The organism is Archangium primigenium, assembly GCF_016904885.1.
GTDB classification, from domain to species: Bacteria; Myxococcota; Myxococcia; order Myxococcales; family Myxococcaceae; genus Cystobacter; species Cystobacter primigenius.
This window is the reverse complement of sequence record NZ_JADWYI010000001.1, coordinates 3,880,487-3,936,928: the sequence shown is the minus strand read 5'-3', so window position 1 is coordinate 3,936,928 and position 56,442 is coordinate 3,880,487. Positions and strand designations below refer to the sequence as shown.

At 71.3% G+C, this 56,442-nt stretch carries 50 protein-coding genes (2 of these 50 only partly in view); 24 read left to right on the top strand and 26 right to left on the bottom strand.

What is annotated here, in order from left to right; genetic code table 11:
• The 4 genes in view from I3V78_RS16320 to I3V78_RS16305 are tightly spaced (at most 60 nt apart) and all read right to left on the bottom strand, a layout consistent with a single transcriptional unit that may run on beyond the window.
• Positions 1-991, bottom strand: partial view of a bifunctional folylpolyglutamate synthase/dihydrofolate synthase gene (locus I3V78_RS16320; RefSeq protein ID WP_204489000.1) — the 5' portion only. It extends 311 nt beyond the left edge of the window; the window shows 991 of its 1,302 coding nt (coding positions 1-991); its start codon is at positions 989-991; its stop codon lies off the left edge, out of view.
• A gap of 24 nt (positions 992-1,015) precedes the next feature.
• Positions 1,016-1,861, bottom strand: a complete 846-nt coding sequence (gene accD, locus I3V78_RS16315; RefSeq protein WP_204488998.1) for an acetyl-CoA carboxylase, carboxyltransferase subunit beta — start codon at positions 1,859-1,861, stop codon at positions 1,016-1,018.
• A gap of 60 nt (positions 1,862-1,921) precedes the next feature.
• On the bottom strand, positions 1,922-2,680 hold the full coding sequence (locus tag I3V78_RS16310; protein ID WP_204488996.1) for an MBL fold metallo-hydrolase: 759 nt from the start codon (positions 2,678-2,680) through the stop codon (positions 1,922-1,924).
• Position 2,681: 1 nt separating this feature from the next.
• Positions 2,682-3,332: a Crp/Fnr family transcriptional regulator gene (locus I3V78_RS16305; protein ID WP_204488994.1), complete on the bottom strand. Its 651-nt coding sequence runs from the start codon at positions 3,330-3,332 to the stop codon at positions 2,682-2,684.
• Between the two features lie 164 nt (positions 3,333-3,496).
• Between I3V78_RS16305 and purM the strand changes: the two genes are divergently transcribed.
• The 3 genes from purM to I3V78_RS16290 are packed head-to-tail and all read left to right on the top strand — an operon-like array spanning position 3,497 to position 5,970.
• Positions 3,497-4,534: a phosphoribosylformylglycinamidine cyclo-ligase gene (purM, locus tag I3V78_RS16300; RefSeq protein WP_204488992.1), complete on the top strand. Its 1,038-nt coding sequence runs from the start codon at positions 3,497-3,499 to the stop codon at positions 4,532-4,534.
• Complete coding sequence (gene purN, locus I3V78_RS16295; protein WP_204488990.1) at positions 4,531-5,193, top strand: phosphoribosylglycinamide formyltransferase; 663 nt, start codon at positions 4,531-4,533, stop codon at positions 5,191-5,193. Before purM ends, purN begins: the two co-directional genes overlap by 4 nt.
• A 15-nt stretch (positions 5,194-5,208) precedes the next feature.
• A complete protein-coding gene (locus I3V78_RS16290) occupies positions 5,209-5,970 on the top strand; it encodes an arginyltransferase (RefSeq protein WP_204488988.1) in 762 nt (253 codons plus the stop codon).
• Positions 5,971-5,977: 7 nt separating this feature from the next.
• Here the strand turns inward: I3V78_RS16290 and I3V78_RS16285 are convergent, their stop codons facing one another.
• A complete protein-coding gene (locus I3V78_RS16285) occupies positions 5,978-7,144 on the bottom strand; it encodes an FAD-dependent monooxygenase (RefSeq protein WP_204488986.1) in 1,167 nt (388 codons plus the stop codon).
• A 101-nt stretch (positions 7,145-7,245) separates the two neighbouring features.
• On the opposite strand from I3V78_RS16285, the gene I3V78_RS16280 reads away from it, so the two are divergent.
• The 3 genes from I3V78_RS16280 (at position 7,246) to murQ (ending at position 10,024) form a co-directional block, all read left to right on the top strand.
• Positions 7,246-8,760: a phytoene desaturase family protein gene (locus I3V78_RS16280; RefSeq protein ID WP_420840451.1), complete on the top strand. Its 1,515-nt coding sequence runs from the start codon at positions 7,246-7,248 to the stop codon at positions 8,758-8,760.
• A gap of 101 nt (positions 8,761-8,861) precedes the next feature.
• A complete protein-coding gene (gene rpmB, locus I3V78_RS16275; RefSeq protein WP_095975869.1) occupies positions 8,862-9,053 on the top strand; it encodes a 50S ribosomal protein L28 in 192 nt (63 codons plus the stop codon).
• Positions 9,054-9,061: 8 nt separating this feature from the next.
• Entirely contained in the window at positions 9,062-10,024 is a 963-nt protein-coding gene (gene murQ / locus I3V78_RS16270) for an N-acetylmuramic acid 6-phosphate etherase (RefSeq protein ID WP_204488981.1), read from the top strand.
• Between the two features lie 24 nt (positions 10,025-10,048).
• Here the strand turns inward: murQ and I3V78_RS16265 are convergent, their stop codons facing one another.
• From I3V78_RS16265 to I3V78_RS16245, 5 genes are all read right to left on the bottom strand, one after another.
• Positions 10,049-11,950, bottom strand: coding sequence for a hypothetical protein (locus tag I3V78_RS16265; RefSeq protein WP_204496968.1), 1,902 nt, complete (start codon positions 11,948-11,950; stop codon positions 10,049-10,051).
• Positions 11,947-12,750, bottom strand: coding sequence for a hypothetical protein (locus I3V78_RS16260; RefSeq protein WP_204488978.1), 804 nt, complete (start codon positions 12,748-12,750; stop codon positions 11,947-11,949). Before I3V78_RS16260 ends, I3V78_RS16265 begins: the two co-directional genes overlap by 4 nt.
• A gap of 29 nt (positions 12,751-12,779) precedes the next feature.
• Positions 12,780-13,307, bottom strand: a complete 528-nt coding sequence (locus I3V78_RS16255) for a GNAT family N-acetyltransferase (RefSeq protein WP_204488976.1) — start codon at positions 13,305-13,307, stop codon at positions 12,780-12,782.
• 65 nt (positions 13,308-13,372) lie between these two features.
• Positions 13,373-14,197 carry a LysM peptidoglycan-binding domain-containing protein gene (locus tag I3V78_RS16250; RefSeq protein WP_204488974.1) on the bottom strand — a complete coding sequence of 275 codons (825 nt, stop codon included), beginning with the start codon at positions 14,195-14,197 and terminating at the stop codon, positions 13,373-13,375.
• 123 nt (positions 14,198-14,320) lie between these two features.
• Positions 14,321-16,108, bottom strand: a complete 1,788-nt coding sequence (locus tag I3V78_RS16245) for a CotH kinase family protein (RefSeq protein ID WP_204488972.1) — start codon at positions 16,106-16,108, stop codon at positions 14,321-14,323.
• 242 nt (positions 16,109-16,350) lie between these two features.
• Here I3V78_RS16245 and I3V78_RS16240 point away from each other — a divergent pair, with 242 nt between their 5' ends.
• Positions 16,351-17,550, top strand: a complete 1,200-nt coding sequence (locus I3V78_RS16240) for a hypothetical protein (RefSeq protein ID WP_204488964.1) — start codon at positions 16,351-16,353, stop codon at positions 17,548-17,550.
• Between the two features lie 25 nt (positions 17,551-17,575).
• Here the strand turns inward: I3V78_RS16240 and I3V78_RS16235 are convergent, their stop codons facing one another.
• Together I3V78_RS16235 and I3V78_RS16230 are read right to left on the bottom strand one after the other, a co-directional pair.
• Positions 17,576-18,007 carry a hypothetical protein gene (locus I3V78_RS16235; RefSeq protein WP_204488962.1) on the bottom strand — a complete coding sequence of 144 codons (432 nt, stop codon included), beginning with the start codon at positions 18,005-18,007 and terminating at the stop codon, positions 17,576-17,578.
• A gap of 75 nt (positions 18,008-18,082) precedes the next feature.
• A complete protein-coding gene (locus I3V78_RS16230; protein WP_204488960.1) occupies positions 18,083-19,792 on the bottom strand; it encodes an acyclic terpene utilization AtuA family protein in 1,710 nt (569 codons plus the stop codon).
• Between the two features lie 147 nt (positions 19,793-19,939).
• Here I3V78_RS16230 and ycaC point away from each other — a divergent pair, with 147 nt between their 5' ends.
• Entirely contained in the window at positions 19,940-20,587 is a 648-nt protein-coding gene (gene ycaC, locus I3V78_RS16225) for an isochorismate family cysteine hydrolase YcaC (protein WP_204488958.1), read from the top strand.
• 22 nt (positions 20,588-20,609) lie between these two features.
• Here ycaC and I3V78_RS16220 read toward each other — a convergent pair whose 3' ends face one another.
• Genes I3V78_RS16220 through I3V78_RS16205 form a run of 4 tightly spaced genes read right to left on the bottom strand, consistent with a single transcriptional unit; the run spans position 20,610 to position 24,645 of the window.
• Positions 20,610-20,984: a response regulator gene (locus I3V78_RS16220; protein WP_204488955.1), complete on the bottom strand. Its 375-nt coding sequence runs from the start codon at positions 20,982-20,984 to the stop codon at positions 20,610-20,612.
• A complete protein-coding gene (locus I3V78_RS16215; protein WP_204488953.1) occupies positions 20,981-22,459 on the bottom strand; it encodes a sensor histidine kinase in 1,479 nt (492 codons plus the stop codon). Before I3V78_RS16215 ends, I3V78_RS16220 begins: the two co-directional genes overlap by 4 nt.
• Positions 22,460-22,519: 60 nt before the next feature.
• Positions 22,520-23,797: a chemotaxis protein CheB gene (locus I3V78_RS16210; RefSeq protein ID WP_275583490.1), complete on the bottom strand. Its 1,278-nt coding sequence runs from the start codon at positions 23,795-23,797 to the stop codon at positions 22,520-22,522.
• A 26-nt stretch (positions 23,798-23,823) separates the two neighbouring features.
• A complete protein-coding gene (locus I3V78_RS16205) occupies positions 23,824-24,645 on the bottom strand; it encodes an AraC family transcriptional regulator (RefSeq protein WP_204488949.1) in 822 nt (273 codons plus the stop codon).
• 107 nt (positions 24,646-24,752) lie between these two features.
• Between I3V78_RS16205 and I3V78_RS16200 the strand changes: the two genes are divergently transcribed.
• From I3V78_RS16200 to I3V78_RS16180, 5 genes are all read left to right on the top strand, one after another.
• A complete protein-coding gene (locus tag I3V78_RS16200; protein WP_204488947.1) occupies positions 24,753-25,766 on the top strand; it encodes a pyridoxamine 5'-phosphate oxidase family protein in 1,014 nt (337 codons plus the stop codon).
• 51 nt (positions 25,767-25,817) lie between these two features.
• On the top strand, positions 25,818-27,614 hold the full coding sequence (locus tag I3V78_RS16195; RefSeq protein ID WP_239577834.1) for a serine/threonine-protein kinase: 1,797 nt from the start codon (positions 25,818-25,820) through the stop codon (positions 27,612-27,614).
• A gap of 96 nt (positions 27,615-27,710) precedes the next feature.
• Positions 27,711-28,883 (top strand): cytochrome P450, encoded by a 1,173-nt coding sequence (locus I3V78_RS16190; RefSeq protein WP_239577832.1) that lies wholly within the window; start codon positions 27,711-27,713, stop codon positions 28,881-28,883.
• Between the two features lie 172 nt (positions 28,884-29,055).
• Positions 29,056-30,921: a glycoside hydrolase family 5 protein gene (locus I3V78_RS16185; protein WP_204488940.1), complete on the top strand. Its 1,866-nt coding sequence runs from the start codon at positions 29,056-29,058 to the stop codon at positions 30,919-30,921.
• A gap of 167 nt (positions 30,922-31,088) precedes the next feature.
• Positions 31,089-31,307, top strand: a complete 219-nt coding sequence (locus I3V78_RS16180; protein ID WP_204488938.1) for a hypothetical protein — start codon at positions 31,089-31,091, stop codon at positions 31,305-31,307.
• Positions 31,308-31,638: 331 nt separating this feature from the next.
• On the opposite strand, the gene I3V78_RS16175 is transcribed toward I3V78_RS16180, so the two are convergent.
• From I3V78_RS16175 to I3V78_RS16165, 3 genes are all read right to left on the bottom strand, one after another.
• Positions 31,639-32,253: a class I SAM-dependent methyltransferase gene (locus I3V78_RS16175; RefSeq protein WP_204488936.1), complete on the bottom strand. Its 615-nt coding sequence runs from the start codon at positions 32,251-32,253 to the stop codon at positions 31,639-31,641.
• Positions 32,254-32,342: 89 nt separating this feature from the next.
• Entirely contained in the window at positions 32,343-34,742 is a 2,400-nt protein-coding gene (locus tag I3V78_RS16170; protein ID WP_204488935.1) for a PQQ-dependent sugar dehydrogenase, read from the bottom strand.
• A gap of 26 nt (positions 34,743-34,768) precedes the next feature.
• Positions 34,769-35,332, bottom strand: a complete 564-nt coding sequence (locus tag I3V78_RS16165) for a glutathione S-transferase family protein (protein WP_204488933.1) — start codon at positions 35,330-35,332, stop codon at positions 34,769-34,771.
• Between the two features lie 174 nt (positions 35,333-35,506).
• On the opposite strand from I3V78_RS16165, the gene I3V78_RS16160 reads away from it, so the two are divergent.
• Both I3V78_RS16160 and I3V78_RS16155 read left to right on the top strand, forming a co-directional pair.
• Entirely contained in the window at positions 35,507-37,567 is a 2,061-nt protein-coding gene (locus I3V78_RS16160) for a secreted glycosyl hydrolase (protein WP_204488931.1), read from the top strand.
• Between the two features lie 143 nt (positions 37,568-37,710).
• The gene (locus I3V78_RS16155; RefSeq protein ID WP_204488929.1) at positions 37,711-38,142 is read left to right on the top strand and encodes a DoxX family protein; all 432 of its coding nucleotides are present in this window, start codon (positions 37,711-37,713) and stop codon (positions 38,140-38,142) included.
• 60 nt (positions 38,143-38,202) lie between these two features.
• On the opposite strand, the gene I3V78_RS16150 is transcribed toward I3V78_RS16155, so the two are convergent.
• Positions 38,203-42,261 carry a GH92 family glycosyl hydrolase gene (locus I3V78_RS16150; protein WP_204488927.1) on the bottom strand — a complete coding sequence of 1,353 codons (4,059 nt, stop codon included), beginning with the start codon at positions 42,259-42,261 and terminating at the stop codon, positions 38,203-38,205.
• 163 nt (positions 42,262-42,424) lie between these two features.
• Entirely contained in the window at positions 42,425-42,790 is a 366-nt protein-coding gene (locus tag I3V78_RS16145) for a DUF1801 domain-containing protein (RefSeq protein ID WP_204488925.1), read from the bottom strand.
• A gap of 291 nt (positions 42,791-43,081) precedes the next feature.
• Between I3V78_RS16145 and gstA the strand changes: the two genes are divergently transcribed.
• From gstA to I3V78_RS16125, 4 genes are all read left to right on the top strand, one after another.
• On the top strand, positions 43,082-43,690 hold the full coding sequence (gene gstA, locus I3V78_RS16140; RefSeq protein ID WP_204488923.1) for a glutathione transferase GstA: 609 nt from the start codon (positions 43,082-43,084) through the stop codon (positions 43,688-43,690).
• A gap of 153 nt (positions 43,691-43,843) precedes the next feature.
• Positions 43,844-44,893, top strand: a complete 1,050-nt coding sequence (locus I3V78_RS16135) for a hypothetical protein (protein WP_204488920.1) — start codon at positions 43,844-43,846, stop codon at positions 44,891-44,893.
• 74 nt (positions 44,894-44,967) lie between these two features.
• Positions 44,968-46,113, top strand: a complete 1,146-nt coding sequence (locus tag I3V78_RS16130) for an anhydro-N-acetylmuramic acid kinase (RefSeq protein WP_204488918.1) — start codon at positions 44,968-44,970, stop codon at positions 46,111-46,113.
• Entirely contained in the window at positions 46,110-47,255 is a 1,146-nt protein-coding gene (locus tag I3V78_RS16125) for an ADP-ribosylation factor-like protein (protein WP_204488915.1), read from the top strand. The genes I3V78_RS16130 and I3V78_RS16125 overlap by 4 nt, the downstream gene beginning before the upstream one ends.
• A gap of 30 nt (positions 47,256-47,285) precedes the next feature.
• Here I3V78_RS16125 and I3V78_RS16120 read toward each other — a convergent pair whose 3' ends face one another.
• The 4 genes from I3V78_RS16120 to I3V78_RS16105 form a co-directional block, all read right to left on the bottom strand.
• On the bottom strand, positions 47,286-47,777 hold the full coding sequence (locus I3V78_RS16120; RefSeq protein WP_204488912.1) for a thrombospondin type 3 repeat-containing protein: 492 nt from the start codon (positions 47,775-47,777) through the stop codon (positions 47,286-47,288).
• Positions 47,774-48,946, bottom strand: coding sequence for a hypothetical protein (locus tag I3V78_RS16115; protein ID WP_204488910.1), 1,173 nt, complete (start codon positions 48,944-48,946; stop codon positions 47,774-47,776). Before I3V78_RS16115 ends, I3V78_RS16120 begins: the two co-directional genes overlap by 4 nt.
• A gap of 12 nt (positions 48,947-48,958) precedes the next feature.
• Positions 48,959-49,495: a YceI family protein gene (locus I3V78_RS16110; protein WP_204488908.1), complete on the bottom strand. Its 537-nt coding sequence runs from the start codon at positions 49,493-49,495 to the stop codon at positions 48,959-48,961.
• 226 nt (positions 49,496-49,721) lie between these two features.
• On the bottom strand, positions 49,722-50,834 hold the full coding sequence (locus tag I3V78_RS16105) for a DUF4388 domain-containing protein (protein ID WP_204488906.1): 1,113 nt from the start codon (positions 50,832-50,834) through the stop codon (positions 49,722-49,724).
• Positions 50,835-50,857: 23 nt separating this feature from the next.
• Here I3V78_RS16105 and I3V78_RS16100 point away from each other — a divergent pair, with 23 nt between their 5' ends.
• From I3V78_RS16100 to I3V78_RS16090, 3 genes are all read left to right on the top strand, one after another.
• The gene (locus I3V78_RS16100) at positions 50,858-51,793 is read left to right on the top strand and encodes an alkaline phosphatase family protein (protein ID WP_204488903.1); all 936 of its coding nucleotides are present in this window, start codon (positions 50,858-50,860) and stop codon (positions 51,791-51,793) included.
• A 35-nt stretch (positions 51,794-51,828) separates the two neighbouring features.
• On the top strand, positions 51,829-52,710 hold the full coding sequence (locus tag I3V78_RS16095; RefSeq protein WP_338023611.1) for a peptidase MA family metallohydrolase: 882 nt from the start codon (positions 51,829-51,831) through the stop codon (positions 52,708-52,710).
• Between the two features lie 98 nt (positions 52,711-52,808).
• Complete coding sequence (locus I3V78_RS16090) at positions 52,809-53,621, top strand: carboxypeptidase regulatory-like domain-containing protein (protein WP_204488898.1); 813 nt, start codon at positions 52,809-52,811, stop codon at positions 53,619-53,621.
• A 10-nt stretch (positions 53,622-53,631) separates the two neighbouring features.
• Here the strand turns inward: I3V78_RS16090 and I3V78_RS39915 are convergent, their stop codons facing one another.
• Positions 53,632-54,459: an Ig-like domain-containing protein gene (locus I3V78_RS39915; RefSeq protein ID WP_204488896.1), complete on the bottom strand. Its 828-nt coding sequence runs from the start codon at positions 54,457-54,459 to the stop codon at positions 53,632-53,634.
• Positions 54,460-54,696: 237 nt separating this feature from the next.
• On the opposite strand from I3V78_RS39915, the gene I3V78_RS16080 reads away from it, so the two are divergent.
• Entirely contained in the window at positions 54,697-56,274 is a 1,578-nt protein-coding gene (locus I3V78_RS16080) for a serine hydrolase (protein WP_204488893.1), read from the top strand.
• A gap of 113 nt (positions 56,275-56,387) precedes the next feature.
• Positions 56,388-56,442, top strand: the beginning of a protein-coding gene (locus tag I3V78_RS16075; protein WP_204488890.1) for a hypothetical protein. The gene runs 539 nt beyond the window's last position; 55 of the gene's 594 nt are visible here — the first part of the coding sequence; it begins with the start codon at positions 56,388-56,390; its stop codon lies beyond the right edge, outside the window.

Sequence of the window (56,442 nt, the reverse complement as noted above, 5' to 3'; positions counted from 1 at the left end):
GCACCCGGCGGCCCGGGTAGAGCGAGCGCAGGCCCGCGAGCAGCACCTGGATCCCGGCGGGGTTGTGCGCCCCATCCAGCACCAGCGGCGGCGGGCCGCCCAGCTCCTCCAGCCGACCCGGCCACCGGGCCCGGGCCAGGCCCGTGCGGATGGCCTCGGGCGAGACCGGGAGCCCCTGGGCCCTCCCCTGCTCCACCAGGGCCACGGCCACCGCGGCGTTGCCCCGCTGGTGCGCGCCCCGGAGCCCCAGGGTGAGGCCCTCCACCGCCAGGTGCGGGCCCCAGTAGGCCAGGGTGCCGTCCGGGCGGGCATCCAAGCCGAAGTCGCGGCCCTCGAGCACCAGGGGAGCCCCCAGCGCCTCGGCCCGGGCGGTGATGGCCGCGAGCGCCTCGGGGGCCTGCTGGCTGATCACCCCGGGAACGCCGGGCTTGAGGATGCCGGCCTTCTCCCCGGCGATGGCCTCCAGGGTGTGGCCGAGGTACTCGGTGTGATCGAAGGACACGGGGGTGATGGCGGTCACGCGCGCCTCACACGCGCGGGTGGCGTCCAGCCGGCCGCCCAGCCCCACCTCCACCACGGCCACGTCCACCGCCTCGCGGGCGAAGTGCCAGAAGGCCACCACGGTGCCGAACTCGAAGTACGTGAGTTCCCCGGCGTCCGGGTGGCGCTCCAGCACCTCCAAAATCCGCTGGCCGAACACCTCGTCGGTAATCTCCACCCCGTCCACGCGGATGCGCTCGTTGACGCGCACCAGGTGCGGCGAGGTGTACAGCCCCACCCGGTGGCCCTCGGCGTGGAGCATGGCCGAGGCGAAGGCGCACGTGCTGCCCTTGCCGTTGGTGCCCGCCACGTGCAGCGCGGGAAAGCGCCGCTCGGGATGGCCGAGCGCCTCCAGGGCGGCGTCCACCCGCTCCAGGCCGAGCTTGATGCTGGAGGGACTGAGGCGGGAGAAGAACTCCAGCGCCTCCACGGGGGTGCGGGGCGTCGTCATCCGTCGAGGGCGCGAGGGGACGGCCTAGCCGAGCAGGGAGATGACCTGGTGGAGCTTGGCGCGCAGATCCTTGCGCTGGACGATGGCGTCGAGCATGCCGTGCTCCACGAGGAACTCCGAGCGCTGGAAGCCCTCGGGCAGCTTCTGGCGGATGGTCTGCTCGATGACGCGCGGACCGGCGAAGCCGATGAGCGCCTTGGGCTCGGCGAGCATCACGTCGCCCAGCCACGAGAACGAGGCCGCCACGCCGCCCGTGGTGGGGTGCAGGAGCACGGAGATGTAGGGCTTGCCCACGTTGCGGAAGCGGGCGATGGCCGCGCTCGTCTTGGCCATCTGCATGAGGGAGAAGATGCCCTCCTGCATGCGCGCGCCGCCCGAGGCGGAGAAGACGATGGCCGGGCACTTGAGCTCGTGCGCGCGCTCGAACACCCGCGTGCACTTCTCGCCCACCACCGAGCCCATGGAGCCGCCCATGAACTCGAACACGAAGCAGCCCACCGACACCTGCTGGCCCTCGATGCGGCCCACGCCGGAGATGAAGGCGTCGTTCTCGCCCAGCGCCTTGCGCGTGGAGCGCAGCCGGTCCTTGTACTTCTTCGAGTCGGAGAACCCGAGCGGATCCTGCGGCTCGAGCTCCTTGTCGAACTCCTCGAAGCTGTCCGGGTCGAGCAGCGACGCCAGGCGGGCGCGCGCCGGCCACGGCAGGTGGTGCTCACAGTGGGGGCAGACGTTGAGGTTCTTCTCCAGCTCCTGCCGGTAGAGGATCTCGTCGCAACTCTCGCACTTGGCCCAGAGCCCCTGCATGCGGCTGGGGGCGTCGACGGGCTCGGGAGTGGTGGCGATACGGGGCTTCTTGGAGAACCAGGCCATGGGGGCCCCGGTTAATCCCACTGCCCGGGAGCCGTCAACTCCCAACCGGGAGCCCGCCCCCTAGAACTCGAACGTGTCCCCGAGCTCCAGCACTTCCACGGGCATGTCCGCCACCTCGCGCTTGACCGCCTGCACGAAGGCGGGCTTGAGGTGGTAGAGCAGCACGCTCGTGCCGTCGTCCCGCTCGAACTTGGCCAGTTCGCTCTTGAGCGTGGCGGGCGTGAGGTGCCCGGACACGTCGGCCAGTTGCTGCAGCGCGTTGGGGAAGCTCGTCTCGATGAGCAGCGCCTTGAGCGTGGGCGTCTGGTTGAGCACCTTCCACAGCTTGTCCGTGGGGCCGGTGTCCCCGCTCATGGCCATGGACACGCGGCCCCGGGTGATGACGAAGCCGCACGACTCCACCGGGTGGTGCACGGGCACGGACTGCACCGTGTAGGGGCCCACCTGGAAGGTGCTCCCCGCGCGGAAGGCCTTGATGCGCAGCACGGGCTCCTTGCGCGTGGGGATGCGCGTGAAGTCCGGCCAGAGCGCGTTGTTGAACATGTTCTCGCGCAGGGCCCGGGCACACTCGCGCGAGGCGTGGATGGTGACCGGCTTGTCCCGCCGCCCGATGATGAGGTCCGCCATGAGCGGCAGATCCTTCACGTGATCGAAGTGGCTGTGGCCGACGATGATGTCGTCGATGCGGCACAGCTGCTCGAGCGACAACGTGCTCGTGAGCGCGCCCGCGTCCAGCGCGAGCACGTCGTCCACGAGGAAGCACGTGGTGCGGCAGGCGGGAAGCTCTCCTCCGTGGCACCCTAGGACCTGGAGCTTCACGCTAGAGATCTCCGAACTTCCACTTCATCTCCAGGTATTGGAGGAAGTCGTGCAGCCGCGCCGTATCCTGCACGGTGAGGCTGTCATCGCCCAGGCTGAGCATCCCCGCGCGGTGGAGCCGGTCCAACACGAGCCGGATGGCCGGCTCTCCCACGCCCAGCTGCCGAGGAAGCTCGCGCAGGTTGAGATCGATCTCCATGCCCTCGTCGGTGGGCCGGCCCCGCAGGCGGCACGCCTGCAGCACGTGGTGCACCACGCGGCTGGACGGGTCGCCGTGCAGGAGGTTCTCGATCTGCGCGTCCGCCTCGGACAGGCGCTCGGCGAGCTTCTTGATCATCCGCACGGCGATCTCCGCGTTGCCGCGGATCATGCCCTCGAAGGTCTTCGGGTCGATGACGAGCAGCTTGGCGTCCTCGCTCACCGTGGCCGTGGCATTGCGCGGCCGGTTGGAGATGATGGCCATCTCGCCGAAGAACTCCCCCGGACCGAGCACCGCCAACACCTTTTCCTCGTCGCGCACGCGCTTGGAGATGGCGATTCGTCCCGACTGCAGGACGAACATCTCCTTGCCCGTCTCTCCCTCGCGGAAGAGGGTCGTGCCCTTCGGGAACTCCTTGCCGAAACGTTGAAAGAGGGTTTCCTCGGCGCCCATCGCGATCCGGGAGTTAAGCCGTCCCGATTCATAGGGTCAAATTCCGTCTGGCGCTTCCGTCCTTCTCCCCTCAGGTGTCGTCCAGGCACCCACCTCGGTCCGGGGCCCCGGGGGCATGGCGTGAGGCGAGACAGGAGGTGGGCAAAGCCGGTACAAGGCCCGGCGTGGGAACGACCTACAAGCAGGCGGGAGTGGATATCGAGGCGGGGGATGCCTTCGTCGAGCGCATCAAGCCCCATGCGGCGCGCACGATGCGGCCAGAGGTCCTGGCCGGGGTGGGTGGGTTCGGCGGGCTGTTCGCCCTGCCCCCGGGCAAGTACCGCGAGCCGGTGCTGGTGTCGGGCACGGATGGTGTGGGCACCAAGCTCAAGGTGGCCTTCCAGGCGGGCCGGCACGGCACGGTGGGGATCGACCTGGTGGCCATGTCGGTGAACGACATCCTCACCTCCGGGGCCGAGCCGCTCTTCTTCCTGGACTACTTCGCCACGGGCCGGCTGGAGGTGGACGCGGCGGCCGAGGTGGTCAAGGGCATCGCCCAGGGGTGTGAGCAAGCCGGGTGCGCGCTGCTCGGCGGCGAGACGGCGGAGATGCCGGGCTTCTACGCGCGGGGCGAGTACGACCTGGCCGGCTTCTGCGTGGGCGTGGTGGAGCGCTCGGAGATCATCGACGGGCGGGACATCCGGCCGGGCGACGCGCTCATCGGGCTCACCTCCTCGGGGCTGCACTCCAACGGCTACTCGCTGGCGCGCAAGGTGCTCCTGGAGGACGCGAAGCTGCCCCTGGACGCGGTGCCCGAGGGCCTGGACCGGCCGCTCGTCGACGCGCTGCTCGAGCCCACGCGCATCTACGTGAAGGACGTGCTCGCGCTGATGAAGACGGTGAAGCTCAAGGGCCTGTCGCACATCACCGGCAGCGGCATCCCGGGCAACCTGCCGCGCTGCCTGCCCGAGGGCACGCGCGCGGTGCTCGACAGCACGGCCTGGACGCGCCCCCCCCTCTTCGAGCTCATCGAGCGGCTGGGCGGAGTGGCGCGCGCGGAGATGTACGACACCTTCAACATGGGCCTGGGCCTCATCGCGGTGGTGGCGCGCGAGGACGTGGCCGTGGCGCTCGCGCTCTTGGAGGCGCGGGGCGTGGAGGCCAGCGAGGTGGGCCGCATCGAGGCCGGCACGGGCGAGGCCACGGCGGTCATCGCGCCATGAGCGGCCGGGTGAAGCTGGGCGTGCTGGTGTCGGGCGGGGGCAGCAACCTGCAGGCCCTGCTCGATGCGTGTGCCCGGCCGGACTTCCCCGCCGAGGTGGCGCTCGTGGTGTGCAACGTGCCCACCGCCTTCGCGCTGCAGCGGGCGCGCGAGGCGGGCGTGGAGACGCGGGTGTTGGATCACAAGGGCCAGGCGTCGCGCGCGGACTTCGAGCGGGCGCTCGGCGACGCGCTGGTGGCCGCGGGCGTGGAGTGGGTGTGCCTGGCGGGCTTCATGCGCCTGCTCGGCGCGGACTTCCTCGATCGCTTCCCGGGCCGGGTGCTCAACATCCACCCCTCGCTCCTGCCGGCGTTTCCCGGACTGCATGCCCAGCGCCAGGCGCTCGACCAGGGCGTGAAGGTGGCCGGGTGCACGGTGCACGTCGTGGACGCGGGCATGGACACCGGCCCCATCATCGCGCAGGCGGCGGTGCCCGTGCTGCCCGGGGACGACGAGGCGGCCCTGTCCGCGCGCATCCTCGCCGAGGAGCACCGCCTCTACCCGCTGGTGGTGCGGCTGGCCGTGACGGGCGGCGTGCGGCTGGAGGCGGGCCGGGTGGTGACGACCCTGGGGCCCGCGGTGGGCGGCCTGAGCCTGCGCAACCCCGGCGAGCCGGGTTAGGGAGCCGCGCGCCGCATGGCCACCCTCGTGGGACACTCCATCGAGCCGCCCGACACCTGCAGCTACCTGCCCGAGGAGCGCGCCTCGCTCGAGCAGTTGGTGATGAAGGACGTGAGCCCCGAGGAGTACGAGGTGCTGCTCACGCGGGGCTGGCGCCGCTTCGGGCCCATGTACTTCCGGCCCGCGTGCCGCGACTGCGCCGAGTGCGTGTCCTTGCGCATCCCCACCGCGACCTTCCAGCCCAACCGCAGCCAGCGCCGGGCCCGCGCCGCGTGCGCCCGGCTGCGCGTGGAGGTGGGCCCGCCCCGGGTGGACGCGGAGCGGCTGGCGCTCTACCACCGCTGGCACGACGAGCGGGAGCGCACGCGCGAGTGGAACGCCTCGCCCCTGAGCGCGCGGGACTACTTCCTGCAGTTCGCCTTCCCCCACCCCTCGGCGCGCGAGGTGGCCTACTACGACGACGCCGCCGAGGGCGGCCCGCGGCTGGTGGGCCTGGGCATCTGCGACGAGACGCCCCGGGCCTGGAGCGCGGTGTACTTCTTCTACGATCCGGCCTACGCGCGGCTGTCCCCGGGCTCGGCCAACGTGGTGTTCCAGGTGGAGCTGGCGCGGGCGCGGGGCATCCCCCACGTGTACCTCGGCTACCGCGTCCTCGGCTGCGCGTCCCTGCGCTACAAGGCCTCCTTCGGCCCCCACGAGCTGCTCGAGGGTCGGCCCGCCCCGAACGAGGCCCCCCGGTGGACGCGGGCGGAGGACGACGCGCCGACGCCGCCCTGAGCGCGCCCTACCCGTCGCTCCCCAGGCGCCAGCCCCACAGCCGCGTGTACTGCCGCCGCAGGGCGCTCGCCGGGGCGAGCCGCATGGCCTTCTCCCGCAGCCAGACCGCCGCGGGTTGGCGCCACTGCCCGACGACGCCGAAGCGCCAGGAGAGCTCTTGCAGCCAGCGGGTCCGGTCCTGACGCCGGGCCGCGTAGCGCCGCAGGCCCTCCGCCACGTCCCGCGTCTCCTCCAGCGTCCGCGCCAGCACCGCGCCGTCCTCGATGGCCGAGCAGGCGCCCTGCCCCATGTTGGGCATCATCGGATGGGCCGCGTCCCCCAACAGCGTCACCCGCCCCCGTCCCCATCGCGCGAGGGGCGGGCGGTCCAGGAGATCGTTGCGCAGCAGGTCCGCGGGCCGCGTGGCCGCGATGAGCTCTGGAATGGGCGCGTGCGCCGTCTGGAAGACGCGCGCCAGGAAGGCCGAGTCCCCGCCTGGAACGGGCTCGCCCTGGGGCCAGTCGGCGGTGGCCCACCAGTACACCAGGTCCTCGCGCACGTGCCCCACGCCGAAGCGCGCCCCCCGCCCCTGCGTCTCGCGCAACAGCCCCCGGGGCAGCGCCGGATGCGAGAAGCCCCGCGCCAGTCCGCGCCAGCACGGATGGCCCGCGTAGCGCATGCGCTCTCCCGGATGGAGTTGGGCCCGCACCACCGAGTGCAAGCCATCCGCGCCCACCAGCACGTCCCCCCGCGCCTCCCGTCCGTCCTCGAAGCGCGCCACGACTCCCTCCCCGTCCTCCTCGAAGCGCGTCAGGCGGGCCCCCAGGTGGACCCGCGTCCCCGACCCCAGGGCCGCGTGCAGCGCGCCATGCAGCGCCGCCCGGTGGAAGAGCACCGCGGGCACGTCCGTGCCAGGGACGTCCTCCGCGCGCTCGCGCCGCAGGGCCTCCCCGCGCCAGGTGCACAGCTCCACGTGCGTCAGGGGCACGCCCCGCGCCACCACCTGCTCGAGGCCCAGGGCGAACAGCACGCTCATGGCGTTGGGCGAGATCATGACCCCCGAGCCGACCTCCTTGAGCGCGGGGGCCTGCTCGAAGACGTCCACCGCCCAGCCCCGCCGCTCCAAGGCGAGCGCCGCCGTCAGCCCCCCCACGCCGCCTCCGATGATCACCGCGTTCCTCGTCCGCTCGGTCATGGCCCCCTCCTGCCCCCGAGGATACGCCCGAAGGGCACCCCGGCGCGGGAAAGCGCTGCGAGGCCCCCGGCAACGCGTGTAGGGTGCGCGGCGCGATGCCGATGCCCGCCGCCCGACCCAAACAACTTCCCGCGACCACGGCCCCCTCCCGGCACGTCTACGACGTGATCGTCCTGGGCAGTCAGCTCGGAGGCGCGCTCGCCGCGGTGATGCTGGCCAAGCGCGGCTATGGCGTGCTGCTCGTGGAGCACGACGGCACCGGGCCCGGCTACGAGCACGGCGGCTACTGCCTGCCCTACGCCCCCTTCATCGCCCCGTCCCTCAAGACGATGTCCGCCGTGGAGGAGGCCTTCGCCGAGGTAGGCCTCGCCGCCGAGCTGCAACGTCAGCAGCAGCCCCACGTGCCCGAGCTGCAGCTGGTGATGCCCCGGCACCGGGTGGATCTGCACGCCGACGCGACCCGCCGCGGCGCCGAGTTCGCCCGCGAGTTCGGCGGCGAGGGCGAGCGCATCCTCACGGACCTCGCGGCCTCCACGCACCAGCACGAGCCGTCCGATGCCTTCTTCAAGGAGGCGCCGCCCCTGCCCCCGGACGGGCTCCTGGAGGCCTGGAACCTCAAGCGCGCCAAGGGCCGCCACCCGGGCCTGGAGACCGACCTGCGGCTGGCCGGCGCGGACGCCCCCTCGCGGCTCTTGCGCGGCCTGCGGCCCTTCTCCGTCCACCTGGACAACCCCTCCTCCGCCCTGGCGCGCACCCGGCCCCTGTCCCAGGTGCTGCAGACACCCTGGCGCTACCCGGGCGGCCGTGACGGGCTGCGCAAGCTGCTCTTCGAGCGGCTCCAGGAGCTGGGGGGAGACCTGCTGAGCCCCAGCAACACCGACACCTACGTGGTGGAGGAGCTCGTCTTCGACGGCAGCCGCTTCTCCGCGGTGAAGCTCCTGCGCTCGGACACGCTCTACCGGGCCTCGTGCCTCGTCTCCGCCACGGACGCGGGCGCCCTGCGCCGCCTGATGACGGGGCGCAAGAAGCACCGGGGCCTGAGCGACCAGCTCGACCAGTCCACCATCAAGTCCTTCCTCTTCGCGGTGAACTGGGTGGTGCCCGAGACGGCCCTGCCCCGGGGCATGGGCGAGCTCGTCGTGCTGGACACCGAGGACAGCGAGTTGGGCGCCCTGCTCGTGCAGGTGCTGCCGGCCCGCTCCGCCGAGGGCAAGGAGGACAGCTCGCTCCGGGTGGTGTGCGCCGGCGGCTTCGTGCCCGCGAGCGTGCGCGACCTGGGCGAGGGCTACCTCGAGGCGCTCGCCCAGCGCATCGACGGCCACCTGGACACCCTCATGCCCTTCACCCAGGGCAAACGCCTGCTGCGCTCGGCCCCCTACCTGGACGCGAGCGCCGTGCGGGGCAGCCGCCTCATGCCCCACCCGCACTACCTCATCGACGCGGAAGCGCACCTGGGGGTCAGCGGTTTGAAGCAGCAGACGCCCACCAAGAACCTCCTGCTCGCCGGACGCGAGGTCCTCCCGGGCCTGGGCCTGGAGGGCGAGTTGCTGGCCGGCGTCCGCGCCACGCGGCTGATCCAGGAAATGCTCAAGAAGCGCCCCGTCCTCAAGCGTTGAGGCCGGATCTGGCTGGATTTTCCAGTGGTTTGTGGGTAGGTTCCCGCCCCTCTCAGATGGGCTTTCGTTAAATTGCCCCTGTTTTCAAGGAGTTAGCAGTCATGGCCTGGAAATGCGACCTCTGCGGCAAGCGGCCGCTGGTTGGCAACAACGTCAGCCACGCGAACAACAAGACCAAGAAGCGGACCCTGCCCAACCTGCAGAAGATCCGCGCCTCGGTGAACGGCACCCCCACGCGCGTGCTCGCCTGCACCCGCTGCATCAAGGCCGGCAAGATCACGAAGGCGGCCTGAGTCAGGCCGTGGGCTCGCGGGAGGGAAGATCGCGTCCGGTTTCAAACGCGCTCCCCCCCAGCGAGCAGTTGCATCCCCGAGCGGAGGATCTCGACCTCGTCTCTCTCGAAGAGGTCATCCGCCGGTTGCATCGAGAAGACGCAGTGGCAGTCCGAGCGGTCCGCCCCGCGCTGAAGGAACTGGCGCGAGCGGCGCGGACCGTGGCGGAAGCGCTCCAGGCGGGTGGCCGCCTCCTCTATATCGGCGCGGGAACCAGTGGACGCCTCGGCGTGCTCGACGCGAGCGAGTGTCCGCCCACCTTCGGCGCCTCGCCCCGACAGGTCCAGGCGGTGATCGCCGGGGGCCGCCGGGCGATGACGCGGGCCGTGGAAGGCGCGGAGGACGACGCCCCGGCGGGCCATGCCGCGGTGCTCCGGCTCGGCGCGGGCCCGAAGGACGTGGTGTGTGGCATCTCCGCGAGCGCCAGGACGCCCTTCGTGAAGGGTGCCCTGGAGGCCGCGCGGGCCCGAGGCGCGCGCACCGTGCTCGTGTGCTGCAACGCGCCGGGCCCGGACGTGGCCGTGGATCACCTGCTGCGGGCCTCGACGGGACCAGAGCTCGTGGCGGGCAGCACGCGGCTCAAGGCGGGCACGGCGACGAAGCTCATCCTCAACGCCCTCACCACCACGGCCTTCATCGCCCTGGGCAAGGTCTACCGGGGGCGCATGGTGGACGTGCGCACGAGCAACCAGAAGCTGCGCGCGCGCGCGGCGCGCATGGTCGTGGAGCTGACGGACCTGGCGCCCGAGGCCGCCCAGCGGCTGCTCGAGGCGGCCGGCCATGAAGTGAAGCTCGCACTGGCCATGCACTACACGGGGCTGTCCGCGCCCGCGGCCCGGAAACGGCTCAAGCAGGCCTCCCTGCGCGCGCTCGGCCCCCGCACGCCGCGCTCCCAACCGCTCCCGTCCAAGCCGCGCCCCCCGAAGCCGTGAGCCCCGGGGGCGCCCCGCTCCGCGTCACGGACAGCGCAGCACGGGCGTGGAGGCGTTGCCGGTGTTGCGCTGGTCATGCTGCTGCTTGGGCCACGGTGCATCCGCGTCCAGGCCGGCGCTGTCCACCACGAGCGCGTGCAGCTCGTTGAACAGGGAGGCGTAGAGCACGCCGGGGCGGCCGGCGATGGGCACGCCCTGCTCATCCCGCGTGCAGTCGAGCACCGGCGGCGCGGTGTCCGTGAGCCGGGAGCCCCGCCAGGACCAGAGCCACTGGAGCGACAGGTCCGCGGCCGACCAGACGCCCACGACGCCCGACTGCATGGCGTAGACGAGCCCGCCCTGCCCCAGCGTGGGCGCCAGGTCGTTGCCCAGTCCCCGCTCCTTGGAGACCGTGGCCGAGCCACCACCCGTGGGCATGCGCACCAGCCGGCCCTCGCGCGCGTCCACGCCGAACAGCACGCCGCCCGCGCCCACGCTCGGCATGGAGACGGCGCCGCCCGCGTAGCGCATCACCGCGGTCTGCGGGCTCGTCGTGGACGTGGTGCTGATGCCGCCCGTGCTGGAGGTGCTCGAGGCGTCCCCCTCGCCCATGACGAGCACGTCCCCGTGAAAGGCCAGGCCGTTGGCCCCCGAGGCGCTCGCGGACATGACGGGCCAGCCCGCGCGGGGATAGAAGGAGTGGGTCTCGAAGCTCATCACCCGGGCGCTCGGACCGGAGAAGAAGAGGGCGTTGTCGCGGTACGCCAGGTTGCCCCGCTCCGAGGACTTGACGTCCCGCTGCACGAAGGCGCACGCGCTCGGACGGCTCGACGAGCCCGAGCCCAACGCGAGAATCGCGCCGGTGCTGCCGTACGTCACCGCGAAGGCGTTCTCCACGCCATTCGAGGTGCCGAGCACCGTGCTGTCGAACCAGAGTCCGTTGTTGAGCCGCGACGGGCATTGGCCCACGAGGCTCCGGCTCGCCAGATCGTAGACGTAGAGCTGGTGGCCGCTGTTCCCGTTGAGCTCCGCGTAGCTGCGCACGTACAGCAGCTCGCGGCCATCCGCCTGGACGCTCGGGATGGGCGCCCCCTCCCCCTGCAGCGGCGAGTTCCACAGCGCGCGGCCCGAGGGGCTCACCGCCACGACCTGGGTGTAATAGGTGGTGACGTACACCGTGCCGTTCGCGCCGATGCCGGGTGAGTCGTCCAGGCGGTTGGAGCCACTGCCCGACGAGCCGTCGAAGACGGAATAGGCCCACTTCCAGCGCGTCACCGGCAGGGCCTGCTCGAACACGGTGGGCACGCCCGTCGCGGTGCGCGCCGTCACCACGAGCGTGAGCGAGCCTCGCGCGGCATCCATCCGCGGCTTCCACAGCGGCAGCGTCGCCCGGACGCACTGGCGCGCCGCGCAGCCCGACGTGTAGGGCACGCCGTCCACCGTCACCGACCGCCCGTCCGTGCCCTTCAGCTCGAACACGACCGGCGCGGACGCGCTCGTGCGCGCCTCCACGACCACCTGCTGATCCCGCTTCCACGCCGGGGACAGCGCCCGGCCGTCCGACCCCAGCTCCGTGTACGTCGTCCGGCCCGACGCGGGCGGGTTGCTCGGCGGGCTGGGCACGCTGACCGCGAGCGTGGGGGGTGACTCTTCCCCGGGCTCGGGTTGAGGCCCGGGTCCCGCATCCGGCTGTGGCTCGGTTCCCGCGTCGGGCTCCGGCTGCGGCCCGGTTCCCGCATCGGGCTCCGGCTGCGGCCCCGGCCCGGGAGGCGTCCCCGGCTCGGGCTCAGCGCCCGGGGGCACGCACTGGCCCGAGACACAGACGTAGCCCGGGGCACATGCGCTCGTGCTGTCACACGGGAAGGACCCCAGCGACGCCAACTCCGGCACGGTGCACGCCAGTCCGCCCCACATCACCCACGCCAGCACGCCAAGAACACGCCTCATGGCACCTCTCCAGTCGAGGGCGTCTCGGCGGACCCCTCATGCAGCCACCACGACACGAGCGCGCCCACGGCGGCGACTCCCGCGCCCACCCACAAGACATTGGCCACGCGCGCACTGCCCCGTGCCTCGTCCAGCCGCTGCGCGGCCTCGGACTGCTGGGAGGCCCCGCGCGCGGCGGCCACCTGGGAGCGGGACATCCCCCCGAAGTATCCGCCCACGCCCCCCGCCACCACGCCCGTGCCCAGCAGCACCCAGGGCAACACGGGCCGGCGCGAGACCCGTGCCTCCACCTGGGGCGTGAGCGACGGCGGGGGCGACTCCAGCGCGGGCGTCAGGGAGGGCGCGACGGTCTGCTCCGGTCGATCGCCGGCCGGGGCCACGTCGGGCGGGACCTCGGCCCGCGGCTCCCGGCTCCGCGCGCTCCCCAGCTCCCGGCGCACGCGGGCACGCACGGCCTCCACCTCCCGCTTCACCTTGGGCGACACCATCAGGGGCAGCGTGGCCTCCGGGTCCTTCAGCAACCCGTCCCGGAAGGCGTTCCGGGCCCGCTCCCAGCGGCCCAGGTTCGCCAGCACGATGCCCTCATGCAGGGAGACCCGCACCTGCTCACCGGACTGCCGCGCCAGGCTCTGGCACTGCTCCAGCTGGGCGAGCGCGTGCTCGTATTCGAGGCTCTCGTAGAGTCGGACCGCCTGCGCGAGGCAGCCGTCGAAGTCGTCGGCGGCCCGGCCAGGCGGCGCCACGAGGCACATGCAGAGCGCCACGACCCCGAGGGGCCCGCGCCAGATCGAAGGAAACATGGGAACCCGATGATACCTCGTCCCCCTTCTCAGCCGCGCCGCAGGATGAACTCCCGGTCCCGGACCCGACCCACCGGGAACTCGTACTCGCCCACGTGCTGGAAGCCGTACCGGGCGTAGAAGCGCCGCGCCCGCACGTTGCCGGACCACACGCCAATCCACAGCCGCCGCCCTCCCTGGGGATCCAACCAGGCGAGCACCGTGTCCATCAGCCGGGGCGCCAGCCCCAGGCCTTGCAGCTCCCGCTGGAGGTAGAAGCTCTTCAGCTCGCGCTCTCCGGGCCGGGCCTCGGGGTGCGGCAGGCCATTGTTCCCCGCCGAGGCGTACCCGAGCGCCCGGGTGCCGCGCTCGACCAGCCAGAGGCGCCGGGAAGGGTCGACGAGCGCGCGCGCGAAGACCTCGGGGGCGTAGGACGCCTCGAGGAAGTGCGCCAGGTCCTCCTCGGGATACGGCAGACCGAAGTCCGCCACGAATGTCTCCACGAACGTCGTCCGGGCGAGCACGGAGAGCGTCTCCGCATCGTCCGGCCGTGCCACGCGGATCACGAGGTCGTCCATGCCCCGCATACAGCCCAGACGCCCCGCGAGTTCAAGCGGAAGTCCGGGCCGGGGTTACCGTACGACTAGCGCAGCGTGTTCAGCGCGCGGCGGTAGTAGGCCTCGCGGTCGGCCAGGCCGTTGTAGCCACCGTTCACGCGCTTGGTGATGCCGCGGAAGTCGCCCTTGTCGGCCAGGGAGTTGAGGTTGCGGCTGTTCCAGAACCAGGCGGCGGTGCGGAAGCCCACCTCGGGGCTGGCGGCCTGACGGGGATTGTTCTCCAGGTCCAGGCCCAGGGCCTTGCCCGCGGCGCGGTAGTTGGCGCGGCCGGTGAGCTGGATGGGGCCACGGCCCTTGAAGCGCGTGCCGTCACCCGGCTGGGTATTGCCCAGATCCCGACGGCCCTCGTACGCCGCGCCCGAGGCGATCTCCTCCATGTAGCGCAGCCCGCCGCTCTCGTGGCCCAGCTGCGCGAGGAACGCGGCCTGACGCTGCGGCGTGTTGATGCCAGCCTCGGACATGGCGCGGTTGATGTGCGGCAGGTACTGGTCGGCCTTGGCCTGCGACAGGGTGGGCATGATCTGCCGCAGCTGCGCGGACGTCACGCCCTTGCCTGGCGCCGCGTTGCCCGGGGCCGCCACCGGCGCCGCGCCCGTGGCGCCACCCGCCGCCGGAGCCCGACCCGCGCCGCCCGCCGCCGGCGTCCGGCCCGCCGCCGGAGCCCGACCCGCGCCGCCCGTGGGACGCGCCTCGAAGCTGTCGCGCGAACCGGGGATCTCCAGCTTGCGCCCGGCGATGATGCGGTCCGGGTTCTTGATACCGTTGACCTTGGCCAGCGCGCCCACCGACGTGTTGAACTTCTTGGCGAGCGCCGACAGCGTGTCACCACGACGGATGGTGTGCAGGGCCATGAGCAGGATTCCCGGGCGAAGGGTAGGAAGAGAAGAGGTCGAGTAGGACTCTCTCCTCCATTCTCGCCGGGGAAGAATTCGAGTTGCGTGTTCTCACAAGGAAAGAGACCACGCGATGCGTCATCAGCGCCGCCAGCGCGCGAAGTCCTCGCCGCCCGGGGTCTTGCGCCCGTAGGCCATGTCCGCGGACGCCGGCCCGAAGTAGACGATGTCCACGGGGCCGTACACGAGCGCCACGCCCGTGGCCGAGCGGATGTTGCCGTTGAACAGGCCCACCTCGCCGCCCTCGGTCGCGGACAAGGTGAAGGGCAGGTGGAGCGCGCCCTTGGTGGGTGAACCATCCGCCAGCAGGCGCAGGCGCTCGCCCGGCGCCAGGGTGAGGGTGGGCAGGCGGAAGCGCGACAGGGCGCGCAGGTCATTCGTCAGCTCGTGGCCCGCGAGCGACACCGGCGCGCTGCCCCGGTTGTACAGCTCCACGTAGCCCGTGCTGCCCGCGGCGACCTCCTGGATGACCAGGTCCCCGCCCCCGTGCGCCCGGAGCGCGCGCAGGGTGCCGAGCAGGAACGCGCGGCGCTGGCGCACGTAGGTCTTCAGGAAGTCCCGCGAGCGCACCATGTGCTCGACCGAGACGTAGGGATCCTTGCGCAACTCGGGCTCCACCACGGCCCACAGCGCGTCGATGTGGGCCAGGGCCTTGGACTCGGAGAAGGGACCGGCGAGCGCGGTCTCCAGCTTGTCGATCATCCGCGCGCGCAGGGCCGGCCGGTCCCAGAGGCGCGTGTTGAGCACGTTCCACGTGGGGCGGTGCACCGGCCGCTCCTTCACGCGCTGCTCGTACAGCTTCTGCACCATCGGATCGTACAGGCTGAAGGCCTGGGGCCAGCGGTCGGTGATGGGCGGATCCGTGGGGGCCCACGTGCGCCAGTGCAGCATGAGCGCGTTGTTCAAATCCCACGGCGCGTACTGCCACCGGTCCCGGGCCGTCTCGTGGATCCAATAGCCGCGCGCGTCCTCGATGTAGTTGTTCGAGATGAGCATGTCCGCGGCGAGGTTGCCCAGGTAGGCGTCCACGTCCACCGAGCGCGCCAGCTTCGCCTCGAAGTCCGCGTCGTCGCTGCGGTTGACCCACGCGAGCAGCGCATCCAGGTCCCCCCGGCCGGTGGACTCCTGGCTCTTCTTCTCGAAGTCCGTCTGGTGCGCGCCCGACTGGAGCGTCAGCTCGCAGTTGCGGTGGCCGCAGCGGTAGATGGCCGCCTTCTTCTCCAGGCCCCGCGCCTCCAGGTACTCCTTCCCCACGTGCTCCATGTCCAGGTAGAGCCCGTTGTGCTGGCCGTTGATGCTCACGCGCACGTAGCGGGCGCTCGGCACGGGCAGCCCCAGGGCGGTGTACAGGTCCACCGCGAACTTCTCCGTGAGCTTGCCGCTGTCGTACCAGCTCGCGAGCAGCTCGAAGTGATCCCGGTCATCCAGGTCGTGGCCCGCGTCCAGCTCCACCTTGAAGCTCTTCTGCGGCAGGTCGCGCGTGCTGGCCCCGCGGTAGCGCACCCGGGCCGGCGCCGACTGGCCATCGAGCACCACCACCGCGGGCACCTTCTCCTCGGACTCGGGGTTGGCGTCCAGGCGCGCCAGGTCCTCCGGCTTGATGCGCAGCTCCAGCACGGGCACCCGCGACTGCACGCGGGGATAGGCGCCGCGCGCGGGCTGTCCTTCCCCGGGCACGCTCCCGCCCTCCTCCACGGCGGGCGGCGGCTCCTCCACGGGCGCGGGCTGCGCGGGGGCGGGCGTCGGCGGAGTGGACACCGCCCCTCCGGAGGTGACGTCGGTCGGCATCGACAGGGTCGAGTCCGTCTCGGGACCACACGCCAGCAACCCCACCGTCAGCAGCCCACACAGACCTTGCCATCGCGCCATGGAACCCTCCGTCCGAAAGTCGCGTCCCACTGTGCAGAAGCCATGCCCCACGGTGTGTCCGCTGGAGGAACGCCCAGACCCCTTCCGGCGCGCGTTCGTGCCCATTTCCCGCCCAGGGTGGGAAACGCGCTTCCCACGATGGCGACGCCAATCCCCACGAAGGCGAAGCATCGGCCACACACGGAGAAGCGGACGTCCTATGCTCGCGCTCCCGTCCCACCGGGTCCGCCCAGGAGACATGCATGGAACCCGACATCCGGCCCGCCTCCCGAACCCCCTCCCGCGGGGTCACCTGGGTGGCGCTGCTCGCGATGCTGACGAGCGGCTGCCTGGGTCACCTCTACGAGGTCCCGCGCTCGGAGATGGAGCGGATCGTGCGCACCTCGCCGCAGGAGCGCGGCCGGCAGGTGTACGCCATCCAGCAGTTCATCACCGCCACGGACCCCGAGCCCGCGCCCGCCTGGGCCCCGCCGCTCGAGTCCCCCCCCGTGGGCTACCTCGTCACCGACCACGGGCACTGGGTGCCGTCGTTCTACCTGGAGTCCTACGGCGCGCCCTACTACCAGCCCCCGCCCTACTCCCGGCCGCCGCCCACCTCGCCGGACTTGCCCTCGGGCGGGAGCATCCACGGCGCCTCCCCCGTGCCCGATGGCGCGCCGAGCAGCGCCCGGAGCTCCTCGGGAGGAGGTTCCTCGGGCGGCTCGCTCGGCAGTCTCCAGGGCCTCGACCGGCTCCTGGCGCTCGCCGTGGTCGTCGGCGTGGTGGTGGGCGTGAGCCTGGCCATCACCGAGGGCGCGCGCTACGAGGGCTCGGTCGCGGTGCACCCCAAGCACCCGGTGCACCTCATCTCCACGCGGGGCCCGCAGCGCACCGTGCCGCTGGACGAGCTGGTGCCCGCGGACCTGGAGCACCTGTCGGAGGCGATGATCTCGGGCGCGGAGGGCGCGGGCATGTGGCTCAACGGCTCGGCGCCCCTCAACCGCCAGGGCTTCACGTACCAGTTCGGCGCGGGCAACGACAGCCTCGCGCTGCCCGGCGGACAGACCCTGCGCGACGTGGGCTTCCGCTTCGCGCTCGGCTACTTCCCCCACCGGAAGTTCGGCCTGCTCGCCGACACCCGGCTCCAGTTCGGCGCGGATGGGTCCAGCGCCTACTACAACGCGCGTCTGGGGCTGGAGGCCCAGTGGTACCCGCTCTCGCTCTGGCGGCTGCACCTGGGCCCCTTCGTGGGCGGCGGCCGGGCCTGGTCCGCCACCGAGGGCGGGGGCCGGCCCTCCACCTCCGCGTCCCGGCCCTACGTGTCCTTTGGCGCCCTGGCGGAGTTCGATCTCACCACGCGCCTGGGCCTCACGTTCCGCTGGACCCAGGACTGGCTGCCCCACTCCCGCCCCGAGCTCAACGGCTTCGTGCACTCGTGGTCGCTCGGGCTCTCCATCTACTGAGCCCGAGGACCCAAGTCCGGCCGTCCTAGAAGACGTCGTTGAACGCGGTGATGGTGGTCGTCAGCTGGTAGTTGCCGTTGTCCACGTTGATGGTGAAGGGCTTGCCGGGCGCGCTGGTGTAACCCGAGGACCAGCCCTGGCACTGCCCGCAGAGCAGCACGCCATCGCGGCTGACGTTCCAGAAGCCGTTGAGCCGGCCGGCCGAGGACGCGGGCGACACCGAGACGAGCTGGAACTCGTACAGCCCCGAGGCGGTCCGCGCCCGCGCGTACCCGAAGCCGTAGGCCGTGTTCACGGTCCAGCTCGACGAGGCCTTCGCCTCCGACACGGACTGGGCCTTGCCCAGCGCGCTCAGCGACGCGGGCGTGCCCGCCCAGGTGTTGTAGACGCTCGCGGCGGGGGCCAGGGAGGGCATGAGCAGGGCGGCGAGGACAGGCAGGAGACGGCGGCTCGACATGGGCGGACTCCAGTGCGGGAAGAAACGGCGAGCATCATCGGAAGGCGCTCGTGCCCTTGTCAACGGATTCCCGGTTTAAGCGGTTACATCGGAAAGAATGGCCTCGGGCACGTCGACGTGGCGGGCGCGGAGCCATTCCCCCAGCGCCTTGCCCTGGGGATCGAAGCGCGTCGAGGACGACACCCCTTCTCCGAGCAGGCCGTCGATCACGAAGTTGAGCCCGCGCAGCTGGGGAAAGAGGTGGCGCTCGACGGGGAGGGACTGGACCTCGGGGAGCAGCGCGCGCAGCCGCTCCGGGGTGAGCGTGTGCGCCAGCCAGCGCCAGGCCGCGTCCGTGCGGACCCAGAGGCCGATGTTCGCGGTGCCGCCCTTGTCCCCACTGCGCGCGGCGGCGATCCGGCCCAGGGGCACGCGGCGCACGGGCCCCGGGGACGGGGGCGCGGGCAGCGGCGCGGGCGCCACCTCCGCCAGGGCGAGCGTCCGCGCGGCGGGGGCGATGGCCACGCGCGTGCCGTCGGGCAGCACGGCCACGTGCTCGACGAGCGCCGCGTCGACATAGGCCGGGGTGTAGACGCCATAGGGCATGCCGTCCGTGGGCGGCGTGGTCAGGGTGAAGCCGGGGTAGCTCGCCAGGGCCAGCTCGATGGCCGCCCCGCTGAAGGCGCGCCCCACCCGCTTCTCGTCCGGATCCTTCGCCACGACACGCAGGAACGCGGCGGCCTGCTCCTCGGTGGGCGCGTCCTCCCGGTCCGTGCGCACGAGCGTCCAGCGCAGCTCGCGCGGCGGCGTGGGCAGGGCGGCCTCCAGCTGCTCGCGCACCAGCCGGGCCTTGGCCTCGATGTCCAACCCCACGAGCACGAAGGTCGTCTCGTTGCGGAAGCCCCCGAGCCGGTTGAGGCAGACCTTCAGCGTGGGCGGAGGCGGCTCGCCGCGCACGCCACAGATGCGCACGCGATCCTTCCCGGCCTCGGCGAGCTCCACCGAGTCGAAGCGCGCCGTCACGTCGGGCCCCGCGTACCGGGCGCCCCCCACCTCGTACAACAGCTGCGCGAGCACCGTGTCCACGGACACCGCGCCGCCCGTGCCCGCGTGCTTGGTGATGACCGACGAGCCGTCCGCGTACAGCTCCGCGAGCGGGAAGCCGGGGCGGCGCGCGTCGAGCTCCGTGAAGAAGGCGTAGTTGCCGCCCGTGGCCTGGGCCCCGCACTCGAGCACGTGGCCCGCGACCATGGCGCCCGCGAGGCCATCCCAGTCCTCGCGCCCCCAGCCGAAGTGCGCCGCCGCCGGTCCCACGACGAGCGAGGCATCCGTGACGCGCCCGGTGACGACGATGTCGGCGCCCGCGCGCAGGCACTCGGCGATGCCCCACGCCCCCAGGTAGGCATTGGCCGTGAGCGGTGAGCCCAGCCCGAGCGCTCCAGCGCGCGCCAGCAACTCGTCGCCCTCCACATGCGCCACCCGCACGGGCAGCCCCAACCGGGTGGCCAGGGCCCGCAGCGCCGCCGCGAGGCCCGCGGGATTCAATCCCCCCGCGTTGGTGACGATCCGCACCCGCTTCTCCACCGCCAGGGCCAGACACTGCTCCATCTGCCGCAGGAAGGTCCTCGCGTAGCCCGCGGTGGGGTCCTTCATCCGATCCCGGCCGAGGATGAGCATCGTGAGCTCGGCGAGATAGTCCCCCGTGAGCACATCCAGCGCCCCGCCCTCGAGCATCTCGCGGAAGGCGGAGAAGCGGTCGCCATAGAAACCCGAGGCATTGCCGATGCGCAGTGGAGAGGGGCTCATGCGCGAGACATAGCACCGCGCCGCATTGTCCCATTCATGGAACAAAGAGTGCGGCGGCCACGCCCTTATGGAAGAAGCTCCCGGAAGCTATACCGCTTTCACACCCGACGCCGTCCACGGACGGCGCCCCAACCCCCGGAGCATTTCATGGGCAAGCCCTACAGCCGCCTCGACCTCAACAACGCCGTCGTCCTGCTGGTGGATCACCAGGCCGGACTCATGTCCCTGGTGCGCGACTTCAACCCGGATCAGTTCAAGAACAACGTGCTCGCCCTGGCCGACCTGGCCGCCTACTTCCAGCTGCCCACCATCCTGACGACCAGCTTCGAGGACGGCCCCAACGGCCCGCTCATGCCGGAGCTCAAGGAGAAGTTCCCCCAGGCGCCGTTCATCCCGCGCCCCGGGCAGATCAACGCCTGGGACAACGCGGACTTCGTCCAGGCGGTGAAGGCCACCGGGCGCAAGCAGCTCATCCTCGCGGGCGTGGTGACCGAGGTGTGCGTGGCCTTCCCGGCCCTGTCCGCCATGGCGGAGGACTTCGAGGTGTTCGTCGTGACGGATGCCTCGGGCACCTTCAACGACGTCTCCCGCCACGCGTCCTGGAACCGCATGGCCGAGGCGGGCGCCCAGCTGATGACGTGGTTCGCCGTGGCTTGCGAGCTGCACCGCGACTGGCGCCGGGACGTGGAGGGCCTGGGCACGCTCCTGTCCAACCACATCCCCGACTACCGCAACCTCATCACCAGCTACAACACGTTCAAGGCCGCCCACGCTCCGGCGAAGTCCACCCCGTGAGCGCGCGAGTCGACGGGCGCGCTCAGGCGGATGCGCCGAAGAGCGCCGCGGCGACGGTGTCCAGGTCGAGGGGCTTGGTGCACAGGGGTACGTCCCGGAAGCGCTCCGGGATGAACTCCGGCTCGAAGCCGGAGACGAAGACGAACGGAATGGCGCGGGCCCGGAGCGCCTCGGCGACGGGATAGACGAGCCCGTCCCAGAGCCGGATGTCCAGCAGCGCCCCGTCCAATCGGGCCGTGCCCTCGAGCAGCCGGAGCGCCCGCCGCACGTCGGGGACCGGCCCGAGCATCGTGGCGCCGCGGCGCTCCAACTCCTCCGCCAGCTCCAGCACGACCAGGTACTCGTCCTCCACGACGAGCAGGACCCGGCCGGAGAGCGGGTCTCCGGGCGCGCTCACGGGCCGGCCTCGCCCAGGGGCAGCTCGATGGTGCAGCGCACGCCGTCCTCGCGGATGTCCAGCCGCGTCCGTGCATCCAGCTCGTAGGGAAGCGCCTGCTCGATGAGCTCCCGGCCAAAGCCCCGCGCCGCGTCGCGCCGCGGGGAGGGCGCCACGGCCCCGGTCTCCACCCACTCGAGGAAGAGCGTCGCGCTGTCGCGCAGGCCCCAGGTGACGAGGACCCGACCTCGCCTGTCCGCGCCCAGCGCGCCGTGCTTCACCGCGTTCGTCGCGAGCTCGTGCAGCGCGAGGGAGAACGTCCGCACGGCGCGTCCCGGGAGCGTCACGTCCGGACCGTCGAGGACGAGCCGGTCCGAGACGCCGTGCGCCGTGGCGCCCAGCTCCAGCTCCACCAACTCCCGGACGGTCACGGCGGGCAGCTCCGCGCGGGACAGCAGGCCATGCACGCGCGAGAGCGCGGCGAGCCGGTCGGTGATGCGCGTCTCGGCCTCCCCGAGGGAGCGCGCGGCGCGCAACGACTGGACGACGAGGGAGCGCACGACGGCGAGCAGGTTGCGCGAGCGGTGTTGAATCTCCGCGACGAGCACCCGCCGCACCCGATCCACCTGGACGAGGGCCTCGGCGCGCTCGCGCTCCCGCTCGGCCTCCTTGCGCGCCGTGATGTCCGCCGCCAGGCCGAACCATTCCACCACCTCGCCCTTCTCGTCGAGCAGGGGGAACGCGCGCGACAGCGTCCAGCCCACGCTCCCGTCGGCATGGCGCACGCGGTGCTCCAGCTCGAACGGGGTGCGGTTCCGGATGGCCTCGTCGATCCGGGCCATCACCCACGGCCGGTCCTCGGGCAGAAGGTACGTGTCCTCCCACAAGGGACTGGGCGCATGGGTGTCGGAGAGGATGCCCTTGCCCCGCATCTCGCGCATCTCGCGCCAGTCGGGACTCATCCGGTAGAGGGAGTCCGAGGTGCTCATCACCAGCGCGCGGAAGCGCGCCTCGCTCTCGCGCAGCTCCGCCGCCGCGCGCAGACTCTCGGTCGTCTCCACCAGGGTGACCAGTACCCCGGCGATGGTGCCGGTCTCGTCCCGCAGGGGACTGTAGGACAGCGACAACCAGACATTCTCCAGGAGGCCGTTGCGCATGAGCGGATAGAGCGCGTCCTCGAACGAGAGGGATTCTCCCTGGAGCACCCGCGCGTAGATGGGCGCGTTGATGTGCCACACCTCTGGCCAGCACACCTGGGTGGCCTGGCCCAGGCCCGCCGGATGCTTGAGGCCCATGATGTCCCGGTAGCCATCGTTGTAGAGCTGGATGAGGTCGGGGCCCCACAGCGCGATCATGGGAAAGCCATTGGCCAGCAGCATGTCCACGAGGGTCCGCAGGGCGCCGGGCCAGTGCGTCGAGGGCCCCAGGGGCGTGGCCGTCCAGTCGTGTTCACGGATGCGCCGGGCCATCTCGCTCGGGCCCAGGGGCCATGACATGGCGGTGGTCACCCGGGGCGCGTCCCGGCGCGAGCCCGCGTCCGGGCGGGAGGCGCTCCGCTACGTGTCGTCCTCACGGGCCTTTTCCTCCGCGCCAGGTCCTGGCGGCGCCTGATCGTGCAGCATCCGTCGCGCGGCACCCGTGCGGAGCGCCGAGCGGGCGATGCATTCATGGGTGCTCCGGATGGCCTCGTAGGACTTCGTGAGGCTCTGGCCCGCGGAGGCCGCCCGCAGCGCCTGCGACCGCATGAGCAGGTTGCGCGAGTCCTTGAGCGAATCCGCGCTGAAGCCGCCGCGGGGCGCGGCCACGGTCGCATCGCGGGGCGGAAACCAGCGCAGGCGCAAGGCACGCCGCAGCGCCGCGCCGAGCGTGCGCGTGTCATAGGGTTTCTGGATCCGGAGCGCGCCCGCCCAGGCCTCGGGGAGGATGTCCCCGCCATACCCCGTCGCGAAGACGAACGGCACCGAGTCCCACGCGAGCTCCATGGCGAGCGGCAGCACCCGCTCCCCTCGCAGATCCACGTCCAGCACCGCGCAGTCCAGCCGTCCGCGCTCCCGCTCCAGCAGATGCAGGCCGACATCCAGGTCCCCCACCGGGCCCACCACGTCGCAGCCCAGCCCGTGGAGCATGCCGACGACCTCGGAGGCGATGAGGTAGTCGTCCTCGGCCAGGAAGACCCGCAGGCCCCTCAATGCCGGGGATGCGGGGGGCGCGCCCGCTCGCGGCGCCCGCGTCCGCGCCGGACCGCGCGTCGTCTCCCGCTCCCGCACGAGCCGGGCCACGATGGGGCCCAACTGGGCCGCGGGGACACAGGCATCGGGCGTCACCCGGGCGAGCGCGCTCAACGGCATCATCGCGAGCCTCGCGTCCTCGGGCGCTTGGATCAGCGCGCGGCCTCCGGCGGTCTGGATCTCGGCGAGCCCCGCCGCGGCGTCCTGACCGCCCCCCGACAAGACGATTCCGATGCACCGCGCACCAAACGCCCGCGCGGCGGAGCGGAAGAGCACGTCCGCCGCGGGCCGCATGAGGTGCTCCTTCGCCTCCACCGTCAACCGCAGTTCCCGGCCCTGGACGACGAGGTGCCGGTCCGGAGGCGCGACGAGGATCATCCCCCGCGCGAGCGGCTGGCCCTCGTCCGCATAGGCGGCGGGAAGAGGGCCCGCCGCCGAGAGCAGCGTGGGCAACCGGCGCTGGCTGATGGGCGAGGTGTGACTCACGACGAGCACGGCCGCGGGCAGGTCGGCCGGCAGCGCCGAGACCAGCGCACAGAGCGCCGGCAAGCCTCCGGATGAGCTGGCGATCACCACGAGCCATGTAGGAGCGAGTTCGCGGCGCATGAGACAATGTAGCCACGCGCGGGGTCTCAGTCACCCTCACCCGCACGCGCGCGGTCGAGCCTCCGTGTGATGTAGCGCGCGGGCGAGGTGCCCAGGGCCTTGCGGAACATGGTCACGAAGCTGCTCGCGCTCTCGTAACCCAGGTCGAGCGCCACGCTCTGGACCGAGGCGCCCCGTGTGAGCCATTGCAGCGCCAAGATGATGTGCAGCCGTTGGCGCCAGCGGCCGAAGCTCATGCCCGTCTCACGGACGAGCAGGCGGTTCAAGGTCCGCGCCCCCATGCCCATCCGCCGGGCCCACGCGTCCAGCGTCGCGCCGTCCGCGGGTTGGACGGTGAGGGCCTCCACGAGCTTGCGCAGCCGCGCCTCCGTGGGCATGGGCAGCCTCAAGTCCTCCACCTGGGCCGCCGCCAGCTCGTCGAGCAGCACCGTGACCAGCCGGGCCTCCTTGCCGTCGAGCGGATACAGCACCGGCAGGCCCGCGGCGCGAAAGAGCAGCTCGCGCAGCAGCGGGCTGACCACGACCGAGCAGCACGCTCCGGGCAGGGTCTTCACCGCGTCCGGCTCCACGAACAACGAGAACCCCTCGAACGGGGCCCGGACCTTGATGCGGTGGGACGTGCCCCCGGGAATCCACAGGGCCGACTGGGGCGGCACGAGCCACAGGGCGTTGGACGCCTCGCACGTCATCTCGCCCCGGTGCATGAAGAACAGCTGCGCCTTGCGGTGGGCGTGGAAGCTCAGCTCGTGATCGCCGCTCATGCGCCGCATCCCGGCCACCAGCACGGGCCGGGGCACCTCGTCCGGGTCGACGTCGAGGGGGTCGAGGGAATCCTCGGAGAGGAACATGCAAGGCCGCTCCCGGGCGCGTGGCCGGATTTCGAAACAAATTGACCAGATTGCGGCATGCGGTCAAGCCCGAATCCGGTCAGGTTGAGGGCACAGGAGGACAGCGCATGCGTGGCTCCATCACCTCGGTGACGGCATTGGAAGACTGCGTGGGCGCGGCGCCCGCGGTGGTGAACCTCAAGGTGATCGATCACCTGGACGCGGGCGCCCTGCGCTGGCTCGCCGCGTCCCCGCTGGTGTTCGCGGGCTTCGGGGAGGGGCCCCGGCTCGCGCTCACCCTGGGCGGGGGCGCGCCCGGCTTCGCGGGAGGCGAGGCGCACGAGCTGCGGCTGCCCCTCGCGCTCCTGGACGACCCGACGCTGGCCCGACCCGGGCGTAGCTTCGGCGCGCTGTTCCTGCTGCCCGGCGTCTGCGAGACCCTGCGCGTCAACGGCCGGGTGACCCAGGCGGACCAGGGCGAGCTGCGCGTGGCGGTGGAGGAGTGCTTCGGCCACTGCGCCAAGGCGCTCCTGCGCTCGGACTTCTGGAAGGCCGCGCCCGTCGAGGCGCCGCTCCGGGACCCGGAGGCCCTCGTGGCCACGAGCCGCTTCATGGCGCTGGCGACGGTGGACGCGCACGGGCGCATGGACCTCAGTCCCCGGGGTGACCCGGCGGGCGCCCTGACGCGGCTCGACGAGGGCCGCCTGTGGTTCGCGGACCGGCCCGGCAACCGCCGCGTGGACAGCTTCCGCAACATCCTCGCCCAGCCCCAGGTGGCCGCCCTGCTGCTGGTGCCCGGCTCTCCCCACGTCGCGCACCTCTCCGGGCGCGCCTGGCTCACGACCGATGACGCGGTGCGCGCGCGCTTCGTCGTCCAGGACAAGACGCCCACGCTGGCCATCGGCGTGGACGAGCCCCGGCTGGAGCCGCGCGAGAGCCCGGCCCTCGTGCGCGCCCGGCTCTGGCCCGCCCCGGCGCGGCCCGAGGGGCTCGAGCCGTCCCAGATCTTCGTCGAGCACGTCAAGCTCAACAGCGACAAGGGGCTCGGGGCGCGGCTGGCGAGCGCGGCCCTGTCGGTGCCCGGCGTGACCGGGCTTTTGCGCAAGGGCCTGGAGAAGGACTACAAGACGAACCTCTATTGACGACGCGGGCCCTGGCGCGCGGCGACGAACGAGCGGAGTCAGTCACCCGTGATGCCCTACGCCCTGTCGCACCTCATGCTCGGGGGCGCGTTCTTCGTCCTCGCGCTGCTGCACTTCGCCACCTGGCTCGCGGTGCGCACCCAGCGCGTGCAGTTCTGGCTCGCCACGAGCTTCCTGGGCTTCGCGCTGCTCGCCTTCTCCACGGGGCTCACCAGCCGGGAGGCCAGCGTGACGCTCGCCGACACGCGCTTCTGGCTCCTGGTGGGCGCGATCCCCTCGCTCTTCCTGCCCTACGCGCTGCTGCGGGTGGTGTGGTCCCTGCTGGACGTGCCCCTCACGCGCTGGCGTCGGGTGCTGTTGGGCGTGGCCCTGTTGTGCGGCGCGGTGCGGGTGGTCGCCGCCTCCTGGTCCATCCTCACCTTCCGCTCCAACCAGGTGACGGCCGAGGGCCTGTCCCGGGCGACGGCGGACGTGAGCCTGCCCATGTTCTGGCTGCTCGCCACGGTGGTGGCCAGCGCCTGGGCGGGTGAGGGCCTGCGCCTGCTCAAGCGCCGCGGCGCCATGGCCGTCGCCGTGGTCGTCGCCTCGGTGCTCGCGCTCGGGCTGCTCGGCCGGGAGCTGGCCGTGGACGCGGGCTGGGTGTCTGGACGCCAGTATTTCGCGCTCGTGGGCGTGCCCTTCCTGCTGCTCGCCTCCTCGGCGCTCGCCATCCTCACCGCGCGCTCCCTGCGCGGCGCGGACCTGGGCACCGGCATCCATCGCTACCGCCGGCTCGCGCGGCTCGGCCGCGGCGGCATGGGCGAGGTGTGGCTCACCCTGCGCATGGGCCGCGAGGGCTTCCACCGGCTCGTCGTGCTCAAGCGCATGCTCGACGACGACGACGACAACGCCGACAACGAGGACGCCCTGGTGCGCATGCAGCGCTTCATGGGCGAGGCCCGCACGGCCGCGCGGCTGCACCACCCGAACATCGTGTCCGTGCATGACCTCGGGCAGCTGGAGGGCGGCTGGTTCATCGTCATGGAGTACCTGAGCGGCGCGAGCACCCTGGAGCTCGCGCAGCGGGTGGCGGGGGGCAGTGCGTTGCCGCTCGAGGTGGTGGTCGAGGTCTGCCAGCAGGCCCTGCGGGGCATCGCCTACGCGCACGAGCGGGGCGTCATCCACCGGGACATCAGCTCGGACAACCTCATCGTGTCCTTCGACGGCGTGGTGAAGGTCGTCGACTTCGGCATCGCGCACGGCGCCGAGGGCCCGAGGGATCCGGTCGCGGCGCGACGTCCCACGACGGGCTCGGTGGACAAGCGGCTCACCCAGGTGGGCAACGTCATCGGCAAGGAGGCGTACATGCCGCCCGAGCGCATCGAGGGCGCCGAGGCCACCGCCTCCGGGGACCTGTTCGCCCTGGGCCGCATCCTCTACGAGCTGTTGTTCGGCGACCTGCCGGACTTTCCGTCGACGGGCCTGCGCCTGCCGGACCAGCCCCGGCCCGAGGCGCCCGTCGCCTACGCCCAGCTGCGCGCGGTGCTCGACAAGGCGCTCCAGCCCGACGTGTCCCGGCGCTTCACCGACGCGCGGGCCTTCCTCCACGCCCTGGAGCCCGTCCGGCAGGCCCTGCCCCCCGTCGACCTGTCCCTGTGGATGCGCGACACCTTCAAGGCCCGGTGGGCCCGCCAGCGGCGGCTGGTGGACCTCGAGGACCCCTCCCCCGCCGAGGTCGCGCCCCTGCTCGTGCGCGAGCCCGTCCCGCGCCCGGTCGTCCTGCATGAGGCGGCCACCCGGGAGATCGCGACGAGGCCCTCGCCCGCCCACGCGGAGTCGGCGACGAAGCCCTTTGCCGGGAAGACCTGAACCCGGTCGGAAAGGGAGACAAGGAACGCGGAGGGGATTGTGGCTTATCTTCGCGAGCCCATGAACCCAGCGGCTGGACAGAAGCGCGTGAATCTGATGTCTCCCGAGTTCCGGGCCAATCCCTATCCGCTCTATGCGGCGCTGCGCCGGGACGCCCCCGTCGTCCAGGTGGATCCAGGAGGGCTGTGGGCCGTCAGCCGTTACGAGGATGTCATGCACATCCTCAAGACCCCGAAGGTCTACACCGTCGCGGGGCTGCGGCTGGCGGCCGATCCGCCCTGGATCGGCCGCAACCCCTTCGCCGATTCGATGCTTTTCGTCGATGACCCGAAATACCATGGGCGGCTGCGCGGAGCGGTCAGCCGTCCCTTCCTGCCCGCGTCCCTGAGCCGACTCGAGCCCGCCCTTCGTGCCACGGCCGAGGCGTGCACCCAACGCGTCCTCGAGCGCCGGAGGGCGGACTTCATCGAGGACTTCGCCTTGCCGCTTCCCGCGAGCGCGCTCGGAACCCTGCTGGGATTGGATCCCTCGCTCAACCCGCGCCTCAAGGAATGGTCCGACGGCATCGTCGCCATCAGCGCGTCCCAGCCCGGGGACACCGAGCAGATCGCGCAGTGCAAGCGCATCGTGGCGGAGATGGAGCAGTACCTGGGGGAGCTGATCGCGCGGCGCCGCGCCGCGCCCACCGAGGATCTGGTGAGTGAGCTGCTCCAGGCCCGGGGGGAGGAGTCGTTGACGGACCCGGAGATCATGGGCTTTCTCTTCGTGCTGCTGGTGGCGGGGCTGGAGACCACCCTCCACCTCGTGGGGCACTCGGTGCGCATCCTCGCCGAGCAACCGGGGCTCCTGGCCCGGCTGCGCGCGGACCTCTCCCTCATCCCCGCGTTCCTCGAGGAGGTGCTCCGCTTCGAGCCGCCGGTGCAGGCCACCATGCGGCTGTGCACCCAGGAGGTGACGCTGGCGGGCGTCACCGTGCCCCAGGGCTCGGTGGTGATGGCGCTGATGGCCTCGGCCCTGCGGGACGAGCGCTACACCCCGGATGCGGAGCACTTCCGCCTGGAGCGCAAGGGGCCGCACAACCTGGGGTTTGGCCACGGCATGCACTTCTGCCTGGGAGCGCCCCTGGCCCGGCTGGAGGCGCGCGTGGCCCTGGAGTCGCTCCTTCCCCGGTGCGCGGCGCTCACCCCCGGCCCGGAGCCGCTCGCCTGGAATGTCTCCATGACCGTCCGGGGCGTGAGAAGCCTGCCCCTGGAGATCCATCCCGCGTGATGGCCTGAGAGCGAAGGCACCTCGCGGGAAGCGCCACGCAGATGAGGCAAAGGGGCAGGTGGAGGTGCTGTCCCGGCCGCCGCCAACGCGCCGGGGCTTTTGGACGTTCTTCCTGGACGCTCCTGTTTTCCGGGAGTTGAGTCCCGGCTCCCTCCTTCAGGAGCCGTTGCCGATGAAGAACAGTCCTCTGTTGTGGATGTTGGCGGTCCTCCACCTGGGCGGACCCACCGCCCTGGCCCAGACAGACACGAGCCCCGGGCGCGCGGGGATGGCCGCGGCGCAGTGCGAGCCGCGTGTTCCGCTGAGCACCCGGGGCCGGTACGTCGTGGACCGCTGCGGCGAGCGCTTCAAGCTCAAATCCGTCAACTGGTTCGGCGCGAGTGATCAGCTCGAGGTGGTGGGCGGCCTGGAGAAGCAGAAGCTGTCGGACCTCGTCTCGGGAATCAAGGCGCAGGGCTTCAACTCCATCCGCCTGCCGTTCTCCAACAACATGCTGCACCCGGACAACACCCAGCCCGCGGCCCAGCGGTGTCTGGAGAAGTACGGCGTCGCGTGCATCGATCCCACGAAGAACCCGGAGCTGATGAACAAGACGGCGCTCGAGGTCTTCGACGCCGTCGTGGCGGAGCTGACGCGGCAGGGCCTGGTGGTCGTCCTGAACAACCACACGACGAAGTCCATGTGGTGCTGCGGCTGGGACGGCAATGGCTTCTGGGACAGCAGCCAGGCCCTGCAGCGGTGGCAGGACGACTGGGTGATGATGGCGGTGCGCTACCAGGGCAACAAATGGGTGGCCGGGGCGGACCTGCGCAACGAGGTGCGTCCGGACGGCCTGGACAGCCCCAACTGGGGGATGCGCAACCGGCATGACTGGCACATGGCGGCCCAGACGATGGGCAACCTGCTGCTGCGCACGAACCCGGACCTGCTCATCGTCGTCGAGGCGGTCAACTGGTGGGGCCTCCTGGACGGAGATCGCCCACAGCTCAAGCCCGTGCGGCAGCGGCCCGTCGCCCTGCTGCGCGGCGACAAGCTCGTCTACGCCGTGCACAACTATGGCTACACCGGGCCCCGGCAGTCGGGCGGCTCGCTGGGCAGCGGCCCGAAGTACGCGGACATGGACAAGGCCACGCTCCACGCCACGCTGGACCAGGAGTGGGGCTTCGTGCTCGCGGCGAACCAGGCGTACACCGCGCCGGTCTGGATGAGCGAGTTCGGCATTGGCTACAACGAGCAGGCGGCCAACTCGCGGGCATGGTTCAACCACCTCGCGGACTACCTGATCGACAAGGACGTCGACTGGGCCTACTGGGCCATGAACGCCTCGAAGATCCAGAACACGGTGCAAGGCGAGGACGAGACCTACGGCCTGTGGAGCTACCCGGACTGGAACGGCGTGCGCGCCGGGGACTGGCGGCTCGGGACGGGCCCCCTGGGGCGGCTGCTCGGGGCCAACGGGCGGACAGGCGCCGTGGAGGCGACGCGCTTCCTGCCGATGACCGTCCTGCTCAAGAGCGGGAGCTCCACCTACTACGTGGACAACAACGCGCTGGACACCGACTGGCACTCGGGCAAGGCGAAGATCAGCTGCCCACGGGGCTACCGGCTGGTGGGAGTGAGCGCGAACTTCTCCCTGCTCTGCACCAACGCGGGCGCCATTCCCGCGCAGCAGGGCACGGGCAACCACCAGACCGTCACCCAGGAGGTCTCCCCGCTGCGCTACCCGGGAGACTGGGCCAGCCAGAGCATCAAGTTCGAGTGCCCCCCGGGGGCCTACGCGGTGGGCCTGTCCACGGCGAACCCATTCTTCCTCGAGCTGGCGGGCCTGCTCTGCGAGCAGAACACCGGCGGCATCCCCCTCAACGGCAAGTCGGCGAAGAACTTCTGGAGCGGAGACCAGCGCGCCTCGTCCTCGGGCGGCGACTGGAGCGTGAGCCAGTACAAGGGACAATGCGCTGACAACCAGTACGTCATCGGCCTGGGGCATCGCCGCAGTGGGGCCGCGGACTACCCGTCCGCGGTGCTCTGCTCCAACTGAGCGCCCGGGTCGTTCGAGGCAGGAGCCACACGGTGAAGGGCCTGGGCGGGAGAGGCGGAAACGCGTCTCTCAACTTCCCGTGTGCGACCCCAAGGGCACCATGAGGACCCGTCTTCTCTTCGGGATTTGCGCGGGCGGTCTGGGCCTTCCACAACAGCGGAGATCCCGTGGCGGCGCTGACGAACGAAAAGGGATGGGTGGACAAGGCCAATCGGGTCGGCCATGCCGACGGCTACACTCGCGCTCAAGCGGGCGAGCCGGCCGCACGGCTGACCCTCTCCCCATCCACTGCCCATGAGGGCTGGACCGTGACCGATGACCTCGCCACGCAGAGCACTTCCGGCGTGAATGCCTTCCAGTGGCTGCTCTCCAACCAGAACCCCTGAGGCGTCGGCGCACCGAAACGACCAGGCATGCGCGAGGCCGCTGCGCGGGACGTTCGCGTGAGGTGTCTTCGTCTGTGCCTGGGGTGGAGGCCGCACTGGGGATTGGCGTACATGAGACGCGACCGACCACACCGAGGAGACCTTGGTCCGAGGCGACGGACGCGCGACGCGGTGGAGGTGATGCCATTGCCGGGGCCAAAGCCCAAGGCGTAGGGGCGCGCCTCCCGGGTCGCCGACGCTCGACGCCCATGTCCGTTTTCGCATGCATCCCTCCTTTTCGGACATGGTCCGCGGGCACCGCGCCCCGGGCCTCCTTCTTTTTACGAAGGACCTACGGGCTCGCCCGTTGTGCCAGCCAGACCGTATGCCCGCCGCAGCTGGCATCTTCGGTGACCTGCATCCGCACCTGAAAACCATTGGCGGCCAGCAGTTGACGGTACTCCGCGTGGTCGAGGCTGGCGTGATAGAGCGGTCGCTCGAGAAAGGTGCCCATCACTTCACCGTCACCGGGGCCGCTGGTGAACAGCAACGCAGCGCCCGGCTCGGCGTGTCGGGCGAAGCGCGGAAACATCGCGCGCTGATGCTCGCGCGTCAGGTGGAAGAAACTGTCCCAGGCGATCAAGCCGTGAAACGTGCGCTGCAACGCCAACGCGCGCATGTCCACGACCTGCCATCGCGCCCGCGGGAAACGCTGGCGGCAGCGGGCGATCATCGCTTCGGACGCGTCGATGCCGGTGACGCGAAACCGCTGCCGCAAGAAGTATTCGGCGATCGGCACACCCGCACCACAGCCGATATCCAGAATCTCTCCCCGCGCGGGAATCAGACGCACCAGGCGCTCCAGCCAGTGCCGCTCGATGAAAGCACGTTGGCGCTGGCTGTCCCAGACGTCGGCGCCTTCATGGTAGAGCGCGATGATCTGCTCGGCGTCCTGCTCGTGGTCCATGGCGGATGAATCTATTCGCTGAGTCCACGGCAGCGAACCCATTCGCTGCCCCGCCAAGAGCACGGCCCCTCTCCTCGTGCGCCGAGGGCTCAGCCTCGCGAGGCTCCCGTCCGCCTCCGACGCAAGCGCAGGCCCAGCAGCAGGGCCCCCCAGGCCAGCGCGCCCTCGGGGCCCGCCGCGCCACAGCCACAGTCGCCGCCCGGCGCCTCGGGGGGCCGCGGCGGCTCGCCCGTGCCGGTTCCCGCGTCCGGGGTGGGCGTCGGCTCGGCGGCCTTCACACGCACCTGGAAGGACTGCTGGGCGTCCGGGGGTGTGCCGTTGCTCGCGCTCACCGTCAGGTCCACCGTGCCCGGGGTCTCCGGCATCCAGACGAGCAGGCCGGTGCGGGCGTCGATGGCCGGGCCCGCCACGCCGCTCGTCACGGAGAAGGTGGGCGCGGGCAGCCCATCGGCCACCACCTGGTAGCGGTACGGCACGCCCACCACCGCCGAGGTGTCCGGCGTGGAGGTGATGACGGGCGCCTCGGCGTCATTGTCCCGCACACTCACGGAGACCGTGCGCGCGTCTCCGCCGGCCAGGGCCAGGGTGAGCGTCGCGGCGTCCGCCACCAGGTCCACGTCCTTGGCGGCCGCCACGGTGACCGTCTGCGGCGTGCTCCAGTTGGACACGGTGAAGGTCAGGGTCGCGGCGCTGGTGACGGTGACGTCCGTGTCCCCCTCCGTGCGCGCCACCGTGACGGTGGCCGTCCGGGCCGGGTTCTTGGAGAGCGCCACCGTCAGGGACGCGGTCTCCTCTTCCGTGAGCGTCAGGGCCGTGGAGGACAGCACCAGCCGCGACGAGTTGTCGTCGATGGACCGCACCTGGACCGTCTCGGGGCTGAGGCCCGGGGCGGACACCGAGAAGGCCGCGCTGTCCGCGGTGGTGTCCACGTCGACGGCGGCGGCGAGGGTGACGCGCTGCAACTGGTTCCAGTTGGCCGGAGTGAAGGTGAGCGACGTGCCGTCCTCCACGGTGAGATCCGTGTCTCCCGAGGCCCGTGCCACGCTGACGGTGACGTCCGCGGTGGGCGCCTCGGCGAGCCGCACCGTGAACACGGCCTGGCCGCCCTCCACGACCGACAGGTGCAGCGCCGAGACGAGGAGCTTCTGTCCGGGAGCGGTGGGGGTGATCCGCAGCAGGCGTCCCGCGGTGACACTCACGGCATACAGCGCGCCATCTGGCCCCACGGCCAGGTCCACGGCCTGGTTGAAACCACTGGCCCACGCCTCCACCGTGGCCACCGAGCGGTCCGCCGCCAGCGTGGCGCGCACCAGCCGTCCGGAGTTGTAATCCCCGAAGAGGAAGTTGCCCCGGTAGTCGTTGGGAAAGAGGGTGGAGTCGTAGAAGGTCCCCCCCGTGATGGAGCCGCCCAGGTTCTGGGTCGTCGCGGTGCCGTTGCCGCTCGCCGCGTCCGCCCCGGCTTGCGCCGCCGTCCATGTGGTGTCACTCGGGACGCTGGCCACGTAGACGCTCCCGTTGAAGCTCGCGTCCGTCACGCCGGCCACGGTGATCTTCTCCCCCTTGCGAAAGCCATGCGCCGCGGTGGTGGTGAAGGTGGTGACGCCCGCGCCGCGCACGGCGCCCGTCGCGGTGAGGGCGCGCGAGTCCGTGCCGTTGGTGCGGTACTTGATGGCCGGGGCGATGTAACCCGAGGGAGGCTGGTTGTTCTCGTAGGCGTTGTAGCCCGCGTGCGCGCCTTTGCCCGGGACGAAGACCTGCTCGTAGCTCGTTCCGACCGAGTTCACCCACAGCGCCCCGGTGTCCGGTTGGAAGGTGAAGGTGAAGGGATTGCGGAAGCCGCGCGCCCAGACGTACTCGCTGTTGGGACCCACCCCGTCGAAGAAAGGGTTGTCATTGGCGGGAGTGCCGTCCAGGTTGGCCCGGCTCACCTTGGCCGCCATCGAGGTGAGATCCGCGTTCACCCCCGTGCCGTTGCCCAGGTCCCCGATGGCCCAGTACAGCTTTCCCTCTGGCCCGATGCCAATCGCTCCCCCGTTGTGGTTCTGTCCGGCGGTGGGCAGGTTGTCGACGAGCACCGTGCGCGCCGTGCCCACGCCGCTCGCGTCCGTGTAGCGGATGATCTGCTGCCGGGTGCTGGTCGCCGTGAGGAACAGGTAGACGTAGCGGTTGACGGCGTAGTTCGGGTCGAACGCGATCCCCAGCAGGCCACACTCGCTGTTTGTGTAGACCGACTCGGTGGCGAACACGGAGGTGACCAGCTTCGCGTCCTGCTCGACGAGCGCCCCATCGCGCATCGTCGCGACGAGCACCTGGCCGTTCTTGTTCGTGACGAAGAGCCGACCCGAGCCATCGGGCGCCCAGGCCAGGCCCGTGGTGGGCGTCAAGGTCGGCGCGCTGTACGCCGTCTCCTGGAAACCAGAGGGGACGGCGGCGAGCGCTGGAGACGTCAGGAGCCCCAGCAAGAGAAGACGGGAACGGAAGCAGCGCATGACCGCATCGTACGCGCTTCAACCGCCTAGGACATCGCGCTGCGCAGGGCCGGGCGGGAGGTGTGTCGTTTGACGTAGTCCACGAGCCGGGGGCGGGACTCGAGTGCCCCCGCGTGGACGAGCATGTGGAGGAGGGAGGCCATCACCAGATCCGCCGCGGTGAACGCGCTGCCCACCAACACCTCGCGGTCCCCGAGTGCCCGCTCCACGACCGTGAGCACGTCGTCGAGCCGCTTGCGCTCGGGCTCCGCGAGCGGGCCCCCCCGGCGGAGCTCCAACGCCAGCGGTTCGAGCGTCCGCTCCGCGAAGAGCAGCCATTGGTAGTAGGCGCCCCGCTCGGGTGCATGCGGCGCGGGAGCCAATCCCTTCTCGGGGTGGCGGTCCGCGAGATACAGGCAGATGGAGGCCGACTCGAACAGGGTCACGGAATCATCGACGAGCACCGGGACCTCGCCGAACGGATTCAACGTCTGGAGTTCCGGAGGCGGTTGCGCCGGGTCCACACGAACCAGCTCATACGGAATCTTGAGTTCCTCGAGCAGCCAGCGAGGACGTGTCGCACGGGTGCGGGGCGCGAAATAGAGCTTCATTGGAAAACTCCTGACAGCGCGATGAACGCACGACGCTACCCCTCCCCTCCGCCCGTGCGTCAATGGCCCTCCTTCACGCGGCGCGTCAGACGACCGGGTTCACGACAACTCCACCCGCCCCGAATCCCCGCCTGTACATTGCCGCCTCCCGTCACGAAGAGGAGTCCACCCCCGATGATGCGTCCCATCCTCGTATCGCTTTGCGCGAGCCTGCTGCTCGTTGGCTGCAACGACAAACCCGATGAAAACCCCGAACCGGGCCCCATCGAGAACCCGGGCGAGACCCCCGCGCCCCGGGGGGCCACCGTGTCCTGGGACGAGTACGAGGCCGAGGCGGGCGCGCTGTCCGGCGGCGCCACGCTCGAGCGGACGGTCTCGGGCGCGTGGTTGGAAGGCACGCTCTCCGGCGAGGCCTCGAACCGCGAGGCGGTGACGCTCCCGAGCCCCTCCGCCTCCATCGCGTGGACGAGCCGCGTGAAGGCCAACGCCGTCGTGGTGCGCTACAGCGTGCCGGACGAGAGGGAGGCCCACCTGGACGTCTACGTGAATGACGCCAAGGTCGCCACGCTCACGGTGAACTCGGACTACGCCTGGCTCTACACCGGTCCGAACAACACCCAGACGCACAACGCCCTGCCCCGCCAGCAGGTGGACGAGCTGCCCCAGAACCCGAGCCCCAACGACGAGAACTTCGGCCTGAAGCTGCCGTGGACCGCCGCGCACCACATCTACGACGAGGCGCACGTGCTGCTGGCCACCAACGGCCAGGCCACCATCAACCCGGGCGACGTGGTGAAGCTCGTCTCCCCGGATGCCTCCGCGCAGGTGCCCGTCACCGTCGACTTCATGGACCTGGAGCTCGTGCCCGAGCCCCGCTCCGTCCCGGCGGACTACGTCGTCGTGCGCGAGTTCACCGAGGCCGCGATCGTGCGGGCGCTCCAGGACGCCCAGAGCGGTGGCAAGCCCGGCATCTTCCTCCCGCCGGGGGACTACGTGATGGCGCATGAGAACCCCATGCAGCCCAAGGTCTACGTCCCCGCCGGGCTGACGGTGCAGGGCGCCGGCATGTGGCACACGCGCATCGTGCCGCCGTCTCCCAAGGACGTGGGCTACAACCACGAGTTCGGCTTCCGCCTGAGCGGCGACAACATCACCTTCCAGGACTTCGCCATCTTCGGCAGCTGGCGCAACCGGACCGTGCGCTACAACAAGGCCGCCGCCGACCTCAACCAATGGCCGTGGGACAGCTACGACGGCATTGGCCGCGCGTTCGACCGCTACATGCACCACAACGCGGTCTTCAAGCGGCTGTGGATCGAGCGGATGATCGTGGGCGGCTGGGTCGAGGGCGGCGACAACATGCTCTGGGAGGACAGCCGCTTTCGCAACACCATCGCGGACGGCATCAACTTCTGCAATGGCACCACGAACTCGCGCATCGTGAACTGCACCGCGCGCAACACCGGCGACGACGCCTTCGCCATGTGGTCCGCCATCACCTGGGACAAGGCGCCCATCCCCGAGACGCCCTGGGTCCACCAGCCCGAGGGCCCCAACCAGGGCAACGTCATCGAGCGCTGCACGGCGGGGCTCATCTGGCGCGCGGCGGGCTTCGCGGTCTACGGCGGCCACGACAACGTCATCAAGGACTCGGTGGTCTACGACACCCTGCGCTACCCGGGCATCACCGTGGACAACGAGTTCGCGCCCCAGCACGAGTTCTCCGGGCACACCACGATCCAGAACGTGACGGTCGAGCGCTGCGGCGGCCGGATGTGGTGGGACGATGACGGCGTGCACGGCGACGAGACCGCGCGGCGCACGTGGGGCGCGGTCTGGTTGTTCGCCGCCAATCCATACTCGCCCGCCGCGCCCTCCGCCCCCCTGCGCTTCCAGGGCATCCGGTTGAAGGACATCGACATCATCGACCCCGTCTATGCCGGCGTCCTCGTCCAGAGCACGCAGGGCCAGCGCATCGAGGACACGGAGCTCGACGGCGTGCGCATCGTCCTGGAGCGGGCCGGTGCGTTCGGCTTCGTGGCCAACGACTCGCACAAGGCCCCGCCGAGCCCGCTGAGCGGCAAGATTCCGACCACGGGTTCGCTCACCCTCAAGAACTCGAGCGTCACGGGGGCGCGGTCCCATTCCGGCAACCTCTTCTCCACGGATGCCCCCTCGACCGGGAGGTTCTCGTTCAAGGACGGCGGGGGAAACACCTGGACGGGTGATCGGTAAAACCCGACCCCGAGGCATCTCCCGTCGGCCGGAGTGCGAGCGGCCAGACGGGAGGTGCGGTTTTCCTCCGCGCATCGCACTTTCGGGACACCGGGTCCTGAATCGGCCCGCGACCCGATGGCGGATGGAGCGGGAGGGATCCGATGCTGCGAGACATCACGAACACCCCACCAACGACGACCCCACTTCAGAACGCGGGCCGGTGGCTCCTGGGGACCTTCATGACCGGGGCGGGCACGGGCCACCTCTCCTTCGCGCGGGAGTCGTTCCAGGCACAGGTGCCGGACTGGCTGCCCATGGACAAGGACACCGTGGTCCTGCTCTCGGGCGTGGTGGAGATCGGGCTCGGGCTGGCCCTGCTCCTCGGCAAGCGGCACAGGGCGCTCATGGGGCTGGGCCTGGCGGCGTTCTTCGCGGCGGTCTTCCCCGGCAACCTGCACCAGTACGACCAGCGCATCTCCGCGTTCGGCCTGAACACGGACACCCGGCGGCTCGTGCGGCTGTTCTTCCAGCCCGTGCTCATGGGCTGGGCGATGTGGTCCACCGGCGCCTTCAAGGCACTGCGCCGCACCTAGTCGCGCGGAGAGCAGGCGGGCCGCACGCGCCCGCCTGCTCCCTGGCCAGCTCCGACGCGACTACCGGGCGAGCAGCTCGACCTCGGCGAGCGACAGGCCCGTCGGGCCCGTCAACTCGAGGCGGTAGTGCGTGTAGGCGCCCGGCGTCGCGACCTTGAAGGCGCGCGTCTGGGAGCGCCAGCGGAACGTCTGCGCGGTCCGCTGATCGAGCGTCGTGAAGGTCACGCCATCGGTGGAGCCGCTCAACGTCCAGCCGGTCGGGTCGACCGTGCCGGAGCTCGAGGTCAGCGTGTAGAAGGCGACCTCCCGCGCGCCCGAGCCGAGCGCGTAGAGCAGCGACGGGTTCTCGGCGGTGAAGCGCGCGCTCGTCATCGAGGTGTCGTCGAAGAGCGAAGCCACGGTCGTGCCGTCACTGGCGGTGGCCGTTCCCCCGCGCGCGACGTCCCCCAGGGGCTGGGGGGGCACCCCCTCGGGCGTGAGCGAGGGCGGCACATCCCCCGCCCCCGTTCCCCACGTGGAGGGCGACGCCGACATGTCGAAGTCGAGCGTGGCGCCCGCGGCGAGCAGCGCATGCGGCAGGGAGGTCTTCGTGTAGGTCGCGCCGTTGACGCGCAGGCCCCGCACGTAGACGTTCCTCGGGCTGTTGTTCGGCGCGTTGATGACGAGGTCGCGGCCGTTCTCCAGGTGGACGATCGCCCGGGTGAAGAGCGGCGAGCCGATGGCGTAGTCCGAGCTGCCCACCCCGAGCGGGTAGAAGCCGAGCGCGCTGAAGAGGTGCCACGCGGACATGGCGCCATTGTCCTCGTCCCCGAGGTAGCCCTGGCCGATGTCGCTGCCAATCCACAGGCGCGCGAGCGCGTCGCGGACCTTCTCCTGGGTCTTCGCCGGCTGCCCCGCGTGGTTGTACATGTAGGGGATGTGGTACGAGGGCTGGTTGCTCAGTCCGAGCTGGCCCATGCGCACGTCCCGCGCCTCGATCATCTCGTGGATCACCCCGCCGTAGGAGCCGGGATGACTCGCGGTCTCCGGCGTGGCGAAGAATTCGTCGAGCTTCGCGCCGAGCTGGGCCCTTCCCCCGAGCAGGTGGGCGAGTCCCTGGCCGTCATAGGGCGCGTCGAAGGCGGTGTTCCAGCCGTTGGTCTCGGTGTAGTCGTGGCCCCAGACGCGCGGATCGTACTCCTCCACGGGCACCACGAACGCGCCGCTCATGTCCCGGCCCTGGAAGAACTGGATGGCCGGGTCGAACAGGTTCACGTAGTTGAGCGCGCGCCCCCGGAAGTACTCCGCGTTCTCCACGTACTCCTGATGGCGGGGGTCGGCCGGGTCCGCGGCGAGCGCGCTCGCCATGTTCGCGATGCCGAAGTCGTTCAGGTAGCCCGCCATGGCCCACGACAGGCCCGCGCCGGTCTCGGTCGAGGTGTAGCCGAGGAAGATCGAGGTCTCGAGCCCCTTGCGCCCGACGCCCGCGAGGGTCGGCCGCACCGTCGCGTTCTTCACCGCCGCGTCGTAGGCCGCCGCGGCATCGAAGTTGTGCACGCCCTTCACGTAGGCGTCCGCGAAGGCGACGTCGGAGCTCGTGCCCGTCATGAGGTCCGCGTAGCCCGGCGAGGACCAGCGCGCGATCCACCCGCCCTCCCGGTAGTGCTCCACGAAGCCGTCGATCAGCTCGCCCGCCTGGGTCGGCGCGAACAGCGCGTAGGCGGGCCAGGTGGCCCGGTAGGTGTCCCAGAAGCCGTTGTTCACGTAGATCTTGCCGTTCACGATCTTCGCGCCGGTCTGCGTGGGCGTGCCCGTGCCCACGGCCGCCGACACCGGGCTCGCGTACTGGTAGACCGGCGCGTCCGCCGTGCCGGTGTTCTCGAAGCCCGAGTTGGGATAGAGGAACAACCGGTAGAGGTTGGAGTAGAGCGTGGTGAGTTGATCCGCGTTGGCGCCCTGGACCTCGACGAGCGCGAGCCGCTGATCCCAGAGCGCCCGGGCCCGGGCCTTCACGTCCTCGAAGCCCTCGGACTCCGCGATCTCCAGCGCCAGGTTCTTCCGGGCCTGCTCGACGCTGATGAGGGACGTGGCGATCCGCATGGTCACGGTGCGGTCATCCGCCGGCACGGTGAAGCGCAGGTAGCCGGTCACGTTCGCGCCCCCGCCCCCCGGGAGCATGCCGCCCGCGGACACCGGCCGGTCGAACCGGGCGTAGATGAAGATGCGCGACGCGCCCGTCGACAGCCCGCTGCGCGCGTCCGAGTAGCCGGTGAGCGCCCGTCCGGAGGGATCCAGGGAGAGCCCGCCGTTGTTGTTCACGTTGTCGAAGAGGAGGCTCGCGTTGCGGTCGGGGAACGTGAAGCGGAAGACGGCGGCGTGATCCGTGGGCGTGAGTTCGGCCTGGATGCCGTTGTCGAACCGCACCCCGTAGTAATGGGGCCGGGCGATCTCGTTCTCGTGCTGGAAGGCCAGCGCCCGCGCGGTGCGGCTGGCGTTCGGCGTGCCCTCGGCCCCCGAGGGCATGATCTGGAAGCTCTGCCGATCCCCCATCCACGGGCTCGGCTCGTGGCTCAGGGAGAGCGCCTGGAGCGTCGGCCGGTTGTCCGCGTTGTTGCGGCGGTGGTAGTCGTAGAGCCAGCTCGTCGAGCCCGCGTTGGTCGCCGGCGTCCAGAAGTTGAAGCCGTGGGGGACGGCCGTCGCGGGGATGTTGTTGCCGCGCGAGTAGCCGCCGCTCGAGTTCGTCCCGCGCAGGGTCGTCACGTAATCGGACAGGTGCGTGGGCGTCACGTGGCCGGGCGTGTCCGTGATGCGGATGTCGTCGATCCAGCCGCCGAAGAGCGCGACGGGTCCGTTCGGCTGGTCGTAGCCAATCAGGATGCGCTTGATCGTCTTGCCCGCGGCGACGTCACCGATGCGCGAGACCTTGTGGTTCCACTCGCCGGTGTAGAGCGTCCGCGACGCGCCCTGCCCCGCCGGGCTCAACACCGCGTGGTGCTGATCGCGGGCGTTCAGCTCGCTCAGGTAGGTGCCGTCGTCGAAGGCGAGATCGAGCGCCGCGTAGGTCCCCGGGAAGTTCGGGTCCTTCAGCGCCTCGTCCACGAAGATGCGGTAGGACAGCTCCGTCGTCGGCGTGACGGCCACGTCCACGTCGAAGAGCTTGTTGTAGGAATAGCCGTGGCCGCTCGCCGTCACCTCGCCCGCGAAGCGCAGCGCGTGCTTGCCCGTGAAGCCCGCGCCGGATTTGGCGTTGTGCGAGGCGGCCGGGCCCTTGCCCACGACGCTGCGCATGTCGGTCACCGGTCGGGGCGTGTCGTCGCCCGTGGAGAGCTGGAGCTCGGCCAGTTGCACGATCGTGGCGCCGCGGTTGGCGGTGACGTTGAGGCGGTAGTGGAGATAGGGCGTGGTGTTGGAGAACGTGTAGGTCCGCGTCTCGAAGCGCGAGGCGAAGGACTCGCCGCTCCGGCGGTCGAGCTCGGTCCAGCTCGTGCCATCGTCCGAACCCTCGAGCGTCCAGGCGGAGGGATCCCGCTCGGGCGAGTCATTGGCCGAGGAGAGGGCATAGCGCGTCACGGCGATGGGCTCGGCGAGTTGGAACCGCAGCCAGCCGGTGCTCGTGAACACCAACCACTTGGACAGCACCTCGCCGTCGGCGGCCCGGGCCGCGCCCTCGTCGGGAAGGTTCTCTCCGTTGGCGGTCACCGCGACCACCCGATCGGAGATGCTGCCGAGGATGCGCGTGTCCTTGTCTCCGATGACACCCGAGGCCTTCTTCTTGCCCTGGGCGTCAATTTCCACCGTGGTGATCCACGTCGGTTGGGGATCCTGCGCCTCGAAGGACGAGGAGAACTCGCGCGGCGTCTGAGGTGCGCCTCCATCCGGCTCGGTGCCCGCGTCGGGAGTCGTGCCCGCGTCGGGAGTCGTGCCCGCGTCTGGCTCGGTGCCCGCGTCCGGCTCGGTGCCCGCGTCGGGAGTGCTCCCGGCATCGGGCTCCGTGCCCGCGTCGGCGGGCGGCGGGGTGCCGGCGTCCACTTCGGGTTGGGGCTCTGGCTCGGGCGCGGGCTCGGCCGGTGAACCACAGCCGAGCGTCATGACACCGAGGAGGGCGAGGAAAGGTGTGAGGCGTGAAACGGGAAGCGACATGCACGGACCCCTGGGGCTGGAAGGCCGCGCATCCTAGGCAAGGATTTCCGTTATTCCAGGGAATCCACTGTCAGGCCCGCTGAATGGCGGAACGCTTTTCGAGAGGACTGGAGGAATCCAGTCCAACCCAAACCCTGGCGGCCTCCCCGCGCGGGGGCCGCGCTCAGACCCAGCGGATCCACTCGCGCAGCAGCGTCTGGAGTGCCTCGCGCTGGCGCTGGAAGTCCTTCGTGTCGCGAACGGTCACCAGGCCGCGATCCGGCGCGAGCCACTCCACCAGACCCGACGGGTCGGCGACCTGGATGCCCGTCTTCGCGGTGGCCTTCACCTTCGCGCCCAGGTGGAGCACCAGCCGCAGGTGCTCGCGCGAGCGCAGGTTGAACGTCGCGAAGTGCTCCGTGGTGCGGAAGCTCGGCGCGTTCCATTTGATCTCCTCCAGGACGTCGGAGCTGACCTCCAGGATGAGCGCGCGCAGGGCCTTGGCCTCTTTTTGGAGGGGATGTGCCAGCGCTTCCAGGAACGCGTGCACGGCGGGATCCGCGCGTGAAGCCCCAACGGCTCCAGCCTTCTTGGAAGAATCCGTTGGTGTCTTCGTGACCGCGCGCTTGCGCGCCGGGGCGCGTTTCTTCGGGGTGGGTGGGGTCAGGGTGATTGCTCCTCGAAAAAAGGCGTGGGCGCACTCTAGGGCCTCCGCCCCCAACGCGACGTGTCATCCGCAGTGTGAAGAAGGGACCCGCGAAGTGCTGGCAATGCGCGAGGGATTGGAGCAGTAATCCGCCGCCTGTTTTCAGGCCTTTTTCCAACCGCGGAGACACTCCCCATGAAGCTCTATTTCGCCCCTGGCGCCTGTTCGCTCTCGCCGCACATCGTCCTGTTCGAGGCGGGCCAGAAGTTCGAGGCCGAGAAGGTGGATCTGGGCAGCAAGAAGACGGCGTCCGGCCAGGACTTCAACGCCATCAACCCCAAGGGCTACGTGCCGGCGCTCGTGATGGACGACGGCTCGGTGCTCACCGAGGGTCCGGCGATCGTGCAGTACATCGCCGACAAGGCCCCCAACGCCAAGCTCGCGCCGGCCAACGGCTCGCTGGAGCGCTACCGGCTGCAGGAGACGCTCAACTTCATCAGCACCGAGCTGCACAAGACGATGGGCGCGCTCTTCAACCCCAACCTGCCCGAGGACGCCAAGAAGATGTTCCGCGCCATGGCCATCAAGCGCCTGACGAGCGTGAACGAGACGCTCGGCAAGCAGTCCTTCCTCCAGGGCGGGGAGTTCTCCGTCGCCGACGCCTACCTCTTCACGGTGCTCAGCTGGGCCGGGCACGTGGGCGTGGACCTGAGCCCCTTCGCCGCCATCAAGAGCTACCAGGAGCGCGTGGGCGCGCGGCCGAACGTGCAGGCGGCGCTCAAGGCCGAAGGCCTCCTCAAGTAGGACGTCGGTGAAACAACCGGGGAGGACAGGAAGACGGGCACTTCCGGGTGCCGCGCCTGTCCTCCACCGGTCATCCGCTCCGCTTGATGGGCAGCCAACCGTGGCGCCCTTTGTGGACGGTGTCAGGCAACGGACGATACGCTGCGTGCCGCCATGCGTGCCGTGCTCCTCACCCTGGTGTTGCTGCTTCCCGCGATGGCGTCCGCCGCGACGGACGTCCAGGGCAGTGTGCCGGGGAACACCGTCTGGAAGCGGAGCGGCAGCCCTTATGTGCTGCGTGGTGATGTCACGGTTCCGTGGGGAGCGAAGCTCACCCTGGAGCCGGGTGTGCAGGTGATCGCCGCCTCCGATGATGCTCAGGGATCCGGAGTGGATTCCCAACGTGTCGAGCTCATTGTCGATGGGACACTGCTGGTGCGGGGCACCACGGAGTCACCGGTGGAGTTCACCGCACGAGGCGCGGAGGGCGCCTGGTATGGCATCCGCGTGCGAGGTGGCCGGGGGACGGTCATCGACGGCGCGCTCCTCACCCAGGCCGAGCAAGGGCTGGAACTGCTCATCGCCGCGACGGTGCGCAACACCTCGGTGCGGGCCCGGGCCGAGGACTGCATCCGCGTGAAGTGGGGCAAGGCGGTGCTCCAGGGCAATGACGTGAGCGGGTGTGGCGAGCGCGCGCGGAGCGCTCCCCCGCGCAACACCGCGCTCACCGACAGCCTCCAGGCCCCGCGGCACAACGGACTCGTGGTGCCCATGCCCACGCCCCAGCCCCTAGCCGCGCCGCCTCCCGCGCGCGCGGTCCCGGTCCGCGTGGAGCCGCGTGCCGTGGAAGCGCGTCCCGTGGAGGCCCCCGCGCCCCCGCTCCCCCCGTCCCCCCGGCTCGTGGTGGAGAGCCCGTCCCCGCCGCCGTCCGTGGCGCCCCGGCCCGTGAGTCCCCGGGGCGCGGGACCGCCCGCGAGCGGTGAGTGCGCGCTCGAACCCCAGGTGCTCGAGCCCCCCGAGTGTCCGGGCATCCGCCGGTGGAGGAAGGATCAAGCGCGGTCGGGAGCGGCCTCTCCTGGCAGCGCGCGGCCTCAACCCCCCGTTCCCCGGGCGTCCCTGGGCGGGGGTGGAGCGTCCACCGCCCGACGGGACCTGGCCTCCGCCCACGCCTCCGACGGCACATCGCCCGTTCGGGATCCGCCGCTTGACCGGAGGCCTGGCTAGCCGAGTGGAGGATTCTCGTCGTTCCCGCACCGGGGAGTCCGGCGCGCGGGCGCACGGGCGCTTACATTCAGGGCATGGACTCGCGAGCCGTCCTTCCCCCGTCGCGGCTGTGCGTCGGGCTGTTGTCGGGCACCAGCGTGGACGCGGTGGAGGCAGTGCTCTGCCAGGTGGAGGGCACGGGCGCCGAGGTCCGCATCACCCTGCTGGCACACGTCTCGCGGCCCTTCCCGCCCGAGTTCACCCACCAGGTGCTCGCGGCGAACGATGCCCGTGCGCTGTGCGAGCTCAACTTCGCCCTGGGTGAGCGCTTCGCCGAGGCCGCGCTGGAGGCCATCGCGCGGGGCGGCGCGCGGCCCGAGGACGTGGACGTCATCGGCTCGCATGGTCAGACGATGGCGCACCTGCCCGCGCACCTGTCGGCCACGCCCTCCACCCTGCAGCTCGGGGAGGCGTCCGTCATCGCCGAGCGCACCGGCATCCCCGTGGTGAGCGACTTCCGCACCCGGGACGTGGCCGCGGGGGGCCAGGGCGCGCCCCTGGTGCCCTACCTGGACTGGGCCCTGTTCCGCAAACCCGGCGTGGCGCGGGCGCTGCAGAACCTGGGGGGCATCGGCAACGTGAGCGTGGTAGGCGATCGGCTCGAGGACACGCTCGCCTTCGACACCGGGCCGGGCAACATGGTGCTGGACGGGCTGGCGCGGCGGATCACCCAGGGACGGCTGCAGTGCGACCTGGACGGGAGCCTCTCGCGCGAGGGCCAGGTGGTGCCCGCGCTGCTCGAGGAGCTGCTCGCGCACCCCTTCCTCGCCCTGCCCCCGCCGCGGAGCGCCGGCCGCGAGGGTTTCGGGGACGCCCTGGTGACGGGGCTGTGGGAGCGGGCGCGGCACGTGGCCCCGCGGGATTTGATGGCCACGGCGGTGGCGTTCACGGTGGAGGCCACGGCGCGCGCGTACGAGGCGTGGCTGCTGCCCCGCTTCTCGCTGGAGGCGGTGTACGTGTCCGGCGGCGGCATCCGCAACCCGGTGCTGATGGAGCGGCTGACGGCGCGGCTGTCTCCCCTGCCCGTACGCCCAGTGGATGCGCTGGGCCTGCCAGAGGGTGCCAAGGAGGCGGTGTGCTTCGCGCTGCTGGCCAGCGAGCACCTCGCGGGGACGCCCGCGAACGTGCCGTCGGCGACTGGCGCCCGGCGGAGAGTCGTTCTAGGAAAGCTGACACCGTGAGCAGCGTCAATCTGGTGGCCAGGGAAGTGGCGGTGAAGATCGTCTTCTACGGACCGGGTCTGTCCGGCAAGACGAGCACGCTGCGCAAGGTGTTCGAGACGGTGCGCCCGGCGCACCGGGGCGAGATGATGTCCATCGCCACCGAGGGCGATCGCACGCTCTTCTTCGACTTCCTGCCGGTGAAGGTGGAGCGGGTGAATGACTGCACGGTGCGCCTGGCGCTCTACACCGTGCCCGGTCAGGTCTTCTACAACGCCACGCGCAAGCTGGTGCTCCAGGGCGCCGACGGGGTGGTGTTCGTCGCGGACTCGCAGCCGGAGATGATGGACGCCAACCGCGAGTCGCTGGCCAACCTGGAGGAGAACCTGCTGGAGCAGGGCATCCGGCTGGAGCGCTTCCCGCTGGTGGTGCAGTGGAACAAGCGGGATCTGCCCTCGGCGCTGTCCGTGGAGGAGCTGCGCGAGGCGCTCAATCCGCGCGGCGTGCCCGACTTCGAGACCGAGGCCGTCAGCGGCCGGGGCGTGATGGACGCGCTCAAGGCCATCACCCGGCTGGTCATCCAGGACTTGCGCGCCAAGAAGATCGTGCCGCCGCCACGCGTGGCGCCGCCCCCGGGCGCGGCCTCCGGGCGGGGCAACCTGGAGGCCCAGCTGAGCCAGCACCTGGTGGGCCGTGCGTCCTCGGCCGCGCCGCCCGCCATGGCGCCCCGGCCCTCGCGGAGCATGCCCGCCATCGGCGCCCCGCCCCCCGCCCAGCCGCCCCTGCCCGAGCCCGGGGTCCCGGCCACCGCGCCCCCGTCCCTCACGGGACAGCGGCCCCTGGGCGCGACGAGTGCCCTGGCCCCGTCCGACCTGTTCGATCATGCCCGGGCGGCGGAAGGCGCGTTCGCGGCGGGCGACTACGCCACCTGCATCCAGGCGTGCCTGGACGCGGCGCGGCGGGGCCTGGCGCTCGCGGGCGAGGGCTCGCTGGCGGCCCAGGCCTACCTGCTGCACGTGGATGGGGGGGACCTGCTCAAGCTGCAGACGCTCGGCGCGCGCTCCAGTCACCGGGTGGATGACGCCGCCTTCGCCCTGTACGTGCTGATGCACATCTTCACCCGGCTGCACACCGCCGGACTGCCCGCGCCCGCCACGGAGTAGCGGGCGCGGACCGTCCGTCTCGACGACGTCTCAGCGGCGCCGCTTGAGCACGAGCAGCAGGCCCGCCAGCCCCAGGGACAGTCCGCCCGGGGCCACGCCACAGCCATACGTGGGCTCGGGCAGCACCTCCTCGAGGATGGGCTCGCCGTCCCCGCCGGTGGCCTCGGCCCGGTTCGGATCCCGGCCCGTCTTGAGCTCCTCGATGTCCGGCACGCCGTCCCCGTCGCTGTCCACCTTCTCGGCTTCCAGCTTCTCCAGGGCCGAGCGCAAGGACGCGTTGTTGAAGCTCACCAGCCCCCGGGCGCGCAGGGACATGCCGAAGGGCGTGACCACCGTGCCCACCGCCTGCGGCCCCTGATGACAGAGGGCGCACGAGGGGTAGGACGGCAGGCTCAGCGTGGATTGAAGGATGTCGGGGTACTCCCCCGTCGCCCACGCGGGCGAGGCCCCCCACAGGGCGAGACCCAGGACGGAGGCCCGCGCCAGGGCGCGACGGGAGCCGGGATTCAGGAGCGCTTTCATAGGGAGAGGTGCAGCTGGGAGAGGACGGTGAAGGACTGGGAGCCGCCGCCGCCCGGCAGGGGCGAGCGCCGGGCGAAACCATCGAAGCGCAGCTCCAACTGGGGCAGGAAGACGAAGCCCACGCCGAGCCCCGCGCCCACGCTGGTGCCCAGGTTGCCCACGGGCGTGAGCGTCTCGCCGGACAGGAGGATGTGCAGGCCCTGCACCGGCTCCACGTCCGCCTGGAGCAGGCTGGTGAAGCCCAGACCCGTGTCCTGCTCGCGCGAGGCGTTGACGAGCACGTCCGCCTCGGCCATGAGCACCACCGGGCGCGCCACCGCCCACCGGCCGAACAGGCCGTGCGACTGGCGCCAGAAGCCGGCCAGCCGCGTGTCCACGTCATAGCGCGCCCGCGTGGTCAGGCTGCTCACGCCCAGGGCGAGGTCCGAGCGCGGCGACCACTCGAGGTAGCCCGCGTAGCCGCGCTCCCGGTAGAGATCCGGGTTGAGCAGGAAGTTCCCGGCGATGGCCATCAACTCGCCGCGCAGGCCGTCCCCGTTGTAGGCCACGGCCGCGCCGTACTGCTGGTGCTCGTTGGTGTCGGTGCGCGTGCGCTCGCGCACCCAGGTGGTGTGCTCCGCGTTGCGCAGGCCGAAGGGGATGTTCATGCGGCCCGCGCGCACCACCACCGTCTGCTCCTCGTTGTCCCAGGCGAGCCAGTGCTCACGGGACACGATGTTGTTGCCCTCCCACGGCGTCAGGGAGGCGAGCAGGGCGCGGCGCACCGCGATGCCCACGCTGGCGTTGGCGCGGAACTGGCCGAAGGTGGCCTGGCCCCGCAAATCACTCGCCATCTGCAGCGGCCGCACCCGGGCGTCGCTCGTGGGCACCTTGTTGACCAGCGCGCCTCCGCGGAAGGACAGCCCCAGGTTCAACCACTCCGGCAGCGGCACCGCGCCGAAGAGGAAGCTCGTGGAGGGACTCACCTCCTCCTTCACCTTGCCGTAAGTGGCCGCCAGGAGCAGCTCGGACTGGGCCCGTCCATAGGGCGTGAGCAGCCCGTTGCCCGAGGGGTCCGTGTGGCACGCGGCACAGCTGGAATACCCGTGGCGGATCATCCACGGGTAGGCCCGGGCGCTCGCCGGAGCGAGCAGTCCGAGCAGGACGACGACGACGAACAACTGACGCATGGCTTACGGCCTCTAGCTCTTCTTGAAGTGGAACGAGGTGTTCGTCTCGAGGTCGGGCTTCACCGTCACGCCCATGTAGTTGGGCACGTCGATGCCGAAGTCCTTGAAGTTGACCGGCATCTGGCCCGTCGCCTCGTAGACGTCTCCGTTGCGCTTGATGACGTACTCGGCCACCACGTCCTTGGTCTGGCCGTGCAGGGTCAGCTTGCCCTTCACCTTCTGGGTGAGGCTCTGGCCCGCCTCGGGCAGCTTGATCTCCGACCAGGGCACCTCCAGCACCGCGGCCGGGAACTTGTCCACCTGGAGGTACTTGTCGCGCATGTGCGTGTCGCGCAGGTCGATGCCCGTGGACAGCTTCGCCAGGGGCACGGAGATGACGACCGTCTTGCCGTCGTCCTTGAGGGTGAGCTCCTCCGTCCTCCCCTCGATCTTGAAGCCCGCCGGGCCCTTGCCCTTGAACACCGTGCTCGCCGATCCCGTGCGCTCCACCTGCGCGAGCGCGGGCGTCGCGAGCACCATCACCACCGCCATCATCTGCTTGAGTTTCATCGAGAACTCCCGGGTCAATGACCACTGGTCGACACACGGCGTCATAGCGATTTCCCGGCGCGATGTAGAGACCCCGTGTTCGCCCCGCGCCTGTCCCGGGTAATGAGGACCATCACGCCCCCTCGGACGGAGACGGAGACGGAGACGGAGACGGAAACGAAAACGCCGCCCGCGCGGGGAGCGCGGACGGCGGAGGCGAGGCGGTCCTCTGGGAGGGATTTTTCCGTCATCCCCGGCCGTGCTCGGGGTCGGACTCGGAGCGCAGGCGCAAGAGGCCCATGCGCACGAGCTTGGCGAGGGTCTTGAGCGTCTCCAGCTCGCGCGCGGGGCTGGCCAGCACCAGCGTGGACACGTCCCAGGAGCCATTGACGAGCCCCACCACCTGGCGCTCCTCGGCCTTGAGCAGGCTCAGCTCCTCGGAGTCGGGCGACAGCACCGGCACCGAGAGGGGGGGCAGCGCCGCGTAGAGCGAGGCCACGTGCTCGCTCTGCGCCATGCGGGCGAACTCCCGCACGCGCCGGTCGGTGGGATCGCTCGCCAGGAGCGTGGCGCACACGAGCTCCGCCGCGTCGTACTGGCGCTCGCGCACCAGCACCGCGCCCTTCTCCAGCATGTCCGTCACCGGGTCCACCACCACCTCGGGGGCGCCGTCCACCTCCACCTGGCGGGCGCGCAAAAGCTCGAAGATGCGGCGCGAGGTGGAGGAGCGCGACATGCCCAGCGACAGGCGCAGCCGGCCCATGTTCTGCCCGCCCGCGCACAGGGACAAGAGGATGCGGTGCAAGAGGGGCTGGCGCGAGCTGGGCGGGACGATGGCGCGCACCGTGAGCGCGTCCCCGGGCAGCACCCGGTCCACGTCCGCTTGTTCATCCACCCAGCGCAGCGACTCGAAGAGCAGCTCGCGCAGGCTCATCTCGCACGGGGCCCACTCCTCGCCCGAGCGGTCCATGTCCTCGGTCCAGTGGAAGGCGCCGTGGCCGCCGCGCGTCTGGTCCGCCATGGAGCCCAGCATCTCCTCGCGCACCAGCTCGCGCACGAGCCGGGGCTCCACGCCGTGGGCGCGGAAGACGGACTCCATGCCTTCGCCGCTGGGGGGCAGCGCCTTGAGGGCGGCGAGCACCGCCGCGCCATCGGCCAGTTTGGCCAGGGCGAGCACCCGGGCCAGACGCCCGCGCAGCCCCTCGTTGGCCACCGCCAGCACCTGGCCGGAGAGAAGGAAGAGCGAGCGCTCACCGCCCTCCCAGGAGAGGAGCTGGAGCGTGCCCGTCTTGCGGGAGCTGTCCAACCACTGGAGGAGTTCGGGCAGGGGAAAGCTGGAGAAATCACCGTGCAGGGCCATGACGGCCCATACTGTGTCACGTCATGCGCGTCGCGGTCCTCTTCATTGATGGGGTTGGCATCGGACGAAACGAGCCGGCGAGCAACCCGCTCGCCGGGAGGGGGCACCTGCTCTCCCAGTTCCTGGACGCGCCCGGAACGCCCCTGCCCCCCGGGGGCCGCCTGTACCCCGTGGACACCACCTTCGGGGTCACCGGACGGCCCCAGTCCGCCTCCAACCAGACGGCCATCCTCACGGGCGAGCCGGCCCCCGCGCTCATCGGCCGGCACGTGCTGGGCTACCCGGACGCCCCCCTGCGCGCGCTGCTCGCACGCCGCTCGCTCGTCAAGCGCCTGGGGGAGGCGGGCCGCGTCGCCACCTTCGCCAACTGCTACCCGGTGGCCTACCTGGACGCACTCCAGCTGCCCCGGCGCCCCTCGGACAGCCCGCCCGAGTTCACCCTCACCCCGGCCGCCCTGCGGCGCCTGAAGGCCTCGGCGAGCACGCTGGCCTTCGTGGCGGGCCAGGTCCCCTTGCGCACCCTGGACGACGCGCGCGCGGGGCGGGGGCTCACCCACGACATCACCGGCACGCGCGCCACCTCGCGCGGCCTGGGCGTGCCCGCGCGCACCCCGGAGGAGGCGGCCCGGGTGTTCTGGCGCGTGGCGGGCGAGGCCGACTTCACCTTCTTCGAGCACTACCTGGCCGACGAGGCGGGACACGCCCAGGACTTCGCCGCCGCCCACGACGCCCTGGACACCTTCGAGGCCTTCGCACGGGCGGTGGTGGCCACCCGTCCGCCCGAGGCCCGGATCCTCATCTGCAGCGATCACGGCAACGTGGAGGACCTGTCCACGCGTTCCCACACCCTCAACCCGGTGCCCGTGCTCTATTTCGGGCCGCCAGCGCCCGAACTGGAGTCCCTGGCCACCGTGGCGGATGTGGGTCGCGCGGTGCTTCGCTGGTGGGGCGTGCCATGAGGCAAGGGATGCGCGGGGACACGGGACGAGGGCTCGTGAGGCCAGGGCCGGGGGTGCTGGCGGTGTGCGTGGCGCTGCTCGCGGGCTGCGCGGCGCCCCGGTTCGCGGACCGGGCGCGGCTCACCGAGGAGTGGCCGAGCCCCTCGGGGCGCTACCGCATCGAGTACGCGCCCCGGAACGCCGCGGACGTGCCCCGGGTCCAGCACGCCATGGACGAGGCCCTGCCCCGGCTCGAGCGCTGGGGCACGCCGCGCGAGCCCATCATCGTGCGGATGATGCCCACCCATGCGAGCCTGGAGGCCGCCGCGCGGCAGCGGGGCATGGGGTGGCTGCGCGCCTGGAGCCGCTACGACGAGGTGCTGCTGCAGACGCCCTCCACGTGGGGCCTCGCCAGCGCCAGCCCCGCCCAGCTCACCGAGCTGCTCCTGCACGAACTCACCCACACGCTCATGTACCAGCTCGCCGCGGATCGGCTCGGCTGGACGCGCAAGCACATCCCCCTGTGGTTTCGCGAGGGCATGGCCTCGTACACCGCCGAGCAGGGCTACCGGTGGGTGTCCCTGGAGGAGATCGCCCGCTACCTGGAGCGCAACCCGGGCGCGGACCCGCTGCACGCCCCCGACGCGCTCTACCGGGACGAGTCCAACCTCGTCTACGGCATGGCCCACCACGCCTTCGCCTTCCTCGTGCGGCGCTACGGAGAGGAGCGCGTGCGGGAGGTGCTCGGCGAGATGCGCGGCGGCCCGGCGTTCGCCGAGGCCTTCGAGCGGGCCGTGGGCCTGTCCGAGGAGGCCTTCACGCGCGACTTCACCCACTACGTGCGCTGGCGCGGCTTCCGGGGGGGACGTCTGCCGCCGCGGGAAGCCCGCCCCCCTGGGGACCTCCCTGGCACATCGGGAGAACCGGAACCACCGTGATTGGCCCAGAACACCGCTTTTCTGTTACGACACGTCTGGACCATCCCCACCCGGGCCCGCGACCCCCGCGCGCCGCCGGAGTGCGAGGAGATTGCACGATGACGCTGCGTACGTTGAGCCTGACGGTGCTCGGCACCGTGGGGCTCGCCACCCTGACGGCCTGCAAGAAGGACGAGGCGCCCGTCGCTCCGGCCCCGCCCCCGGCGGCTCCGGCCATCCGGGCCCAGGCCCTTCCCCAGGACGCCGTCCCGCCCCAGGAGGACGAGGCCCCGGCGCCCAAGGGCGGCGGCGCGGTGGTCGGCGTCGTCACCTTCAAGGGCACGCCTCCGCCGCCCAAGCCCATCACCCCCGACTCGGATCCCAACTGCGATGGCATGGACCTGGAGGATCAGCCCGTCCTGGTGCACGACGGCAAGCTGGCCAACGTCCTGGTGCGCGTGCAGGGGGAGATCGTCGGCCAGTCCCGGCCCGCGCCGGACGCCATGGTGGTGGTGGACCAGAACCGCTGCACGTACAAGCCGCGCGTCCAGGGCGCCGTCATCGGCCAGCCGCTGGTGCTCATGAACAGCGACAGCACCCTGCACAACGTGCGCGGAATGGCGGGCACCAAGCAGCTCTTCAACGTCACCCAGCCTCCGCTCAGGACCAAGGAGGCCATGCCGCCCACCGACGCGCAGATCATCCACCTCAAGTGCGACATCCACCCGTGGATGTCCGCCTGGGTGGTGATGAGCCCCAACACCTTCTTCACCACCACCGAGGAGGACGGCGCCTTCACGCTCGAGGGCCTGCCCCCGGGCACGTACACCCTGGAGGCCTGGCACGAGACGCTGGGCACGCGCACCACCCAGGTGACGGTGAAGGAGGGCGAGAAGACCCCGGCCTCCTTCGAGTTCGTGGCCGCGAAGTAGGCCGGGCGCGCTACTTCTTGATGCTCAGCGGCGCCTCGGCGGTCTTGCCCCCGCCCTCGGCCTTGATGGTGACGGAGCCGGGCTTGACCGCCATCACCTTGCCCGAGGCGTCCACGGTGGCGATCTTCTCGTCGCTCGTGGTGAAGGTGAAGGCCACGCCCTGGATGGACGCGCCATCGGTCCCCTTGGCCACCGCCGTGAGCGCCGTGCTCTCGCCCACCTTGAGCGTGGCCGGCACGATCTCGGTGAAGGCCACCCTCTCCACGTCCGGCAACTTCACGCTCACCTCGGCCGTCTTCGTGAGCGCGCCCGAGGTCGCCGTCACGGTGGCGGTGCCCACCGCCACGGCCTTGAGCATGGTGCCCTCCACCGCCACCACCGCGGGGTTGCTGCTGGTGAACGTCACCTGCGCGTCCTTCACCGGGCGGCCCGCGTCGTCCTTCACCTCGGCGCTCAGCGTGCCCTGCGCGCCCAGGCCCGTGAGCGTCTCCGGCGTGCCCTGCAGCGCGAGCGTGGCGGGAATCACCACCTCCACCGGCGTGGTGCCGCTCACCTCACCGGACTTCACGGTGATGGTGGCCGAGCCGCTCTTCACCGCCGTCACCGTGCCCGTGGGGTCCACGGTGGCGATCTGCCCGTCGCTGGAGGCGAACTCGAACGTCGCCTTCTCCACGGGCTCGTCCTTCGCGGTGAGCGCGCGGGGCGCCAGCTGCGCCTTCTGGCCCGCCTCGGACAGCTCCACCTTCGCCGGCGTCACGGCGATCTTCTCCACCTTCTGGCAGGCGGAACCCAGCACCACGACGGACACGGCGAGCAACGACGAGAACAGCTTCTTCATGGGGAGGATGTTTTCCATTGGTGTCGCGAAAATTTGGGCCCCAAAGAACCCAGTGGGTAAACCCCGGACGTCTGAGCAAGCGGCGTTCCAGGTGAAGGCCCCTCGGACGCGGGGCGAGGCGGCGTGGAGCAAACGGACACCGGCCCGCGCGCGCTGCCCTTTTCCTCCCCACTCCCCCGGGCGCGGAGGGATTTGGCTAGCGTGCGGGTGGGGCCCGGCGCCCCGGGGAGGTGTGCGGTGAAGCGGCTCGCGCTGACGGTGCTCCTGCTCGGCCTTCCGGTGGAGGCGGCGCCCGGCGGGGTCCCCGTGTGTGAGCGGCCCCATGTGCCCGCCCCGTCCGAGTCCCCCGCCCTGCCCGCCTCGCTCCAGGCGGCGCTCGAGGCCCTGGTGCGCGAGCGGCTGGCGCGCGGGCCCCACGCGGGCCTGGCCGTGGGCGTGGTGCACCAGCACGCGCGCTGGGTGGGGGCCTACGGGCTGAGGGACGTGGAGCGGCACCTGCCCGCGACGCCGCGGACCACCTGGCGCATGGCCTCGCTCACCAAGTCCTTCACCGCGGTGGCGGTGATGCAGCTCGTGGAGCGGGGCCAGCTCGCGCTGGACGAGGACATCCACACCTGGGTGCCCGCCTGGCCCGAGCGGCGCTGGCCCGTCACGGTGCGGCAGCTGCTCGGCCACCTGGGCGGCGTGACGAACTACGGGCGGCTGGGCCCGAGCCAGGACACCGGCCCCCTGGACACGGCGGGCGCGGTGGCGCTCGTGTCGGACTACCCGCTGGAAGCCGAGCCCGGCACCCGCTTCATCTACAGCACCTGGGCCTACAACCTGCTGGGCGCCGCCCTTGAGGCCGCCTCGGGCCAGTCCTATGGCGACTACCTCCAGGCGCACGTCTTCGCGCCCGCGGGCATGGCGCACGCGGCCCTGGATGATCGGCGCACGCGCGACGAGCACCACGCCCGGGGCTACCGGCTCCGGGACGGGCGGCGGGTGCCCTCGCGCGAGGTGGACGTCTCCGGGCGCTTCGCGGGCGGCGGCACCCGGGCCTCCATCGAGGATCTGCTCGGCTTCGGGGAGGCGCTGCTCGACACCCGGCTGGTGTCCCGCGCCACCACGGCGCTGATGCAGACGCCCATGAGCACCCGGGACGGGCGGCTCACCGACTACGGCATGGGCTTCGCGACCTGGCCGCTCCGGGGCCACTACGTGGTGGCGCACGCGGGCGCGCAGCCGGAGACGTCCACGCTCCTCTTGCTGCTGCCGGGCGAGTCGCTGGCGATCGCGCTCACGAGCAACGTGGAGGGCCAGGCCGCGCTCCTCAAGGGCCTCGCCTCGGACATCATCCGCCTGCTGCTCGAGCGGGACGCGCCCCGCTCGGGCGCCCGCCCCCGGGACGCCACGGACGCCCTGGTGAGCGAGGGCCTGGGCCGTGTCCTCGGCTACGGGCTCGCCTACCACTCCTGGGCCGCGCACGGACCGGGCCCGGCCCCGGCGTCGGAAGGCCTCGCGGAGGCCTTCGCCCAGGTGGCGCGCCTGTTGGACCCCGACACGCTCGCCCGCGAGCCCGGTGCCGCGCGCGCGCGCATCCTCGCCGCCCACCACCCGCTCGCCCAGGGCGTCTTCATCCGCGTGGGGGTCCACATGGCCCGGACGCTGGAGGACGCCCGGGGCCCCGAGCGCCTGCGCGAATACCCCTCCCGGGGCGCCACGGCCTTCTTCGACGACTACCTCGCCGTCTGCGAGGCCCGCGCCTGTCCCGAGCCCTTCCGCTTCACGCCCCGCCTGCGGGAGACCTTGCGCCGGCTCACACACGGCCCGTGAAAACCACCGACAACGACATCTCCCCACGCAACCCGCGCGTCTCATTTTCCGATAACGCTCTCAACCCCGAAGACACCGGGCGCCCGGAACGGCGCCAGGGAGCGAGATTCGCCATGGACCTGCGCATCAAGAGCAACATCCCCAGCCGGCTGCCCGCTCCCGAGGCCA

Coding starts and splice junctions, on each gene's coding strand:
- accD (WP_204488998.1), bottom strand. CDS start 1,861: ATGGCCTGGTTCTCCAAGAAGCCCCGTATCGCCACCACTCCCGAGCCC.
- I3V78_RS16305 (WP_204488994.1), bottom strand. CDS start 3,332: ATGGGCGCCGAGGAAACCCTCTTTCAACGTTTCGGCAAGGAGTTCCCG.
- purN (WP_204488990.1), top strand. CDS start 4,531: ATGAGCGGCCGGGTGAAGCTGGGCGTGCTGGTGTCGGGCGGGGGCAGC.
- I3V78_RS16290 (WP_204488988.1), top strand. CDS start 5,209: ATGGCCACCCTCGTGGGACACTCCATCGAGCCGCCCGACACCTGCAGC.
- I3V78_RS16285 (WP_204488986.1), bottom strand. CDS start 7,144: ATGACCGAGCGGACGAGGAACGCGGTGATCATCGGAGGCGGCGTGGGG.
- I3V78_RS16280 (WP_420840451.1), top strand. CDS start 7,246: ATGCCCGCCGCCCGACCCAAACAACTTCCCGCGACCACGGCCCCCTCC.
- rpmB (WP_095975869.1), top strand. CDS start 8,862: ATGGCCTGGAAATGCGACCTCTGCGGCAAGCGGCCGCTGGTTGGCAAC.
- I3V78_RS16265 (WP_204496968.1), bottom strand. CDS start 11,950: ATGAGGCGTGTTCTTGGCGTGCTGGCGTGGGTGATGTGGGGCGGACTG.
- I3V78_RS16260 (WP_204488978.1), bottom strand. CDS start 12,750: ATGTTTCCTTCGATCTGGCGCGGGCCCCTCGGGGTCGTGGCGCTCTGC.
- I3V78_RS16255 (WP_204488976.1), bottom strand. CDS start 13,307: ATGGACGACCTCGTGATCCGCGTGGCACGGCCGGACGATGCGGAGACG.
- I3V78_RS16250 (WP_204488974.1), bottom strand. CDS start 14,197: ATGGCCCTGCACACCATCCGTCGTGGTGACACGCTGTCGGCGCTCGCC.
- I3V78_RS16245 (WP_204488972.1), bottom strand. CDS start 16,108: ATGGCGCGATGGCAAGGTCTGTGTGGGCTGCTGACGGTGGGGTTGCTG.
- I3V78_RS16240 (WP_204488964.1), top strand. CDS start 16,351: ATGGAACCCGACATCCGGCCCGCCTCCCGAACCCCCTCCCGCGGGGTC.
- I3V78_RS16235 (WP_204488962.1), bottom strand. CDS start 18,007: ATGTCGAGCCGCCGTCTCCTGCCTGTCCTCGCCGCCCTGCTCATGCCC.
- I3V78_RS16230 (WP_204488960.1), bottom strand. CDS start 19,792: ATGAGCCCCTCTCCACTGCGCATCGGCAATGCCTCGGGTTTCTATGGC.
- ycaC (WP_204488958.1), top strand. CDS start 19,940: ATGGGCAAGCCCTACAGCCGCCTCGACCTCAACAACGCCGTCGTCCTG.
- I3V78_RS16215 (WP_204488953.1), bottom strand. CDS start 22,459: ATGTCATGGCCCCTGGGCCCGAGCGAGATGGCCCGGCGCATCCGTGAA.
- I3V78_RS16210 (WP_275583490.1), bottom strand. CDS start 23,797: ATGCGCCGCGAACTCGCTCCTACATGGCTCGTGGTGATCGCCAGCTCA.
- I3V78_RS16205 (WP_204488949.1), bottom strand. CDS start 24,645: ATGTTCCTCTCCGAGGATTCCCTCGACCCCCTCGACGTCGACCCGGAC.
- I3V78_RS16200 (WP_204488947.1), top strand. CDS start 24,753: ATGCGTGGCTCCATCACCTCGGTGACGGCATTGGAAGACTGCGTGGGC.
- I3V78_RS16195 (WP_239577834.1), top strand. CDS start 25,818: ATGCCCTACGCCCTGTCGCACCTCATGCTCGGGGGCGCGTTCTTCGTC.
- I3V78_RS16190 (WP_239577832.1), top strand. CDS start 27,711: ATGTCTCCCGAGTTCCGGGCCAATCCCTATCCGCTCTATGCGGCGCTG.
- I3V78_RS16185 (WP_204488940.1), top strand. CDS start 29,056: ATGAAGAACAGTCCTCTGTTGTGGATGTTGGCGGTCCTCCACCTGGGC.
- I3V78_RS16175 (WP_204488936.1), bottom strand. CDS start 32,253: ATGGACCACGAGCAGGACGCCGAGCAGATCATCGCGCTCTACCATGAA.
- I3V78_RS16170 (WP_204488935.1), bottom strand. CDS start 34,742: ATGCGCTGCTTCCGTTCCCGTCTTCTCTTGCTGGGGCTCCTGACGTCT.
- I3V78_RS16165 (WP_204488933.1), bottom strand. CDS start 35,332: ATGAAGCTCTATTTCGCGCCCCGCACCCGTGCGACACGTCCTCGCTGG.
- I3V78_RS16160 (WP_204488931.1), top strand. CDS start 35,507: ATGATGCGTCCCATCCTCGTATCGCTTTGCGCGAGCCTGCTGCTCGTT.
- I3V78_RS16155 (WP_204488929.1), top strand. CDS start 37,711: ATGCTGCGAGACATCACGAACACCCCACCAACGACGACCCCACTTCAG.
- I3V78_RS16150 (WP_204488927.1), bottom strand. CDS start 42,261: ATGTCGCTTCCCGTTTCACGCCTCACACCTTTCCTCGCCCTCCTCGGT.
- gstA (WP_204488923.1), top strand. CDS start 43,082: ATGAAGCTCTATTTCGCCCCTGGCGCCTGTTCGCTCTCGCCGCACATC.
- I3V78_RS16135 (WP_204488920.1), top strand. CDS start 43,844: ATGCGTGCCGTGCTCCTCACCCTGGTGTTGCTGCTTCCCGCGATGGCG.
- I3V78_RS16130 (WP_204488918.1), top strand. CDS start 44,968: ATGGACTCGCGAGCCGTCCTTCCCCCGTCGCGGCTGTGCGTCGGGCTG.
- I3V78_RS16120 (WP_204488912.1), bottom strand. CDS start 47,777: ATGAAAGCGCTCCTGAATCCCGGCTCCCGTCGCGCCCTGGCGCGGGCC.
- I3V78_RS16115 (WP_204488910.1), bottom strand. CDS start 48,946: ATGCGTCAGTTGTTCGTCGTCGTCGTCCTGCTCGGACTGCTCGCTCCG.
- I3V78_RS16110 (WP_204488908.1), bottom strand. CDS start 49,495: ATGAAACTCAAGCAGATGATGGCGGTGGTGATGGTGCTCGCGACGCCC.
- I3V78_RS16105 (WP_204488906.1), bottom strand. CDS start 50,834: ATGGCCCTGCACGGTGATTTCTCCAGCTTTCCCCTGCCCGAACTCCTC.
- I3V78_RS16100 (WP_204488903.1), top strand. CDS start 50,858: ATGCGCGTCGCGGTCCTCTTCATTGATGGGGTTGGCATCGGACGAAAC.
- I3V78_RS16090 (WP_204488898.1), top strand. CDS start 52,809: ATGACGCTGCGTACGTTGAGCCTGACGGTGCTCGGCACCGTGGGGCTC.
- I3V78_RS39915 (WP_204488896.1), bottom strand. CDS start 54,459: ATGAAGAAGCTGTTCTCGTCGTTGCTCGCCGTGTCCGTCGTGGTGCTG.